General features: G+C 46.2%; 65 protein-coding genes and 2 pseudogenes (2 of these 67 cut by a window edge). 16 read left to right on the forward strand and 51 right to left on the reverse strand.

The window, feature by feature from the left end; genetic code table 11:
• From ACUN27_RS20940 to ACUN27_RS20955, 4 genes are all read right to left on the reverse strand, one after another.
• Window positions 1-432: the 5' end (the start) of an ABC transporter substrate-binding protein gene (locus ACUN27_RS20940; protein ID WP_326060656.1), read on the reverse strand. It extends 894 nt beyond the left edge of the window; the window shows 432 of its 1,326 coding nt (coding positions 1-432); it begins with the start codon at window positions 430-432; its stop codon lies off the left edge, out of view.
• Between the two features lie 337 nt (window positions 433-769).
• On the reverse strand, window positions 770-940 hold the full coding sequence (locus ACUN27_RS20945) for a hypothetical protein (protein WP_164819675.1): 171 nt from the start codon (window positions 938-940) through the stop codon (window positions 770-772).
• A 132-nt stretch (window positions 941-1,072) separates the two neighbouring features.
• Window positions 1,073-1,975 (reverse strand): S-layer homology domain-containing protein, encoded by a 903-nt coding sequence (locus ACUN27_RS20950; RefSeq protein WP_326060657.1) that lies wholly within the window; start codon window positions 1,973-1,975, stop codon window positions 1,073-1,075.
• A gap of 112 nt (window positions 1,976-2,087) precedes the next feature.
• Complete coding sequence (locus tag ACUN27_RS20955) at window positions 2,088-2,609, reverse strand: hypothetical protein (protein WP_326060658.1); 522 nt, start codon at window positions 2,607-2,609, stop codon at window positions 2,088-2,090.
• A 107-nt stretch (window positions 2,610-2,716) separates the two neighbouring features.
• Between ACUN27_RS20955 and ACUN27_RS20960 the strand changes: the two genes are divergently transcribed.
• Complete coding sequence (locus tag ACUN27_RS20960) at window positions 2,717-3,346, forward strand: TerC family protein (protein WP_326060659.1); 630 nt, start codon at window positions 2,717-2,719, stop codon at window positions 3,344-3,346.
• A gap of 38 nt (window positions 3,347-3,384) precedes the next feature.
• Here the strand turns inward: ACUN27_RS20960 and ACUN27_RS20965 are convergent, their stop codons facing one another.
• The 5 genes from ACUN27_RS20965 to ACUN27_RS20985 all read right to left on the reverse strand — a co-directional run bounded on the left by ACUN27_RS20965 (window position 3,385) and on the right by ACUN27_RS20985 (window position 8,113).
• Window positions 3,385-4,929 (reverse strand): SAM-dependent methyltransferase, encoded by a 1,545-nt coding sequence (locus tag ACUN27_RS20965; protein WP_445560652.1) that lies wholly within the window; start codon window positions 4,927-4,929, stop codon window positions 3,385-3,387.
• 37 nt (window positions 4,930-4,966) lie between these two features.
• Entirely contained in the window at window positions 4,967-6,343 is a 1,377-nt protein-coding gene (locus tag ACUN27_RS20970; RefSeq protein WP_326060661.1) for a PDZ domain-containing protein, read from the reverse strand.
• Between the two features lie 76 nt (window positions 6,344-6,419).
• On the reverse strand, window positions 6,420-7,178 hold the full coding sequence (gene hisA / locus ACUN27_RS20975; RefSeq protein ID WP_315949762.1) for a phosphoribosylformimino-5-aminoimidazole carboxamide ribotide isomerase: 759 nt from the start codon (window positions 7,176-7,178) through the stop codon (window positions 6,420-6,422).
• A gap of 148 nt (window positions 7,179-7,326) precedes the next feature.
• Window positions 7,327-7,797 (reverse strand): hypothetical protein, encoded by a 471-nt coding sequence (locus ACUN27_RS20980; RefSeq protein ID WP_315949761.1) that lies wholly within the window; start codon window positions 7,795-7,797, stop codon window positions 7,327-7,329.
• A gap of 7 nt (window positions 7,798-7,804) precedes the next feature.
• Window positions 7,805-8,113 carry a hypothetical protein gene (locus ACUN27_RS20985; protein ID WP_326060662.1) on the reverse strand — a complete coding sequence of 103 codons (309 nt, stop codon included), beginning with the start codon at window positions 8,111-8,113 and terminating at the stop codon, window positions 7,805-7,807.
• A gap of 107 nt (window positions 8,114-8,220) precedes the next feature.
• Here ACUN27_RS20985 and ACUN27_RS20990 point away from each other — a divergent pair, with 107 nt between their 5' ends.
• Window positions 8,221-8,520, forward strand: a complete 300-nt coding sequence (locus ACUN27_RS20990; protein WP_445559555.1) for a hypothetical protein — start codon at window positions 8,221-8,223, stop codon at window positions 8,518-8,520.
• Between the two features lie 23 nt (window positions 8,521-8,543).
• Here the strand turns inward: ACUN27_RS20990 and ACUN27_RS20995 are convergent, their stop codons facing one another.
• The 4 genes from ACUN27_RS20995 to ACUN27_RS21010 form a co-directional block, all read right to left on the reverse strand.
• Window positions 8,544-8,756, reverse strand: coding sequence for a hypothetical protein (locus tag ACUN27_RS20995; protein WP_315949757.1), 213 nt, complete (start codon window positions 8,754-8,756; stop codon window positions 8,544-8,546).
• A 92-nt stretch (window positions 8,757-8,848) separates the two neighbouring features.
• Window positions 8,849-9,904: a YheC/YheD family endospore coat-associated protein gene (locus tag ACUN27_RS21000; protein ID WP_326060663.1), complete on the reverse strand. Its 1,056-nt coding sequence runs from the start codon at window positions 9,902-9,904 to the stop codon at window positions 8,849-8,851.
• A 515-nt stretch (window positions 9,905-10,419) separates the two neighbouring features.
• Entirely contained in the window at window positions 10,420-10,854 is a 435-nt protein-coding gene (locus ACUN27_RS21005; protein ID WP_315949753.1) for an NUDIX hydrolase, read from the reverse strand.
• A 38-nt stretch (window positions 10,855-10,892) separates the two neighbouring features.
• The gene (locus ACUN27_RS21010) at window positions 10,893-12,815 is read right to left on the reverse strand and encodes a DUF2334 domain-containing protein (protein WP_315949751.1); all 1,923 of its coding nucleotides are present in this window, start codon (window positions 12,813-12,815) and stop codon (window positions 10,893-10,895) included.
• 763 nt (window positions 12,816-13,578) lie between these two features.
• Between ACUN27_RS21010 and ACUN27_RS21015 the strand changes: the two genes are divergently transcribed.
• Window positions 13,579-14,475, forward strand: coding sequence for a YitT family protein (locus ACUN27_RS21015; RefSeq protein ID WP_315949750.1), 897 nt, complete (start codon window positions 13,579-13,581; stop codon window positions 14,473-14,475).
• Window positions 14,476-14,522: 47 nt separating this feature from the next.
• Here ACUN27_RS21015 and ACUN27_RS21020 read toward each other — a convergent pair whose 3' ends face one another.
• The 3 genes from ACUN27_RS21020 to ACUN27_RS21030 all read right to left on the reverse strand — a co-directional run bounded on the left by ACUN27_RS21020 (window position 14,523) and on the right by ACUN27_RS21030 (window position 16,733).
• Complete coding sequence (locus tag ACUN27_RS21020; protein WP_315949749.1) at window positions 14,523-15,557, reverse strand: Gfo/Idh/MocA family protein; 1,035 nt, start codon at window positions 15,555-15,557, stop codon at window positions 14,523-14,525.
• Between the two features lie 215 nt (window positions 15,558-15,772).
• A complete protein-coding gene (locus ACUN27_RS21025; RefSeq protein WP_315949747.1) occupies window positions 15,773-16,036 on the reverse strand; it encodes an HPr family phosphocarrier protein in 264 nt (87 codons plus the stop codon).
• A 49-nt stretch (window positions 16,037-16,085) separates the two neighbouring features.
• The gene (locus tag ACUN27_RS21030) at window positions 16,086-16,733 is read right to left on the reverse strand and encodes a serine/threonine protein kinase (RefSeq protein ID WP_315949745.1); all 648 of its coding nucleotides are present in this window, start codon (window positions 16,731-16,733) and stop codon (window positions 16,086-16,088) included.
• 244 nt (window positions 16,734-16,977) lie between these two features.
• Between ACUN27_RS21030 and ACUN27_RS21035 the strand changes: the two genes are divergently transcribed.
• Window positions 16,978-17,868 (forward strand): cation diffusion facilitator family transporter, encoded by an 891-nt coding sequence (locus tag ACUN27_RS21035; protein WP_315949744.1) that lies wholly within the window; start codon window positions 16,978-16,980, stop codon window positions 17,866-17,868.
• A 73-nt stretch (window positions 17,869-17,941) separates the two neighbouring features.
• Here ACUN27_RS21035 and msrB read toward each other — a convergent pair whose 3' ends face one another.
• The 6 genes from msrB to ACUN27_RS21065 form a co-directional block, all read right to left on the reverse strand.
• A complete protein-coding gene (gene msrB / locus ACUN27_RS21040) occupies window positions 17,942-18,922 on the reverse strand; it encodes a peptide-methionine (R)-S-oxide reductase MsrB (RefSeq protein WP_445559556.1) in 981 nt (326 codons plus the stop codon).
• Between the two features lie 113 nt (window positions 18,923-19,035).
• Complete coding sequence (locus tag ACUN27_RS21045) at window positions 19,036-19,968, reverse strand: manganese-dependent inorganic pyrophosphatase (protein ID WP_326060667.1); 933 nt, start codon at window positions 19,966-19,968, stop codon at window positions 19,036-19,038.
• 125 nt (window positions 19,969-20,093) lie between these two features.
• On the reverse strand, window positions 20,094-20,468 hold the full coding sequence (locus ACUN27_RS21050) for a GIY-YIG nuclease family protein (protein ID WP_315949741.1): 375 nt from the start codon (window positions 20,466-20,468) through the stop codon (window positions 20,094-20,096).
• 8 nt (window positions 20,469-20,476) lie between these two features.
• Window positions 20,477-21,232: a DUF2087 domain-containing protein gene (locus tag ACUN27_RS21055; RefSeq protein WP_315949739.1), complete on the reverse strand. Its 756-nt coding sequence runs from the start codon at window positions 21,230-21,232 to the stop codon at window positions 20,477-20,479.
• Between the two features lie 182 nt (window positions 21,233-21,414).
• Window positions 21,415-21,864, reverse strand: coding sequence for a DUF6157 family protein (locus ACUN27_RS21060; RefSeq protein WP_315949738.1), 450 nt, complete (start codon window positions 21,862-21,864; stop codon window positions 21,415-21,417).
• A gap of 33 nt (window positions 21,865-21,897) precedes the next feature.
• Window positions 21,898-22,743 carry an HAD family hydrolase gene (locus tag ACUN27_RS21065; RefSeq protein WP_315949737.1) on the reverse strand — a complete coding sequence of 282 codons (846 nt, stop codon included), beginning with the start codon at window positions 22,741-22,743 and terminating at the stop codon, window positions 21,898-21,900.
• A gap of 87 nt (window positions 22,744-22,830) precedes the next feature.
• On the opposite strand from ACUN27_RS21065, the gene ACUN27_RS21070 reads away from it, so the two are divergent.
• The gene (locus ACUN27_RS21070) at window positions 22,831-23,589 is read left to right on the forward strand and encodes an alpha/beta hydrolase (RefSeq protein ID WP_315949736.1); all 759 of its coding nucleotides are present in this window, start codon (window positions 22,831-22,833) and stop codon (window positions 23,587-23,589) included.
• Window positions 23,590-23,661: 72 nt separating this feature from the next.
• Here ACUN27_RS21070 and ACUN27_RS21075 read toward each other — a convergent pair.
• Both ACUN27_RS21075 and ACUN27_RS21080 read right to left on the reverse strand, forming a co-directional pair.
• Window positions 23,662-23,823 (reverse strand): annotated as a pseudogene (locus ACUN27_RS21075) (metal-sensing transcriptional repressor); the annotation flags it as partial.
• 15 nt (window positions 23,824-23,838) lie between these two features.
• Window positions 23,839-24,814 (reverse strand): annotated as a pseudogene (locus tag ACUN27_RS21080) (FAD-dependent oxidoreductase); the annotation flags it as partial.
• Window positions 24,815-24,946: 132 nt separating this feature from the next.
• Between ACUN27_RS21080 and ACUN27_RS21085 the strand changes: the two are divergent.
• The 3 genes from ACUN27_RS21085 to ACUN27_RS21095 all read left to right on the forward strand — a co-directional run bounded on the left by ACUN27_RS21085 (window position 24,947) and on the right by ACUN27_RS21095 (window position 27,006).
• Complete coding sequence (locus ACUN27_RS21085; RefSeq protein WP_315949735.1) at window positions 24,947-25,726, forward strand: threonine/serine exporter family protein; 780 nt, start codon at window positions 24,947-24,949, stop codon at window positions 25,724-25,726.
• A 2-nt stretch (window positions 25,727-25,728) separates the two neighbouring features.
• Complete coding sequence (locus ACUN27_RS21090) at window positions 25,729-26,154, forward strand: threonine/serine exporter family protein (RefSeq protein ID WP_157326703.1); 426 nt, start codon at window positions 25,729-25,731, stop codon at window positions 26,152-26,154.
• Between the two features lie 153 nt (window positions 26,155-26,307).
• Window positions 26,308-27,006, forward strand: coding sequence for a class I SAM-dependent methyltransferase (locus tag ACUN27_RS21095; RefSeq protein ID WP_315949734.1), 699 nt, complete (start codon window positions 26,308-26,310; stop codon window positions 27,004-27,006).
• Between the two features lie 2 nt (window positions 27,007-27,008).
• Here ACUN27_RS21095 and ACUN27_RS21100 read toward each other — a convergent pair whose 3' ends face one another.
• The 11 genes from ACUN27_RS21100 to hrpB form a co-directional block, all read right to left on the reverse strand.
• On the reverse strand, window positions 27,009-27,476 hold the full coding sequence (locus tag ACUN27_RS21100; RefSeq protein WP_326060672.1) for a DUF2269 family protein: 468 nt from the start codon (window positions 27,474-27,476) through the stop codon (window positions 27,009-27,011).
• Window positions 27,477-27,520: 44 nt separating this feature from the next.
• Window positions 27,521-27,853 carry an ASCH domain-containing protein gene (locus ACUN27_RS21105; RefSeq protein ID WP_315949732.1) on the reverse strand — a complete coding sequence of 111 codons (333 nt, stop codon included), beginning with the start codon at window positions 27,851-27,853 and terminating at the stop codon, window positions 27,521-27,523.
• 71 nt (window positions 27,854-27,924) lie between these two features.
• Window positions 27,925-28,080, reverse strand: a complete 156-nt coding sequence (locus ACUN27_RS21110) for a hypothetical protein (RefSeq protein ID WP_181646487.1) — start codon at window positions 28,078-28,080, stop codon at window positions 27,925-27,927.
• Window positions 28,081-28,178: 98 nt separating this feature from the next.
• Window positions 28,179-29,180, reverse strand: coding sequence for an aldose 1-epimerase (locus ACUN27_RS21115; RefSeq protein ID WP_326060673.1), 1,002 nt, complete (start codon window positions 29,178-29,180; stop codon window positions 28,179-28,181).
• A gap of 205 nt (window positions 29,181-29,385) precedes the next feature.
• A complete protein-coding gene (gene araA / locus ACUN27_RS21120; protein WP_326060674.1) occupies window positions 29,386-30,873 on the reverse strand; it encodes an L-arabinose isomerase in 1,488 nt (495 codons plus the stop codon).
• Window positions 30,874-30,915: 42 nt separating this feature from the next.
• Window positions 30,916-32,595: a ribulokinase gene (locus ACUN27_RS21125; RefSeq protein WP_315949728.1), complete on the reverse strand. Its 1,680-nt coding sequence runs from the start codon at window positions 32,593-32,595 to the stop codon at window positions 30,916-30,918.
• Window positions 32,596-32,674: 79 nt separating this feature from the next.
• The gene (locus ACUN27_RS21130; RefSeq protein ID WP_315949727.1) at window positions 32,675-33,772 is read right to left on the reverse strand and encodes a GntR family transcriptional regulator; all 1,098 of its coding nucleotides are present in this window, start codon (window positions 33,770-33,772) and stop codon (window positions 32,675-32,677) included.
• A 398-nt stretch (window positions 33,773-34,170) separates the two neighbouring features.
• Window positions 34,171-34,815, reverse strand: a complete 645-nt coding sequence (locus ACUN27_RS21135; protein ID WP_315949726.1) for a class I SAM-dependent methyltransferase — start codon at window positions 34,813-34,815, stop codon at window positions 34,171-34,173.
• Window positions 34,816-34,852: 37 nt separating this feature from the next.
• Window positions 34,853-35,116 carry a hypothetical protein gene (locus ACUN27_RS21140; RefSeq protein WP_315949725.1) on the reverse strand — a complete coding sequence of 88 codons (264 nt, stop codon included), beginning with the start codon at window positions 35,114-35,116 and terminating at the stop codon, window positions 34,853-34,855.
• Window positions 35,109-35,846, reverse strand: a complete 738-nt coding sequence (locus ACUN27_RS21145) for a hypothetical protein (protein WP_445559557.1) — start codon at window positions 35,844-35,846, stop codon at window positions 35,109-35,111. The genes ACUN27_RS21140 and ACUN27_RS21145 overlap by 8 nt, the downstream gene beginning before the upstream one ends.
• Window positions 35,847-35,889: 43 nt before the next feature.
• On the reverse strand, window positions 35,890-38,382 hold the full coding sequence (gene hrpB, locus ACUN27_RS21150) for an ATP-dependent helicase HrpB (RefSeq protein WP_445559558.1): 2,493 nt from the start codon (window positions 38,380-38,382) through the stop codon (window positions 35,890-35,892).
• A gap of 194 nt (window positions 38,383-38,576) precedes the next feature.
• Here hrpB and ACUN27_RS21155 point away from each other — a divergent pair, with 194 nt between their 5' ends.
• On the forward strand, window positions 38,577-38,831 hold the full coding sequence (locus tag ACUN27_RS21155) for a YpbS family protein (RefSeq protein WP_315949722.1): 255 nt from the start codon (window positions 38,577-38,579) through the stop codon (window positions 38,829-38,831).
• Window positions 38,832-38,845: 14 nt separating this feature from the next.
• Window positions 38,846-39,010 (forward strand): hypothetical protein, encoded by a 165-nt coding sequence (locus tag ACUN27_RS21160; RefSeq protein WP_315949721.1) that lies wholly within the window; start codon window positions 38,846-38,848, stop codon window positions 39,008-39,010.
• Window positions 39,011-39,442: 432 nt separating this feature from the next.
• Here ACUN27_RS21160 and ACUN27_RS21165 read toward each other — a convergent pair whose 3' ends face one another.
• Genes ACUN27_RS21165 through ACUN27_RS21175 form a run of 3 tightly spaced genes read right to left on the reverse strand, consistent with a single transcriptional unit; the run spans window position 39,443 to window position 40,692 of the window.
• The gene (locus tag ACUN27_RS21165) at window positions 39,443-40,081 is read right to left on the reverse strand and encodes an NUDIX hydrolase (protein WP_315949720.1); all 639 of its coding nucleotides are present in this window, start codon (window positions 40,079-40,081) and stop codon (window positions 39,443-39,445) included.
• 36 nt (window positions 40,082-40,117) lie between these two features.
• Window positions 40,118-40,372 carry a DUF2164 domain-containing protein gene (locus ACUN27_RS21170; RefSeq protein ID WP_315949719.1) on the reverse strand — a complete coding sequence of 85 codons (255 nt, stop codon included), beginning with the start codon at window positions 40,370-40,372 and terminating at the stop codon, window positions 40,118-40,120.
• A gap of 11 nt (window positions 40,373-40,383) precedes the next feature.
• Window positions 40,384-40,692, reverse strand: a complete 309-nt coding sequence (locus ACUN27_RS21175) for a Dabb family protein (RefSeq protein ID WP_315949718.1) — start codon at window positions 40,690-40,692, stop codon at window positions 40,384-40,386.
• A 200-nt stretch (window positions 40,693-40,892) separates the two neighbouring features.
• Here ACUN27_RS21175 and ACUN27_RS21180 point away from each other — a divergent pair, with 200 nt between their 5' ends.
• The 3 genes from ACUN27_RS21180 to ACUN27_RS21190 all read left to right on the forward strand — a co-directional run bounded on the left by ACUN27_RS21180 (window position 40,893) and on the right by ACUN27_RS21190 (window position 42,628).
• On the forward strand, window positions 40,893-41,069 hold the full coding sequence (locus tag ACUN27_RS21180; RefSeq protein WP_164819703.1) for a hypothetical protein: 177 nt from the start codon (window positions 40,893-40,895) through the stop codon (window positions 41,067-41,069).
• Between the two features lie 145 nt (window positions 41,070-41,214).
• A complete protein-coding gene (locus ACUN27_RS21185) occupies window positions 41,215-42,204 on the forward strand; it encodes a YpdA family putative bacillithiol disulfide reductase (protein ID WP_315949717.1) in 990 nt (329 codons plus the stop codon).
• Between the two features lie 121 nt (window positions 42,205-42,325).
• The gene (locus ACUN27_RS21190) at window positions 42,326-42,628 is read left to right on the forward strand and encodes a hypothetical protein (protein ID WP_315949716.1); all 303 of its coding nucleotides are present in this window, start codon (window positions 42,326-42,328) and stop codon (window positions 42,626-42,628) included.
• A gap of 63 nt (window positions 42,629-42,691) precedes the next feature.
• Here the strand turns inward: ACUN27_RS21190 and ACUN27_RS21195 are convergent, their stop codons facing one another.
• The 11 genes from ACUN27_RS21195 to ACUN27_RS21245 form a co-directional block, all read right to left on the reverse strand.
• On the reverse strand, window positions 42,692-43,255 hold the full coding sequence (locus ACUN27_RS21195; protein WP_315949715.1) for a DNA-3-methyladenine glycosylase I: 564 nt from the start codon (window positions 43,253-43,255) through the stop codon (window positions 42,692-42,694).
• A gap of 81 nt (window positions 43,256-43,336) precedes the next feature.
• Window positions 43,337-44,143, reverse strand: a complete 807-nt coding sequence (locus tag ACUN27_RS21200) for a TatD family hydrolase (protein ID WP_326060679.1) — start codon at window positions 44,141-44,143, stop codon at window positions 43,337-43,339.
• On the reverse strand, window positions 44,140-44,904 hold the full coding sequence (locus tag ACUN27_RS21205; RefSeq protein WP_315949713.1) for an ABC transporter ATP-binding protein: 765 nt from the start codon (window positions 44,902-44,904) through the stop codon (window positions 44,140-44,142). Before ACUN27_RS21205 ends, ACUN27_RS21200 begins: the two co-directional genes overlap by 4 nt.
• An 18-nt stretch (window positions 44,905-44,922) precedes the next feature.
• A complete protein-coding gene (locus ACUN27_RS21210) occupies window positions 44,923-45,690 on the reverse strand; it encodes an ABC transporter permease (protein ID WP_315949712.1) in 768 nt (255 codons plus the stop codon).
• Window positions 45,690-45,980, reverse strand: a complete 291-nt coding sequence (locus tag ACUN27_RS21215) for a thiamine-binding protein (protein ID WP_167054316.1) — start codon at window positions 45,978-45,980, stop codon at window positions 45,690-45,692. The genes ACUN27_RS21210 and ACUN27_RS21215 overlap by 1 nt, the downstream gene beginning before the upstream one ends.
• Window positions 45,981-46,007: 27 nt before the next feature.
• Window positions 46,008-47,051, reverse strand: a complete 1,044-nt coding sequence (locus tag ACUN27_RS21220; RefSeq protein ID WP_326060680.1) for an ABC transporter substrate-binding protein — start codon at window positions 47,049-47,051, stop codon at window positions 46,008-46,010.
• A gap of 337 nt (window positions 47,052-47,388) precedes the next feature.
• A complete protein-coding gene (locus ACUN27_RS21225) occupies window positions 47,389-48,240 on the reverse strand; it encodes a patatin-like phospholipase family protein (RefSeq protein WP_315949710.1) in 852 nt (283 codons plus the stop codon).
• 237 nt (window positions 48,241-48,477) lie between these two features.
• Entirely contained in the window at window positions 48,478-48,633 is a 156-nt protein-coding gene (locus ACUN27_RS21230) for a hypothetical protein (protein WP_315949709.1), read from the reverse strand.
• Window positions 48,634-48,694: 61 nt separating this feature from the next.
• Window positions 48,695-50,260: a DUF3369 domain-containing protein gene (locus tag ACUN27_RS21235; protein ID WP_315949708.1), complete on the reverse strand. Its 1,566-nt coding sequence runs from the start codon at window positions 50,258-50,260 to the stop codon at window positions 48,695-48,697.
• Window positions 50,257-51,792 (reverse strand): sensor histidine kinase, encoded by a 1,536-nt coding sequence (locus ACUN27_RS21240; protein WP_315949707.1) that lies wholly within the window; start codon window positions 51,790-51,792, stop codon window positions 50,257-50,259. Before ACUN27_RS21240 ends, ACUN27_RS21235 begins: the two co-directional genes overlap by 4 nt.
• A 13-nt stretch (window positions 51,793-51,805) precedes the next feature.
• Window positions 51,806-52,186 carry a hypothetical protein gene (locus tag ACUN27_RS21245; RefSeq protein ID WP_315949706.1) on the reverse strand — a complete coding sequence of 127 codons (381 nt, stop codon included), beginning with the start codon at window positions 52,184-52,186 and terminating at the stop codon, window positions 51,806-51,808.
• A gap of 308 nt (window positions 52,187-52,494) precedes the next feature.
• Between ACUN27_RS21245 and ACUN27_RS21250 the strand changes: the two genes are divergently transcribed.
• Both ACUN27_RS21250 and udk read left to right on the forward strand, forming a co-directional pair.
• Window positions 52,495-52,812, forward strand: coding sequence for a hypothetical protein (locus ACUN27_RS21250; protein WP_315949705.1), 318 nt, complete (start codon window positions 52,495-52,497; stop codon window positions 52,810-52,812).
• Between the two features lie 114 nt (window positions 52,813-52,926).
• Window positions 52,927-53,562 carry a uridine kinase gene (gene udk, locus ACUN27_RS21255; RefSeq protein ID WP_127456463.1) on the forward strand — a complete coding sequence of 212 codons (636 nt, stop codon included), beginning with the start codon at window positions 52,927-52,929 and terminating at the stop codon, window positions 53,560-53,562.
• 47 nt (window positions 53,563-53,609) lie between these two features.
• Here udk and ACUN27_RS21260 read toward each other — a convergent pair whose 3' ends face one another.
• Window positions 53,610-54,845, reverse strand: coding sequence for an MFS transporter (locus ACUN27_RS21260; RefSeq protein WP_315949704.1), 1,236 nt, complete (start codon window positions 54,843-54,845; stop codon window positions 53,610-53,612).
• Window positions 54,760-55,302: a hypothetical protein gene (locus tag ACUN27_RS21265; protein WP_315949703.1), complete on the reverse strand. Its 543-nt coding sequence runs from the start codon at window positions 55,300-55,302 to the stop codon at window positions 54,760-54,762. The genes ACUN27_RS21260 and ACUN27_RS21265 overlap by 86 nt, the downstream gene beginning before the upstream one ends.
• A gap of 170 nt (window positions 55,303-55,472) precedes the next feature.
• Between ACUN27_RS21265 and ACUN27_RS21270 the strand changes: the two genes are divergently transcribed.
• On the forward strand, window positions 55,473-55,545 hold the start of the coding sequence (locus tag ACUN27_RS21270) for an aminopeptidase (RefSeq protein ID WP_326060683.1). The gene runs 1,043 nt beyond the window's last position; the window shows 73 of its 1,116 coding nt (coding positions 1-73); the start codon lies at window positions 55,473-55,475; its stop codon lies beyond the right edge, outside the window.

Below are 55,545 nucleotides of genomic sequence, written 5' to 3' on the forward strand. Positions count from 1 at the left end.
AGCGGATTTAGCCACTTCATCTAACGGCTGCAGCAAATCTTTGGCAATATACGTAGGCGTTTGATCAAGATGCATAATGGCCACATCAGGAACCCCTTTTTTCGTCGCAATCGCCGTATCTAGCAGCTTGTAGTAGTCGCCGTTAGGTTGAATCGTCATTTTCACGTTGTATTTGTCTTGTGATTTATTATAATTATCCACAATTTTCTTCATAAATGGACCGTCATTACCAGAGAAAGGATTCCAGAAGTTTATCGTTATTTTCTCACCGCTTTTTGCCGGTTCTGGCGCTTTAGTCGCTGCTGCTGTTGAAGCCGCCGGTGCCGTTGTCGCCGCAGCTGGTTCAGCTGTTTTCGTGGTCGAGCATCCCGACAAAACCATGGCAAAAGATATACAAGTTAAACCGATTACTTTCAAGTTGTTCATTTTCATCCTGTTTTAAGCTCCCTTCAATTTAAACACAGATTATAGTAGTTGCATCTCAGGACCCTCTTGTGTCAAAATTATAGTGATGATTGAATTTCGCCAAAAATTCAGTCTCACTACCGACGTGCGATAATAAGGCGTGCCCACACCAATGGACCCTTTTATCGCTTTTTCTTTGTCGATCCCCCTTCTTCCATTTCGTACCCGCAACTTAACTATAATCATTTCAAGAAAACGTTACCATGACGATATTCAAGAACCTTTGGACATATTTTCAGATAAAAAAAGCCCCGAGCTATCGCTCGAAGCTTTCTTGCCCACATCCATCCCTACTAGAAATGAATTAGGATTTCTGATGGTTTGTATAAATACCAACGACAGATAGCAACGCAGCAACACCATTGGCAATCGCGTTCATATCCGCATCTTTAATAAGGTCCATACCGTACGCGTCCAAAATCAATTTGGCTGCACCGATCAAGCCCAAAGTTAACGTATAGTAGTTTACTTTCATCTCTCTCACCTCCTATGAAAATAGGATGCTATATTCTATGAGAGAGAATTGGCATCGGACATGTCCAAATGACAGTGATACAGACGCACAAAAAATGCCGCCACCTCAATCAAGGCGGCAGCATGACACTACTCATGGCGAGACGGCTGGTTTAGCGATCGCCTTATATTTGAAAGATACAAACGTTTCCGCCTTCGCTTCGGTAATCACTTGCGGATACATCATACCCGGCTTTGGCTGCTGAATCGTATAGCGAATGACAGCCTGCCCATCTGCTTGGAACTCAATTGCCTGTATAGCAATGCCATATCCGGGACTCGGCATTTCTTTGGACAATATCACTTTGTTGACTTCGTCATTCACTTTCTCAACCTTTACCGAGACCTCTTCAACCGGAGCCTGGTTCTGCGCATGAGATTCTACAAATTGAATCGCCTGATAAACCCAGCTGGCTGCTTCGCCACGGGTAAGTTCCGCTTTCGGGTTGAACTTGCCGTCGCTATCCAACTGTGTGATTTTGTACAACAGCAATCTTTGCAGAGTGCCTTGATAATTGATGTTAATTTGATCCTCATCCTTGATCACAATAAACATTTTAACAAGCGGGAAATTGCCTTTCGTTTCAAGAGCGCGGACTAATAAATCCCCGAATTGCTCACGTGAAATGGTTGCGTTCGGATTAACATCCTTAGGAATGTCCAGTCCGTTATAATGAGCAATGATGAAGGCGTCTGCATACCAAGCATCATTTGGAACATTCGTGTACGTGTCCGACGCCAATGGCTGCTTGATGAAACGTATCGTATCCATGTTCAAATTCAAGCCTTTTACAATCATTTGCACGCTTTGCGCATAGCTGATTTTGCCTTTTGGCACATAGTGCTCGCTGTCAATTCCGCTTACAATCCCACGGTCTTTTAGCGCCATAATAGCATCGGATTGACCCTCTTCCAGATCAGAAAAGGCAAATGCCGAACTAAAAGCCAATGAGCTGATTAACAAGGACGTTAATGTTATAGCGGCTAATTTTTTCATCCTCATTCTCTCCTTTACCCTTTTTGAGATGACTCGATGTGTCGTTACCCTCTTAACGTTATCCCTTCGAAAAATGTTGCAAAATTTCCCATGGAAACTCTTATTTCATCTTTCAGCCAAGCAGCTGATGCAAGTCCGCTTGGATCGACTCATCCATCATCTCGTTTCTTGCAAGCTCTAAGATGATTTCTTCGTTCCTATCAATATTTTTCAAATAATTGTACAGTAGCTCTGCCTTGGGCTCCCGCCCCATCATTTTATAAGCCACATACCAAGTTTCGGGCGCGCTCAATGGGATACCCTGCCAAGTACTCCCTTCCCTTTTCCCAAGAGGGAGTTTCACGATTCCTTTTGTGCTCCGCAGTGCGAAATAACCAATAAAATCAATGGATAATGTTGCAACTTGGATCCGATATTCGCTCGCAAAAAGACCCTCTCCACTTGTCTGTTCCTGCCAGGAATACCCGTGAATGGCCTCAGTAAGCTTTTCTTTCGGACACTCCACAAGAAGATCCCAATCATTCATCTGCTCCACAAGTTCCAAAGCGTGCAATAAACCGCTTCCACCTAGCGCATATGGAATGCTAAACTCAGTAAGTTTATCAGTTATCCGTACAAGATCTTTTATTTCCATTCATATTCTCTTTTCTATCTGTAGTATTTTGGTTTATTTTGGAATTCCAATCATATAATGATCTTAGTTTCTGAGGACAGGCCGATGTCCTGGAAAGGAAGTCCAAGATGCAAAATTGGTTTATTATTTTCATATACAATTTATTTACCAATGTCGATAACGCCATTATGATTCAAAATTCCCTTAACCGATATAGCCTGAGAAGTAAATTCAAATTGTACCTTCTTGGTCTCTTATGCTTGCTGCGCATCATCTACATCGCTTGTGTCCAGTCCTCGTATCGAATTCCTTATATCAACTTGTTTACAGCCGCTATCATGTTATTTTTTGCGATTCGAATGGTACTGCCCAAGAATCAAATGAGAAAACATTTCTCATTATTATGGATTTTCAGCAGCATAGCTTCTTTGGATCTAGTCATGAGCATCGACAGTATTCTACTATCGGCCAGACTTTCGGATAATGTCGTTTTTATCGCAACAGGCGTGCTCCCGGCTTTATTTCTTCTTTTCTTTTTCTCCTCCAAAATGGAAATGTTTTTTTTCAAGATGCCTTGGCTCGAAATCGTCATAGCCGGCTTACTAGCGCAACTTGCTGTTCTGCAAATAAAAAAAGAACCAGGTATCCTGCTGTTACTTCAAGAGGAATGGTTCGATTTGATGGGCATCATCACGATGTGCGTGGTTTGCGCGGTGGGTTGGTTTAATTACTTGAGAAACCGATCCTACCCGATGTGATCGCCATCTCTGTACTTGCACGACTGATTTACAGCTAGTTAATCTATAAGCACCAATAGTGCTAAAGCACCTTCATGCTCCGGGGCAAAATTCCGTGTAAGCTCTGCGTAACGCCTAGCTGCATCGACATCCCCGACCTCATAATAGCAGATCGCCCTATCATAGAGTACATCCGGATTCTGATGGTAAGCTTCTTCCGTTTTCTCGAAAAAGACACTGGCATCCTGATACATCTCCATCTGATACAAAAGCGCTGCGCACTCCAAAGCCATTTCATGCTGCTCCTTCATCGGGTAGTACCCTTCCCACATCTGGTAAATGCCTAGACGTAAATCGGAGTAAACGCCCTCCTCACACATCGGCAGCAGCTCCGTTAGCTGACTTGCAAATTGCAGGAAAAACTGTGCATCATACCCGCACAATCGCCAAAAGGCAAGAAATTGAGGCACTTCCAGCTGCTCCAAATAACCATCGAGCCATTCTTTCATCGTGATAAAATCATCCGGGCCATAACGCTCGATAAATCGCCGATAGGCTAAACGAGTGTTTCCGTACCCGGCTGGATGGGTGAGCATCAACATACAGCCAATGTTCAGGTGATGATAAGGATGCTGTGTAAACAGACACAGAGCTCCTTTTTGCTCCCAAACTTCGCTCAGGGCATGATAGTTCGCCGTTAACGAAAAACTGCCGTGATGGATCAGTTGCGGCGGCTCACAGTACTCCCAGCTTTCCAGTCGGTGGTCTCCTTTGTCAGCAGTCAGCAGAACGAATCCTTCCCTCGAAAGGTGATTCAACCGTTCAAGACACTGCAAACCAATCACCGGAAATAGGATATGTGAATCTTCTAATTTCTGGGTGTATTGCGCAATAACGTTGCTGTACGCGTATGATTTTTGCTCGTATTCCTCAGAAAGCCGATATTCATACTCAACTGTTGCACTTTCCAGCATTTCAGCGGCGCTGCCATTAGCGACCTCATCGGTGAAACGCAGCGATACCATGCAATCATAAACTCGCTTATTATCCACATAGAGCAGCTCTTGCGGGATGCTATCGAAAAAATAATTCGCAATCACCAGCAGCGGTTGCTGCAAGTCTCCGTTTCGGACACTGATGCCGCTTTCCGTCAAGTTCAGCTCCGTATCTTGCACGGCATCGAACGGAGCGAAATCCAGGATCCCCTGCTCCACAAATGGCCGCAAGCTAGGGTGTTGCTGCCAGTACGCCAAATTTTTGAGCGCCAAATCCGTCATGACATAACGAAAAGCGGGTAGAGTCATTCCTGCATAATCTCTCATGGTGCACAATTCCTTCAGTACATGAAAGGCGAGCCGACCGGAGCCCGCACCAAGCTCAACGATCGTAACAGGCTCAGACAGAGACCCTAACTGTGCCCGATCTTGAAGAAAACCAAATATAATCTCCGCATAGGAGGTGGCAATCACCGGATTACTTGTGATGTACTCAGGGACTTCGTTATTTTGCCATGCGCTTATGCCCTGCTCTTCATAATAGGCTCGCTGCAGCTCCCAGATGGGAGATTCACTGAACCGATACATGTTTTGATCGTTCATTGCCATATAAGTGAACCTACTTTTCATAAATGTTGGTAAAAAATTAAGGACAAGAAAGCTGGCCCGCCGTTTGTTTCGGGTGATCTTTTAACCACTTCAGAATATCATCTAACGTGCGTACGGGTACGATCTGCAGGCTCGGCGCCCCTTTCTTCGCTTCCGACTCATTCGCGGCCGGGACAAAGAAAACATCGGCATTCGTTCTGCTAATGGTGTATGCCTTCTGTTCCAATCCCCCTACAGGGCCGATGGAACCGTCCGGTTCCATGGTTCCGGTACCCGCGACATGATTGCCATAGGTTACACCGCAAGGAGTGAGTTGATCAATCAAGGTTAGCGCCAGCATCGCTCCATGGGAAGGACCGCCCTCATGCAATAAATAATCATGATAACTCACAAGGATTGGAAGATCATATTGCACTTCGTTCTCGACTTGGATGCCGAAGGCAGCACGACTCGGATCATCCGGATTCGTGCGTGTCTTGGCCTGCACGCTGACTTGTTTGCCGCCGCGCATTACCATGAGGGCCACTTGATCATTGGGCTTGACCGATTTCATACGCTCAGTGAGTTCTTGGACTGTGGTAACAGCCTGCCCATTCACTTGTTGGATCACATCCCCTAATTGAATCTGACCGCTCGCTGGACTGTCCTTGAGAATGGCTGTGATGCGAACACCGTCGGACGAGATTCCCTTCCCTTTTCCGACCTTCTGAAAAGCAACGGCACTTCCCGCGGCATTCGCATCGGCCTTCATGAGCCTTACTTCCTGATTGTATTCACCTAACGTCATCCCTAAATTTTCGACTTCAAATGAATACTTCGCGAAGAGCTTCGCATATACCCAATCAATCGGAAATGCGGGACGTTCAAACACCAGTACCCCTGAGATGTCTCCATGAACATTACTTTCACTGGTATGTGCATAGCGGTTCATATTTAGCGTCAAGCCAGGATACGTCACTAAGTACTTAGTCGGCCAGAACATCACCAACATCAAACCTATCGTTGCAGCAAAAAGACTTATACTTTTTATAGGCAGCTTGCGCCCTTGCAGCTCATTGACGAATAAATCCACCAAAACCAACAGCCAGGTCAAAATAAATGCTCCTGCCGAATACTCTAACTTCTTCGGTACCGTCAATAAGATGATGACACAGGCCAGTCCTGCCACGATGATGGATGCAGCTCTCACCCACATCCCTAGCTGCTGTCTGTGCGACCTTAGGTGGATCAGTGAACCAGCCATCCAAAGTAAGGGAATGAGGATGAGGACATAGATAAGTTCGTCGATCATATCAATCCAGTAGATTGTAGCGCTGAGCCGCAGCGGGTCCGGGAGCCAAATCAACTCCCCCAAAACAACTAAGACCAGCGTCAGAACCATAGCCGAATAGTACAACTTTTTCCAAAGAGCCATCCTATGCATCCTTTCCTATGTAAAAAAGTAGCTGACGCTCTCGTATGGAGAGTTCGCTACTTTTTTCAACTCAACTTCACTGCTCTTTCATGTAGGCGACAACTTGATCATACGGAAGATTTCCACCGAAAATATCCAATGCACTGCCAATCGTAATATCCAGCTTTCCGGCCGATAATTGTTTAAACAGCTCGATGTCCTCGAAGGATCTCGCTCCGCCGGCATACGTTGTAGGAATCGTAACCCATTCTGCGAGTGTGCGGACCAGACTTTGTTGAATACCGCTTTGCTTGCCTTCTACATCGACGGCATGGATAAGAAACTCATCGCAGTATTGCTCCAGAAACCGAATATTCTCTTCATTCAGCTCAAAATCGCTTAATTGTTTCCATTGGTTGGTCGCAACGAACCACTTGCCGTCCTTCTCTTTGCAGCTTAAATCAATGACTAAGCGTTTCTTTCCAACTTTATCTACTATTCTATCCAGATTTTCCTGATTAAGCTGTCCGTCCCGGAAAATGTAGGACGTCACAATGACGTGGGATGCACCGCGATCCAAATAATACATGGCATTCTCAGCGTGAATGCCGCCACCGATTTGTAAACCACCTGGATATTCCTGAAGCGCACTTACGGCTTCATCTTGATTCCCATCTCCGAGCATAATGACGTGCCCGCCAACTAATTGATCCTTTTTGAACATTGCCGCATAATACTTGGAGTCATATGAAGATACAAAGTTTTCAATGATGGCTTTTCCTTCTGTGCCTAACGTTTCACCAACAATTTGTTTCACTTTCCCGCTATGTAGATCGATGCATGGCCGAAATTCCAATGACTTTACCCCCACTATCCGCAATTGTTGTTAGCTCGATTTTCCAATTATTATAGCACATTCTATCAACGAAGACCCTAGATCACATCTCAAAAAGAAAAGACCTTCCCTTAACGTTCGGGACGGCCTGGTCGAATATGTCATTCTCTTATTGCTTGATGAATCCTTCTTCCGCCATGTATTCCTCAACTTCTTCGTAGGTTTCAAAAGCGCAGTCCAGATTGCTGCCGGCATAGACATACCACAGATCTTCTTCAAAAGTAACAGTCAAAGCATGGCCTTCTTCATCCGTCCACAGCTCTTCCTGCGATGAGTCCGACACCGGTTGTGTTTGAACCGCGGTGCTCGTTAAAGACTGTATGGACTTCCGAATAATATCCCGAAGCTCTTCCGCGCTAAAATCACGAATATTGATTAACCCTTTGCTATCGGTTGCATACCCCTTCACATATTCCGCATAAACAAATCCGTTGCCGTTCGGGTGCAAGTGGTAGACAACAATTTTCTTATCATAACTGCTTTCTTCATAATGAAAATTAATGCGTCCCAGAGAAACATCCTTACGATGTAACTCGGGAAATGATTCCACAATCGCTAACTTTTCTTCTAAACTGAGCATGCGTCAATTACTCCATCACTTGAATTTTAAATACATTCTCCAATTTGCCTTCGGATCTTTTTTTCAGAGGAATTTTGATATCACGACCAAGCTCTTTGAAAAAAGTGTCAACATCGCATTGTACATTGCTAAGAATAACCTTAAATGAACCATCTTGGACAATGTTTTGATTGGCCTCTTCCGGAACGTTAACATCTACGGCATATTTCTTCGTCAATGTATTCATATATCGACTAAAAATTTCGATTAATTCCTCGTTGTTAAAATTCTCGATGACCAGCTTACCTTTGTTCGTAAAATTCAAATGAACATTCAATTTTTGTGCCCCTTTTCCATGAACCATTGATGTATTGTATAATTATAACACACTTTTATATATTCTAAGCCTTAACATTGAAAATTAACAGTAGGATGGAGTTCAACATGGCATTTGGCATAAAAAGAGATGAGCTTTATCGATGGAAAGACGCCGTCAGCCGCGGTGAAATCGCCTTTTTAACCCACTATTGGCTGGATGATCGTTTTGCCGGCGTAACTACCGTAACCAAGGTCGGCTGCTCGGATTTGGAACGATTAACCAACTGGTGTTTGTCCCACGGTCTCGATCCGCAATATATCCACCACAGTCCCTCTTACCCGCATTACGACCTCTTTGGGCCTATTCAAAAGAAAATTTTAGAGCTTGAACAGCAATGGGAACAAATTGAAAGATTTCACTTATAAAAAGAAAACCTCCAATACCCACTTCACGGTTTGGAGGTTTTTTCATCTGATTGTTGGCGTACCTGTCGTAATCTTGTTTCTACTCGATTAATAGCTACAATGGAATACTCACCGAACATTAAAATTTTCGTTTTCACCGGTACAGGAAATGCCGGATGGTTAATTTCCAATTCATCATTGAGCTCATTGTACCAGGGTAATAAATTCATTTTAATGACTAACACCCTATTTTTCACTATCAAACTCCACCTTTACAGCGCTATAATAGCAGTTTATTCGCTTCTCACTGCTAGTGTACTAGATGAATTCTTCATTTCTAGATGGGTGATTACCCCCGTTTATTTAGTAGGTACTTGGCATACACAAGTGGGGTTTCATAAGTCTGATAGAACGAATCCTCCATTTTTAACTGCTTGAATTCGTACCTTTGGTCCCTTCCATTTGCCTCGATAAACCAGATGTGCCCTGTCTTGTCGACACCCATATCCAATCCTATATCCGCCATATTCGGTAATCGTTTGCCCAATACTTCAGCTAATCTTAGGGACACCTGCTCAACAGTATCTTTCATACGTTCAGGCTGAAACCCGCTCCGATGAAATAGGAGTTCGCATCGCCAAGCTTCTCCGCCTTTGCCCAAATTGGTAACCTGTCTGCCATGGGCGGCAACTTTTCCTGCAATCCCGTTTACCTGCCACTTGCCCTTTGCTCCGCGCTGAACAGAAACTCGTAAATCGTAGGGTCTGCCTTGATGCGTCGCTAAAGAAATAGCTTGTTGAATGAGATAGGATTGCTTTCCAACCTTGGTTTTGATAAAAGCCAGCGCTTGGTCACGGGTCAACTTCTTGGGCTGGTTATTGCTCCAAAACAAGTCCCATGCCCCATTCTCCTGCTTCGAAAGCTTAATAATCCCTTTGCCTAAGGAGCTGTTTGTCGGTTTGACGAAAAAATCGGAAAATTGCTCCATTGCCTCCAGTAGATGCTTGCGAGAATACGACAAAGTCGCCGGGAGGTGCGCCCGCAGCGACTCCTTCGTATGTAACAACTTGTGAATACGCAGCTTATCATACCGATTTTGACGATTGAAGACATGGCTTGATGCAGCAAGATGGTGCAATTTATTAAGCATATATGGGGAAAGTGAAATAGCTCGATTGTGAATGACTTTGGGGATTGGAAGACGAAGTAGGCGGTAACTTTTGTTCTCAAAACATAAACCAAGGGCTGTCTTCCCGCTCGTTTCCTGCAAGCAAATATAAAAAAGCGTTATACCAAGTTTTTCAGCCGCTTGATTATACAATTCAATTTGTTCATATCCGGTCTGTTTACTCTGTATACCTAAGTACGTTTTTCGATCCAAAAGAATGCCCACTACATTGCGCATATGAACACCTCCACCAAAAAAAGCCATCCATAACACTGTATGCAATTGCTTCCCTTCTGGTCCAAAAGAACGTCATTCATGAGCTTTTTTTCACATGCCAAGCCGGATGTCCGCTTCTGCCAGTCCTTGGCTTCGGGGGCCGAGAGGGCGAGGAATGTGCTGCAACAGTGTTCTAAGTTGTATTTTATGCAATGATATAGCTGTGATTGTGCCTCAGATCACCTCTATATTGTATTTTATACAATCATTAAACCATTAAATGCTCGGATCTCACCTTTTCAAGAGAAATGGTTGTATTTTGTGCAACGAAACACCGTATTCACAGTCAATTCATGCTACTATGCTGTATAAAATGCAACGTAGGCATTCAACATCACCGTTCGCAAATCACCAATCACTCAACTTATAACTGAAAATAATGCCGTTAATTTGTTCATTTTCTACGGCTTCCAGGCCTTTAAATGGAAATTATCCTAATAAAACAAACAAAAAAAGCTGGCAGCCGCCAGCTCCTTTTATTTCCAACCAATGCTTTCAAACCAAAGTCCTTCTTGTTTATGCTCGATTGCAACCCGAATATAGCTGACCATTTGGCTCGGAAGCTCGCTCAAGGGAAACCATGTCAATTGCTCGCATTTTTCCGGCTCCATATTCGTGATCTCGCCTTTCCAGTCGTGCGCTTTCAAGAAGAAATCAACCCATTCGGAAGTCGTGTTTTTGCGATGCATCATTCCGATAATTTCAAGCTGATCAGGCTCGATATCGACGCCTGCTTCTTCCTTTGCTTCCCGGATCGCCGCAGCGACGACCTCCTCGTTGCCATCCATTCTGCCGGCCACTACGCTCCAATTGCCGTCTTGAAACCCGGTGTTTTGCCGTTTTAATAATAAGACCTCGTCATTTCGATAAAATAAAATGTGTACCGATCCGTATAAAATAGGTGTTCGCATGGTGATCCTCCAAGTTTTTCTTTCCGAATGAACCTATTTTATTTTACATGATCGGTCTGAAACGATAAAGCTACATCCAAGAACCCGTCTTCATTTCCATACATCGCAATATCATCTTTCCCGTTTCCATCGAAATCAGCGACAGACAGACGTCCGTTTGTTTTGCCCCAGGGTCCAAAAATGGAAAGCAGCTTATAGGTATGATCCTCCGTTTGCTGATACACACGATTGGTTAAATTTCTGGGATCCCAGCGAAGAATATCTTCTTTCCCATCCCCATTGAAATCACCGAAACGAATGCTGCCGAGTTCATCCGGAATGTCGAGCTCAACTTTGTCCAGTTTCCACTGCATACTAGACTGATCCAGCTCAAATTCCACACCTTGTGATGTATTTTCTTTAAATAACATCAGTTTTTGTTGATCCTGGCCAGCTAAATTCCGCACGATTAAATCTCGAGCCGCGCTCGATCTGAACGTATACGGTTTAATGCTTTTAATTTCGTTACCGTGTAAATATAAGCCGAGAAGTTTGCTTCGATCCTGCGATTGCCCAGCAAGGATACAATCTCCATTCGGTTGTTTCAGTTCAAATAAATCGTACCAGCGATTTGCGGGAATGGACCACGTTTGGCTTCGTTTAAATGAATCTCCCGTTGATGCGTAGGCTTCAAGTTTACCGTTCGGACGCACGATCCAAAGTCCTTGCTTCTTACTATCGATCCTGCTGTTCAAGGTAAATGCCGCGCCATCCGCATACGGTATCGACGCCCATGTGTGAGGTGCCGGCTGACGATCATTGCGCAGCTCCTTGTATTGCCCTTGGATAACGGACATGGCTGCCGATTTCTTATCCCACGTCACGATGTCCATCTGACCGCTGCCGCTGACATTCCCAATCTCAGTCAAAGCTGTTTTCGCATTGCCAACCTTCAGACGCTCTCCCGGTGTAAAAGGAACATAATCATGTATCGAATAGAATGGATATCCCTTTTGCTGAATTTGTGCGATCAACTTTTGAAGTACGCTTTTATTTTCACCGGTATATTGATAAGCTGGAATGCCATCGCGGACAACAGGCAAGCCTAACTCATCCAGCTCAGGTTCCAAATAATTGAATTCCAAAAAGGGATGATAAAAGAAAGAATAAATGCGTTCTGCTACCCCTAATTGGTTCAGTATAAACTTCTCGTCTTTACCGATTGGAATATAGGAAAGCGTCGTCGGTACATATACACTGCCAAGCGATGCATTTCCAAATCCTTTATTAACCATATTTTCATATCTCGCGACTGGCGGATTAGGATCAATATTAACATCCGGTTGATACAGGAGTCCAAAATAAGAACGGAACACCTTATCCTGCTCGGGAGCTGTATGATAATGCGGCGCTTCCCAGAAATGAGGCGTCATACCGGCTTTGCGGAAGCGCCCCCACCCTTCTTTAACCCGACTCTCCGCAAACGCCGTTGTCGTCGTCTCCGGCAAATCGCTGACATTAAACTCGTTGCCAACGCCGGAAGCGTGCTGGCCATCGCCGCGTCGCACTTCCCCTGCCTGATGCGTATAACCGTGCATGCCGAGGGTACCTCGATGCTCTGAAGCCTCTTTGATAACCTTATTAAAGGCTTGGATATACGTATCGTCCAGCTGATCGATCGATTTATCGTAGCGTGTTCCTTCATCTGTTATATTTATCCAACGCGGAACGACGGCCATGCCGAACTGCACGTGTTTCTCGTCCAAATAGTGAAGGACCGCCCTTAACTTGCCGAGTCCCTCAAGAGAGCTATAGTAACCGCCGGGTCCAATGTCTTCCAATCGGAGCATCATGAATCGCGGATTGTTATCGGCCCCTTCGACAGTCATCATGTGATATAAGCCGAGAAATAAGCCGCAGGACACTAAGCCGGCAATCCCATACCGCAACCAAGTATTCTTATGTAGTAACCTTTTTATCAAACAAATTCCCCCCATGGAAGCTGAAACTCTGATGCAAATTGGCTGCGGATATGATCTTCTTTGGATATGAATTGGTTATGCTCATCTTTAATTCCTCCAAAAAAAATGATGAATGAAGGCGATTCATACGCTAATTCATAATAAAATTTCTACCCCAATAATATGTATGCGCTTACAAATTATGTAAATCAAACTTCTAGCTGCATAACGTTGTCGCTTTTTGTCCTCACCCTATTTTATCACTCCCTCTATGAATTGAAAATCATAAATCAACACTCTGGCGGTTTGACTCAGATAAAATGAAATGCTACAATTCAAACAAATTTAGTTGTATATTGCACAAGGAGGGGATGACTCTTGCATCGATTTACACGACAACATCAGTGGAAAATATTGGTCTGGATCATTCTCGGTTTATTTATTTTCCCTTTAACTCCACCGATTTCTCATCATTTTTCGTCAGATACAGAAATACTTGTTCTCGCCAATACCTCACAAGTTCTTTCGATTCAGGATCATACTCCTGCCAAAAAAACAATTTATACGCGCTTTGATAAACTCCAATGGCCGTATGATGTTTATACACAATATGAAATTACCGTATTTGTTATTTTCATTATTTATCTTGTCAAGAAAATTTGGCTTAGATTAAAAACAATTCTTCTGTCATTCCTTAAATTCACCTCGGGTTACACGGGCCTCATACTTCCTATTTCATACAGAGCGCTATTTTGGAAATGAATGAGGAAAAGAGGAACCTATTATGTCTAACCTGCCAAATGGAGCCGTACAATTAAGCTCCCAACATCAAAAGTTAACCCGCCTCAAATTTTTACGCAGAGTCATGTTTATGATCATCGGATCCGCCTTAGTATCTGTCGCATTAGAAGTCTTTCTAGTGCCGAATAATATTATCGACGGCGGAATTGTGGGTATTTCTATCATTTTGTCGCATTTATCCCACTTCCCGTTAGGAATTTTTCTGGTGTTGTTAAATCTGCCATTTTTATTAATCGGATATAAGCAGATTGGTAAAACCTTTGCCTTATCTACGCTATTTTCCGTTATCTTAATGTCCATCGGAACGACCTTGCTTCATCCGGTTCAAGCGTTCACGATTGATCCTCTGTTAGCCGCAGTTTTCGGCGGCATCATACTGGGAATCGGTGTCGGACTCGTTATCCGCTCCGGCGGTTCTCTAGATGGGACTGAAATCGTCGCGATCTTATTTAGCAAAAAATCGCCGTTTTCCGTCGGCGAAATCGTGATGTTTTTCAACTTCTTCATTCTCGGCAGCGCAGGTTTTGTCTTCGGATGGGATCATGCCATGTACTCGCTGATTGCGTATTACATTGCCTTCAAAATGATTGACATCACCATTGAAGGGTTGGATCAATCAAAATCGGTTTGGATTATCAGCGATGAGTTCAGTAAAATCGGGGATTCCATCACCTCCCGTTTAGGTCGCGGCGTTACCTATCTCAAGGGCGAAGGCGCGTTCACGGGAGATGACAAGAAAGTCATCTTCAGTGTCATCACCAGGCTGGAAGAGGCCAAATTAAAATCCATCGTCGATGAGCTGGATCCCAAGGCTTTTCTCGCCATTGGTAACATTCACGATGTCAAAGGCGGCCGCTTCAAAAAGAAAGACATTCACTAAACACAAGAAAAGGGTTGAACAGAAGCTCATCTGTTCAACCCTTTTTGTCATCTCCAGTAGCTGCTCAGATCGACCTTACGGCCGCTCTTCGCGCTGTCGATGGCGCCAAGCACCATGGCCATGCTCTTGATGTTGTCGCGGCAGTCCGTCTCCGCACGGCGTCCCTGCTCCAGCGCTGCAAACATCTCATCCAGGCAGCCAGCGTGCCCGCTGCGGCCCTGCCAGCTCACTTCCGCGTCAATACGCGTATGCTCGCGGAGGAACTTGCCGGCTTGCTCGCCGCCGGCGACAACTTCGGCGTACGGTGCGCCAGCCCCGTCCCAGATGGCACTGCCGGTCTCGCCCGTCACGCGCCATGACGCCTCCCATGAGGTCGGCGCTCCTTCCGCGCACCACGAGCCGCGGTAACAAAACACCGTGCCATCTGACATCTCGTAGATGCAGATGGCCGAAGCATTCCCGGCGTACCAGGAGCCGGGAGGGTTAAACTCCTGGCAGTACACCGACACCGGGTCTGCCCCTGTAATAAAGCGAGCCTGATCGAATGTATGGATCGCCATGTCCAGGATCAGCGGGCTTTCCATCGCATCGCGAAAGCCCCCGAAATGCGGGCCGAGGAAGAAATCGGCCCCCACATAACCCACGCGGCCTATCGTGCCCGCGTGTATAAGCTCGCGCAGGGCGCGGATGTTCGCGTCATAGCGCCGGTTTTGCATGACGGAGAGCGATGCTCCCGACTGTTCCACCCGCTGCACGAGCTCGCGTGCTTCCGCCATGGTGGCGGCCATCGGCTTCTCGCCGAAGACATTGCAGCCATGGCGAAGCGCCGTCGTCGCAACCTGGAAATGGCTGGCCGGGATGGTGATGTCCAGCACCAGATTGGCGCCGGACTCCTCAATCGCTTGCTCCAGATCCGTATAAATCCCGCAGGTCAGATGATGACGATCCGCCATGGCCTGAGCGAATTCCTTTTTGATATCTACAAGCGCTACAATCGAGCAATCTTCTCGTTTTAACACATAGTCAACCCAGACATTTGCCATGCCTCCGCAACCAACGATGACAATTTGATGCTTACTCATTTAAGCAGTCACACTCCTTTATTCCGTCCATATAGTCCTATTTTATCCCTTTTGTAAGGTACATGCCCTATCCAATCTTGACGGAATATCGCCTCATCTTGTCCTAATTAACCGCTTACATCCATCTCTGAAAAAAGACGCCACTTCTACACCATCGAATACGGAAGCATTCGAGAGCGTCAAAATGGACGTCTTTATCAGGATCTATGCTTATTTTACCGAAAGGATTCAAACAGATCGAACATGTAGTGCATCGCTTCTTCCTCGTCTTTGCCCTTGGTCAGCAAGCGCAGCGTAGTCCCCGCTCTGATCGGTATCAACAGCATACCCAGTAAACTTTTCACATCGACACAATGCATGGAATGATCATACTCAAAATCAATCGTAATGTCCGACATAAAATGTGAAGATTTGGCCGAAATCGCCGTTAGATCACTTCGCTGCAAGTCAGCGCCAAGCTCGAATTCATGTACTCTCATAGACGCGCCTTCCTTATGTTTAAAATTTAGGAAATCTCATCTTTTCTACTTAGATTGTACCACGAGTCCGGCGAAATTTCTTCCATTTCCTATAGCTTCTCCGCACAACATTTAAAGCAAAATTAGGGATAGGCATTTTGCGAACCCACGGATAATAAAATCGGTCGTAAGCGTTTTTCAAATCGTCCCACATCGGACAATATTCCTGTTTCATGAAATCCGATACGTCCACGACTAATCCTCGGCCATCTTTCATCATCACATTTTTCCCATGAACATCATGTGGATTCAAGCCTCTATTAACCGCATAAGATAGTGCTTCATCTATATCCTCAATGACCTGTCTTGGAATCGGAAGTCCACGCTGCAAACATTTATAAAGCGTAACGCCAGTTAACCGGCGCAGTACTAAGTAATTGTCTCCTGCATGCAAACATTCGGAATAAGCGGGATGCTTGCCTAGTCGTCGATAGACTTCGGTTTCTTCTTCGATTCCCGGCCTGCCTGGCGCGTATACCTTTACAACAAGATCAGAATAATTGGGATGCATAAGAACCGCCGCATAGTTACCTGAACCAAGCAATTTCCACGGCTTCGGAATATAATGGACTACAATCGGATCGTAGGGTTGTTTGCTGTATATCTCTAACTGTGGCAGTAATTGATGTTCGATCTCAAGCAACCAAGGCTTTAACATTGTTTCTTTAGACTTCCTTCCCCCACAAATAAGTGTCTCTCCAAGAACCTCTGATTCGTGGTTTGTTAATTCCTGCTATGTGTGGTATTATACAAAGATATTTGTGTAAAGTGAAGTGTTGATTATGCGCCTATTGATATTTACTAGATTACTATATAAATCAAAAAATCCCTTGACCTGAGCAGTACCTAGGTCAAGGGATTTTTTTTCCTTCGGGAAACACTTCTGTAGGAGGTCATCATTAATGACTGTAGACAACAATTCATCCGTACTGGCGATATGGCTTTCGCTGATCAGTAACATTTTTCTTACGCTCATGAAAATTATTATCGGGTTATGGTTCCAAAGTGAAGTTTTGCTTGCCGATGGACTCCATAATGCCGGCGATATTATCGCGACAATCGCGGCCCTTAGCGCGATGCGCATATCCAAACTTCCAGCCGATGAGGACCACCCTTACGGGCATGGCAAAGCTGAGGTGCTCGGCTCTGGATTTGTCGCTTTTATCCTGCTGATCGCAGCACTTTATATTGGCTATCATTCTACTATTGCTTTATTTCATGAACCTCAATCCCCAAGTTGGGTCGCATTTACGGCTGCTGTTATTTCAACCGTTTGGAAGTATGTCCTCTATAAATACACCATGCGAATTGGCGTTAACACGAGCAGCAAGGGACTGATAGCGACTGCGAAGGATCACTTAGCCGATGTCTACGCGTCGCTTGCCGCAGTAGTTGGGATTGGTTTGGCTTTTGTCGGAGGAGCCTATCACATTGGGTGGTTATCCTTTGGCGATGCCGCAGCGGGAATTATCGTATCCCTGCTCGTTCTAAGACTAGCCGTGGAAATGGGCAAAGAATCCTTTGATATTTTGATGGAAAAAACGGTTGATCAAGAGAAACTTCACCAATACATCTTACTTATTGAGGCTGTGCCTGAAGTGAAACGAATAGACCGTATTCGTGCTCGCGAACATGGCCACTATATTCTGGTAGATGCTAGAGTTTCCATCCCTGGCGAACTAACCGTTCAGGAAGGGCATGATATTACCCGTGTGATCAAAAAATCGATCATGGACCAGCATGCTGATGTTGATGAAGTTCTGATCCATTTAAATCCCTGGTATGAAGATTAAAGATCAGAGCATATAAACGGAAAAACGCTAATCAGGCATGAACCTGACTAGCGTCTTTTTGCTTAATAAGGAATTAAACTTCAAAGAAACGAAGGTAAGCCCCGTATCCTTCTTTCTCCATATCAGCAAGCGGAACGAACCGAAGCGCGGCCGAATTGATACAATATCTGAGTCTAGTTGGTCCAGGACCATCATTAAATACGTGGCCCAAATGCGAATCCGCTTCCTGGCTGCGTACTTCCGTCCTGACCATGAAATGACTGGTGTCGGTTTTCTCTTTCACGTTGCCTTCGAATACCGGTTTCGTGAAGCTGGGCCAACCACAGCCTGAATCGAATTTATCGATGGATGTGAACAGCGGTTCGCCTGAAACGATGTCTACATACAATCCTTTTTCATTGGAATCCCAGAATTCATTGTCAAAAGGACGTTCTGTCGCGCTGTTTTGCGTCACTTCATATTGCAGCGGAGTAAGCTTTTTCTTGCGCTCTTCTTTATCTTTCGCCGTGTTCCAATGCTTGGAAATAAACGCGTCGCGTCCGGAGCCTTTGCGATATGCTTTGTAGCGCAGCGGATTTTTATGATGATAATCCTGGTGGTACTCTTCTCCCGGGTAGAACGCATCCGCATCGATACGCACGATTTCCGTTACGATCGGTGCGTTGAAACGCCCGCTATCCTGCAAAGCTTGCTTGGAGGCTTCCGCTTCCAATTTCTGCTGATCCGTATGTGCGAAAATCGCTGTACGATAGGAGGAGCCGCGGTCATGGAACTGTCCTCCGGCATCTGTAGGGTCGATTTGGCGCCAATAGGTTTCCAATAATTTATGGTACGAAAAAAGTTCGGGATCAAATGTAATTTGGACGGCTTCGGCGTGACCTGTTGTTTCCGAGCATACCTCTTCATATGTCGGATTACTTGTATGACCACCTATATAACCAGATACGACGGACACAATCCCCGGCAGCTGATCAAACGGTGTAACCATACACCAGAAGCAACCCCCGGCAAATGTAGCCTTGTCATATTTACTTTGTTGAACATTAGTTTCCATCTCTTCTCCACCTCTTTCATTAAAATCACTTCTATCATACCAAAAGTTTGCTCGATAACCAAAAAGACACCGTCCACTTGCGCGAACGATGCCTGCGGTATGCCGTTTCAGGCTTACAAGTTGTTGAAAATATCCGTAAGGACAGGAACGATTTGAGATTTACGGGAAACTACGCCTTTTAGAAGCGCTTTGTTGTCGGTAAGCGTTACACTGTATGCTTTTTCAACAGCTTCAGCTTTGCGGCCAAGGGCAAGACCCACGGAATCGTTGTTAAGAATATCTGTCACGACGAACAGGAACAGATCCAGGTTTTTATCAGCAATAATTGTGTTCAGTGCAGCTTCGATCTCGGCTTGCTTCGCCAGCACATCATTCACATCCACCGCGTTAACTTGCGCGATTTCCACTTTGTAGCTGCCCATTTGGAACTCTTTTGCATCCAAGGAAATCAATTGAGCAACGGTTTTGTCGGACAGATCAGCGCCGGCTTTCAGCATTTGCAGACCATATTCTTCAGCGTCTACGCCAGCAATAGCTGCAAGCTCACGAGCTGCAGCAACGTCTTGTTCTGTGCAAGTCGGGGATTTAAACAACAAGGAATCTGAAATGATAGCAGAAAGCATCAGACCTGCGATGTCCTTATCGATGGCAACGCCGTTTTCTTTGTACAATTTATTCAAAATCGTTGCTGTGCAACCAACTGGCTCTGCACGGTAGTACAGCGGGTGGCTCGTTTCGAAATTTGCAATTCGATGATGGTCGATAACTTCCACTACACGCACTTGATCAATGTCCGAAGCGCTTTGCTGACGTTCAACGTGGTCAACCAAAATCACATTCGCCGCTTCATTCGCAACCGTATCAACTTGACGAGGCGCCGCAACTTTAAACGTATCGAGTGCAAATTGTGTTTCGCCATTCACGCTGCCTAGACGAACAGCTTCAACCTCTTGGCCAAGCTTCGTTTTCAGTGCTGCATAAGCAATTGCTGATGTGATTGAATCAGTGTCCGGATTTTTATGTCCGAAAATAAGTGTTTTTGACATGATAATACTCCTTATTAGTAAAAGTGTAGTAAGAGTTTTCAATCTCTACCTACGATTATACTAAAAAATCTCAGTAAATCCATTACTAAACCAAAACCTTATACTGCGTGCAGAAATGATCCGAGTTATTCAGGCTTCCGCTTGTGATAACCGCGATCATCATAAGGCTGCAGTTGTTCCAGCCATTTGTCCTCCAGTTTCCTCAAGGCGTCATCCTCATCGAAGTACCCTGTTTCCTTTACCTTAAGCACTTCCAGTACCTCAATTTCAAAAGCGCTGCTTCCAAATTCGTTCAATTCGAGTTGCAGGGCATGATTCATGTGTTTACCCATATCAAGTTCCATTCGTTTGCCGTTTAAGGAGCGCAAATTTTTCGTACTCGAGATCCATCGCTTATCATTCACGGTATTGCGGATTTGAAATACTCCGGATTCTTTTTTCGTTTCTTTATAGATTTGCTGCAGTTCTTGTCTCCGTTGATTTGATTCCTTTTTAGTCATGTCTCATTTCATCCTTTCAACCAATATTGGCTACCATCAGGCTCGCGATCCAGGAAGCCATATTCAATTAAATACCTGCGGATTTTCACATAGTCGTGAAACACCGGTTTTAGCAACGCATTGACTTCCTTTTCTCCATACAAGCGATCCTGTTCGAATCGTTTGGCAATCTCGCGAAGGACAACAAACTTGTGTTTTTCTTGCTGCGAGAAGGAGATAAGCTTTCCAGACGTGCCTTCCGGGAAATATTTTTTAACAATCTGCTCATACTCATCTTGTGTCACATTGTATCGTTCATCCACCATCGTAGCCGTTTTATGAATATCTACAAAAGTTGGCGCATGCTGATCTTTCTCTTTCAATAGCTCCATCATCGTTAGAAAAACTTTGGCCTGCCGCTCTTTCTCTTTAAGCCCAAAGCGATGATTGCGAATGGTCGAGGCGCTGCCAATCCCCATTGCCTGCTGAACTTCACTATCGTTCTTGCCTTCGTAGAACAGCTTCAACAAACTATTCTGATGATCAGTCAGCCCTGTAAGCTTCTTGTCCAGACCGATTAAATAGTGAAAAACTGAAACATGCGCGTGTTGGATATGCCATTTCATATATCGTTCTGCTTCATATAAAACTCCGCTTTCCGGATAAATAATACCCACTTCCGTCCGCTTGCCGCATAGCAGACAGCAATAGTATTCATTGTCCTTCACGTAGCCGCGCTTCCAGTCGTCGATTGAAGCCTGCCAAAACTGATCAGACACTTCCACAACAAACACTTCCTCAAATTGTTTAGTAATTCATAGACATTATATTATTTTGTTTATGAATATGTCAATAATACTCAAGGTGATACACATTCAGCACTTTGCGCATAGTTCCATCTATTTCCGTTAAACCTAAAATAAAAAGGAGTAACCCTCAAGGCGGTTACCCCCAATAATTCTTCCACTCATCCGCGGGAACTGCGCATTGCAAATAAAAGCTTAGGCCCGTCCGGCTGGTGCGTCCCCGCTTCAACAAATTGCCGGTACGCTTCCGATTCCATCGGGTAGATCGCTATTTTGCCTTCTTCATTGTAGTGAACGCCCCAGCCATGTTTCTTCGGGAGCATGGACGCTCGAAGACAGGGGTGATTTTTGGCAAACAACACCTCACGAATTTCAGCGCCGCGCTGCTCACTTTCCTCATCTGTAATCTGTTTATGCTGCAAATGCACTTCATAAATGAGTTCACCTTGCGTGAATTTGTAAGGATTCTGCGACAACAGCTCATATTGAATTCGGTGAGCCGTTTTGCCCTCCTTTTTCAACGGCGGCTCGACTGCCATCTCAACGGGACAGTCCGTCGCGACTTGAATGAACGTATTCGAATAACTCATGTGTTCATCGTTATAAGGCATTGGTTAATTCACTCCTTTCCCCTATTTTTTCCATTATACACCCATTTTCAAACGAGCTTCCACATAAGCAGCAACGCCATCCTGATCATTGCTTGACACGACTTCATCCGCCATATGCAGAATCTCAGCATGCGCATTCTCCACAGCAATTTTGCGGCCAGCAGCGCGAAACATCCCGACATCATTGAGATTATCGCCAAAAACAGTGATTTTATCTGCCGCACAGCCAACATGTTTTGCCCATAAAAGGAGTCCTTCCTGCTTGTTCGCTTGGGGATGGCTGAACTCCAGAAAATAATGATTTTCAATATAGTTGTCTTTCATCATATGAATATGAATTTCAGCGCCAAACGCTGAAGTAACTGCCACTTTGAGGGGCTCCAACTCCTCTAGCAAACCAATATACGTGATAAGCAGCGTACGTAAATGTGGCGGACAGCTTAGCTCCTTCACTTCGTTGAATCGAGGATCATTCGGTCGACTAGCAGCAAACTGCAGATCCCCCGTTCTAACAAGCTTTTCATGCAGGACCTTTTCCTGATCTTCATGGTCTAGAGCGAATAAGAGTGGAACAAAACCTCTTGATTTGCCGATGGCTAAAATTGCTTCCGTACGCTCCCGGTCAAGAAAGTAACCGTCTAACACACGTTTATGCACGGGGTCAAACAGCAAGGCTCCATTGTAGAGGACAAGCGGGTAACGCCAAGGAATTTGGGAAACAACAGCGGTTGAGCTTTGATAACTCCTTACTGTTGCGTAGCTGATCACCGTTCCTGCTTCCAGTGCTTCTGTGATTACACGGACCGTATAATCGGATAAAGAGGCATTTGAGCGAAGTAAAGTACCGTCTAAATCAGTCAAATAATAACCTTTGATCATTAAAAAACCTCCTCATATGGATTCACTGGATTCACTTGACACTCCCCCCTATGAATTGATAACCTACTCGGCGAGAGGTGATGAATCGTGAAAGCTTTCAAACGCCACTGGTGGAAAGTGGGGTTAGCCTTTATTATCCTTTTGATGGGATTAATCTACTTGTATTTGAGACCCTACCAGCCAAGTCTAGATGCGCTGTCAGCCATGCAGTCTACTGATGAGATTACGGTCAGTGATGAGGAACAGGTCATCCGTTTTGAACCCAAAACACCAGTACAACCCAGCATCATTTATTATCCTGGTGGTCTCGTGAAGCCGGAGAGCTATGCAACTTATGCTAAAGCGTTTGCGCAAGCAGGTCACCGCGTTTATATTGTGAAAATGCCTCTGAATCTGGCCATATTCGGCGGAGACCGTGCTCAGCCGATCATTGCGGCGAAAGCGGCGGATGAAACCTTTCTGCTTGGCGGCCATTCGCTTGGCGGCGTGATGGCAGCTCGTTATGCTGCAGCACATGCCAGCGAATTGGAAGGCGTGTTTTTCTTTGCTTCTTATCCTGATCCTAAAGGAAGCTTAGTTTCGTCTAACTTGCCCGTGTTTTCCATCGTTGGTTCCAACGATGGAGCCATCAATATGGCGGCGCTGACAAAAGCAAAAAGTGATTTACCGAATACGGCTGAATATCATACGATCCGCGGCGGAAATCATTCGCAATTTGGCAGCTACGGCTTTCAGAAAGGGGATCATCCTGCAGAAATTTCGGCGGAGCAACAATTGGATGAAACCGTCAAGCTGCTGCTGGATTGGGAAAGATCCGTTGTGCATCCTACCAAGCGATCACAATAATAAGTTGAATTTACCGTATAAAAAAGGGGTTGTCCATCAAGTTTTCATAACCTGATGTGACACCCCCTTTTTTTATCTGCTTTTTACGAGAAGCTCCACAGCTTCTTGAATCACTTTGTCCGGCGAATTTCCTTTGGCAAGTTCCTCTTCGATGTAATGCTGAAGATTGGACCCGATCACGACACCGATTGTCCGGTCTACCGCAGTTCGAACCGCTGATAGCTGAGTCACAACCTCCCGGCAATCTTCTCACGCTTCCATCCCCTGCTTCAGAATACGAGCTGCCAAATATCCACGTAAACCGACCTGACAGGAAACAGCGACTTCTGAGCCAACCGGAATATCGTGCAAATGTTCACGAATATCATTCAGAGGTATACAAACGGAACCAGGAATATAACCGAGCTCCCGTTCAATCTCATCTCGCACATCGATGAGGAGTCCACCTTGCTCCACGAAACGATCCACATCGTGCCATTGCATCGTTTCAACCAAACCATCCAGCATGTTCGCTGCTACATATCCAGCCATGTTGACGGGATCTTTGGCAGATGAGTAAGGGGGTGCGTACGACAGTTCAATATCAGCCAGTTCATCCGCTCTCAAACCACCTCTCATAGCTGTTGCAATCACATCGATACGTTTATCCACGCCGCTCGCTCCAACGGCTTGAGCGCCAAGTATGCGCCCGCTATCTTTGTCAAACAGAAGCTTCATTGACATCGAAGCCGCGCCTGGATAATAACCGGCGTGCGAATTCGGATGAATATGAATGACTTCGTAAGGTACACCTAAGCGGCGAAGCGTCTTCTCCCCGGTTACGGCGGCCGTCAGATCAAACACCTTTACGATTGCAGTACCGAAGGCACCTTGATAAGAAGCTTGAAGGCCGTTAATGTGATCCGCAACGAGACGGCCTTGTCGGTTAGCACCCCAAGCCAGTGGAACGACCGTCTCAAAGCCTTGAACTCTGTCTTACATCTCTGCCGCATCCCCATCGCATAAATAGACGGATCATTCGTCTGCATATGTGCGTTGACTTGAATTGAGCCTTTGACACCTAACGTGAGACCTGCCTCCGCAGCCAACAAATGACTTTCGGGTCTCACCCCGACAGATAGATAATCATATCCGTGGTTAAAACTTTACCTGACTGAAGTTTCAACGTTCTTCCGTTATCCATCAATTCCTGTACATTATCATTGAAAATCAGCGTAACTCCTTTTAATAATACCCCATTGGGGTATATAAATAATCGGATCTATTTACTGCCTGCTCGCCATGCGTTAGGCTTGTCTTAGGAATTACTGCCAAAATGTATTATACTTTGGTCAAATATGAAAACAGGAGACAAGTAATGAAGGAACCTCTCCCACCAACCAATTATGAAATTGCTCAAGTTTGTTTATTAGCCGGTAAAATTATGCTCGAAAACGGCGGCGAAACCTACCGCGTCGAAGATACGATGACTCACGTTGCAGAAGGTTTCGGTGTCCCTAATTCGCATAGCTTCGTCACCCCCACCGGCATTATTTTCTCTATCGATGGGCCTGAGCAGACGACAAGACTGATTCGGATTTCGGCCCGATCTACCGACCTGCATAAAGTGACCGTCGTGAACGCTATCTCCAGACGCATCAGCAAAGGAGATTTATCGCCTCAGGAAGCCTACCGCCTGCTTTCAGAGATCGATGCGGCCAATACCAGCTTCCCCACATGGGTTAAAATACTAGCAGCCGCGGTTGCGAGCGGTTGTTTCTTAATCATGTTCAAAGGGATGTGGCATGATTTCCTACCGGCATTTCTTACAGGAGGAGCAGGTTTAACCTTCCTCGGTTATTTTAATCGCTTGGTCCGGATTAAATTTTTTGCTGAATTTCTGGCCTCATTATTCATAGGAGCGTTAGCATTTTTATTCGTGCACATTGGTTTTGGCCATGATTTGGATACGATCATTATCGGATCTGTCATGCCGCTAGTTCCAGGGCTTCTCATTACGAACGCGGTGCGGGATTTAATGGCCGGACATTTTGTGTCAGGTGTTTCCAAAGGGGCTGAAGCTTTTCTTACGGCTTTTGCCATCGGGGCAGGCATCGCCTTTGTATTATCCTTTTACAATGGGGAGGGAATGGTGTGAATATGCTTGGACAGCTCGTCACCAGCTTCGTCTCCACAGCAGCGTTTGCCATCTTATTCAATGTGCCGCGGAGCACGATCATACAATGTGGATTCATTGGAATGGTTGGTTGGATGATGTACGTTTCGACACAATTGATTCCATTAGATCCAATTCTGTCAACGCTGATGGCCTCTTTTCTCGTGACCGTCATCAGCCAATTTTTCGCAAGAATTTACAAAACCCCGGTTATTGTCTTCAGTGTTGCAGGAATTATCCCCTTAGTGCCAGGGGGGTTAGCCTATGACGCGATGAAAAATGCCGTGCTCAATCATTACGATCTTGCTGTGCAGCTGGCTGCCAAAGCCTTCATGCTTTCTGGCGCAATCGCAATCGGACTTGTCTTCTCCGAAGTGTTGAATCAGCTTTTTCGCCGCCGGGCAAAATAGCCCTTTTCTGACCTATCCTAATAGGTCGCGGAATTTTCATAGGATTTACCTATAAACATAATCGGTTTTATATCTTAGATTTTTCCTTCTTCTCCCTATAAAATAGTCCCAAGAAGCAAGTCTCGCCAAACAACGATATGGAGATGATTTCCTATGATGAACAGAAACAATGACCAGCTGATAACGAAATTCGATGAAATCGCCGAGAAGTACGACGGTCAACGCAGGAAGCTCATTCCCTGTTTTGATGACTTTTACAGGACAGCCACTTCGCTGGTTCAGCCGCGTGCAAGTGCGCCTCGCATTCTTGATCTTGGTGCTGGAACGGGACTTCTCTCCTCTTATATCCTGGCCCAGTATCCGGCTGCGAAGCTGACGTTAATTGATCTTTCCCAAGGGATGCTTGACATCGCGAAGCTGCGATTTGGTGAAATGAACGAAAATTTGACGATTCAGGCGGGAGATTATACGACTTTCGAGTCGGATGAACCGTTTGATTGTGTGGTATCGGCTTTGTCCATTCATCATCTGGAGGATCAAGCCAAACAGAACTTATATGCGCGGATTTTTAAGCTGTTAAAACCAGGGGGCATTTTCGTAAATGCAGATCAAATTCTAGGAAGCACGCCTTTTCTTGATCACTTGTACCGCGCGGATTGGGAGGCGAAAATAGAAGCCACTGACTTAACCCGAGAAGCGCTTCAAGCTGCCTATGAAAGAACCAAACTGGATAAAATGGCGCCTCTCGACCAGCAGCTTGCATGGCTGAAAGCCATCGGTTTCGCCGATGTTGATTGTGTCTACAAATATTATAATTTTGTCGTCATGTTTGCTCAGAAACCGGAAGCTTAAGGTTACCAAAACGAAGGTTTCGCCACCATAAACCACATCATCGACAACGTAATGATCACATACCAGATTAACGCGCTGCGCAGTTGGTTCACCAATACGTTCCGGTCATCGTGCGGCGCACGGAGCTTTCTTAGCAACGGTGAAAATGCACGCGCAATAAAATATAAGGATGCTACCATAATAAGCACCGTGAAAACGATCCAAGATGTTTTCCACGTCCATTCAGTCAGCCAAGTAAGCAAAATTCCGGTCGCTACCAACACATGTCCAGCATGTTTCGTCAGTCGTACCGTAATCCGGAAAGGCTCCAAATATTCAGGCAAAAGCTCAAACGGCGCGGTTCTTATTTTAGCCAATAACGGGAATAACACAAAATAAGGGCCAATGCTGAGTACAACACTGAAAATATGAATATATAAAAGCAAGATGTACCAGGACAACTTCATCATCCATTCTGTAGAAAAATTCAATAAAACAGTGTAGATCCTACGATCCACACTGTTTTTTTCATCACTTATTCGGCTTTTTGAAATTCGTGTACCCATACTTTCATTTGCGGCAGCCAAGGCATGCCGGGATGTATGGATAAGATACTGTCGCGGTATTCGTCAATCGTTGCGTGTCCTTCAGCAATAGCATCTTCTACTGTCAGATCTCCAAGCGCTTGCTGGTAGACTTTGGTTACAGTAAAAGAGTTGCCCTGCAGCTCCATCGTTTCACCGATGTCTGCATAACGCCCATTGCGTCTGCAAGCTGTCTTTTGACCGGCTAATACTTTGCCAACTTCAGCTTCTTTGGTCACAAGGCGGTCGATGGTGCAAGTTTTTGGCGGTAATGTTTCGTTCATTGATGTTTCCCTCCTTTTTCCAGTACTCATTATAACGAATGAGATCCGATTTGTCGAACGACCCGGATTCCCTACTCTCTAAGCGCTTCCTTCAGTTTCGTAGACATGCTGTCCATCGAACCTGCTGTGGGCCGCTTAACGCCGCGAAGCTTGGCGATTTCCTGCTTCAGCTTCTCATTCTCCAGCTTCAAACGTTCATTTTCTGCGAGTAATTGTTCTTTGTCCATGCGGTTCACCTGAGCTTTCGATAAAAATGCCCCCTCCCCGCCTGCAGAGCATCACGGTGGATTCTCTCCATGCGTCAAAAGGGGGCTGACTTATTGCCTTATTTCTTGATTGCAATCGTATAAAGACGAGCAGACTCGCTCCACACTTCACCTGGCTCCAAACTCACCAGACCGATTTGATCAGCCGGCATATCAACATTAGGAGCGTTAACCAAATTCATTTGCGGCTCTGGACAGAAAAAGCCTTCCGTAGCGCCATTGTTCCAGATCATCCACTGTTTATAGGATGTGCCCACATCATACACCAGTTTGACGCCTTCACGGGAGTCTGTCAATTCCATGTAATTTCGTCCATTTTGCGGAGCCGTCGTGTAATGATTATCCATCGACTCGAAGAAAGGGGACAAGCCTCCGACTTTCATCTTCGCTTCCTCACTTGAAAGCGGTTGATACTCGCCAGTCGGCAGCATTCTTTCGCTCATTTCCCAACGATTGCCGATGGTCATTTTGAAGGTGTAATCCGCTGCTTGCGAATTCGGCGCAAAAGGCGCATTGATCGTTGTATGGTAGGCAATTAGGCAAGGCATCTCTTCTTGACCTTCATTATGGACCGAAATATGCTGCTGCAAACCGAATTGATTCAGCACATATGTCAGGCGGATCGTGAACTCAAACGGTAAATAGGTATATACGGAATGCCCTTCTCTTACTTTAAGCGCCAAAGTAACGCTGCTTTCGCTTTCATTTGTGCCAAATCTTTCTACTTCCCAAGGGATGTCATGGACAAAACCGTGCAGATGATTGCCTGTTTTCGGCTCATTGACCGGAAATTGAAAAACTTTGCCTTTCCACGGGAACTTCCCGTCTTCGTAACGGTTTGGCGGAAATAAAACAGGAATACCGTGAATAATCGGACGTGCTTTAAACGCTTCCATTTCATCCAGGGATGGCTCACGCAGAAAGCGGTATTCCTTTTCATTGTCTCTAAAAGCAATCAGGTTCGCGCCGATTTCCGGCAATACCGCTGCTTCATAACGGCCTGCTTGCAACCAAACCGCTTTCTCTCCATGGAATGTACCTTCGTAGGCTTTCGTTGTCATCTGTGTTATCCTCCTAATGCGATGCCCATAATTTGGACAGGCTCATATGAATTTACTTTAAAGCATGAGAAACAAGGAAGTCAATGGATGAAAATTGCGCCAATATCGACAAAAGTGACTTCTTTACTCGGGTGGAAAAAGAAAACCGTCTTCCCACAAGGGAAGAACGGTCCTCGGTTGTACGTACAGTTGACGGCTTGCGATCCTAGCGCTTCCAAGCCGCCTCGCCCCAACGTAGTTCGTTACGGAACTGCAGCGTAGATGTATTTTTATTAATAATCACGACTTCAATGCCAGCCAATTCCGCCCAATCTACCAATTGCTCCGTACTTACTTCGTAGGAGAAAACCGTGTGATGAGCTCCGCCTGCATAGATCCATGCTTCTGCTGAGTCACGCAGGGACGGCTGCGGTTTCCAAAGTACGCGCGCTACCGGCAGCTTAGGCATCGCTTTCACCGGTTGCACGGCATCCACTTCGTTAATTAACAACCGGAAACGGTTGCCCATATCGATGAGTGAGGCATTCAGCGCCGGACCGGAGGCTCCGTCGAAAACAAGGCGCGCCGGATCGGCTTTCCCGCCAATACCAAGCGGATGAACTTCGATGGTTGGACGTGTCGCTGCGATCGTCGGACAAATCTCCAACATATGTGCGCCAAGTACAAGCTCCGCTCCTGGCTCCATATGATACGTGTAATCCTCCATGAAGGAAGTCCCTTTATTACCTGCGATAATCTTCATGACACGCGTGAGCGCTGCCGTCTTCCAGTCGCCTTCGCCGCCGAAGCCGTAACCTTGCCCCATCAACCGCTGAACAGCGAGGCCAGGCAGCTGCTTCAGACCATGAAGATCCTCAAACGACGTCGTAAACGCCCCGAAACCGCCTTCTTGCAAAAAGCTTTTCATCCCAAGTTCAATACGCGCTTGCTCACGAATCGCCTCACGCACCGGTCCTGCTGAGCGCCCCTCAGGCGTTATATCATAAACTTCATTGTATTCATCCATTAATTGATCCACTTCCGACTCGGAAATGTCTCTTACGCGCTGAACAAGGTCGCCTACGCCATAACCATTAATCGACCAGCCGAATTTAATCTGCGCTTCAACTTTATCCCCTTCAGTTACAGCCACTTCGCGCATGTTATCGCCAAAACGAGCCACTTTCAAGCTGCGTCCTTCAACAAAGGCTGTCGCCGTGCGCATCCATCCCGCAATACGGGAGAGGACGGCAGGATCTTCCCAGTAACCAACAACCACTTTACGGGAAATGCCCATGCGTGCTCCAATAAAACCATACTCGCGATCTCCATGCGCAGCTTGATTGAGGTTCATGAAATCCATATCAATCGTTTCCCACGGGATATCACGATTAAATTGGGTATGTAAGTGAAGCAATGGCTTCCGGTATTCAGCAAGGCCAGCAATCCACATTTTCGCCGGTGAAAAGGTATGCATCCAAGTAATGATACCTGCACAATTGTCATCCGCATTGGCATCCAAACATAATCTGCGAATCGCATCCGGCGTCGTCAAAACTTGCTTAAACACAAGTTTACTCGGAATCGAAGGATCACGGTCAATTCCTTCAGTAATCTGTTTCGAATGATCTTCTACTTGTAGCAATGTCTCAGGTCCGTATAGGTGTTGACTTCCGGTTACAAACCAAAATACTTTCTCTGCTGAAGCTTTCATGGCAATTTGCCTCCTTGGATAATGGGAATGGATGGATGTGAATTAGTGCCGCGCTTCCTCACGGATTGCACGAAGACGTTTCATGACATCGTTCTCTCCGCGGCCGAAATAATCGTGCAGCTTGCTGTACTCTTGGTAAAGCTTCTCGTAAACGACGACATTTTCCGGAATTGGTTTAAACGTATCTTTACGTACGCGCGCCATTTTTTGAGCGGCATCTACGATACTATCGTAACCGCCGTTAGCTGCGCCTGCGGCTACGGCCCCGAACATGGCGGCTCCTAGCGCCGGCGTTTGTTTGGAATCCGCGACTTTAATCTCACGATTCGTTACATCCGCATAAATCTGCATCAACAAGCGATTTTTTTGCGGAAGTCCGCCGCATGCGTACAATTCCTGTACCTCAACGCCATTATTGTGAAAAGCATCGACGATTTTACGAGTTCCAAAAGCGGTTGCTTCCAGCAGCGATCGATAAACCTCTTCCGGCTTCGTCAAAAGCGAGTAGCCCAGAATAAGGCCATTAAGCTCCGTATCTACCAGCACAGATCGATTTCCATTCCACCAATCCAACGCAAGCAAACCTGTTTCACCTGGTTTGTAAGCGGATGCATGACGCTCCAGCCATTCGTGCACATTCGTTCCTTCTTGCTCTGCCGCAGCTTGCACATAAGCAGGTACTCCCTGTTCCACGTACCAAGCAAAAATATCCCCTACAGCGGATTGCCCAGCTTCGTATCCCAAATATCCTGGAATGATGCCGTCTTCAACAACACCGCACATACCCTCAACTTCCCGCTCCTCGGTCCCAAGAAGCATATGGCAAATCGAAGTTCCCATCGCCATCACCAATTTGCCCGGTGTTACAACACCGACACCCGGTACAGCCGCGTGGGCATCGACATTCCCTACAGCAATGGCGATACCTGGCTGTAAGCCCATCAATTTAGCCATTGATTCCGTTAATTCGCCGGCTTTGGTGCCAAGCGCCACAACCTCGCCACGAAGCTTCGTTTGAGTGACATTCTCCAGCCGCGGGTCCAACGCTTTGAAGAATTCATTGCTCGGAAAACCCTTCTTCTTATGCCAGATTGCTTTATAACCGGCCGTACAGCTGTTACGCACAATATCAGAAGCGCCTGTCATTTGTGAGACAACCCAATCCGTCGCCTCCAGGAAGCGATCCGTTTGCTCATAAATGTCAGGAGCTTCATTCAATATTTGCCATACCTTCGCGATCATCCATTCCGATGAAATTTTACCGCCGTACCGAGGCAGGAAATCTTCGCCCCTACGTTCAGCAATTTCATTAATCAGGTTCGCTTCGTCTTGAGCGGCATGATGTTTCCACAGTTTCACCCAGCTGTGCGGCTGATTCGCCAGCTCCGGATTAAAGCAAAGCGGTTGACCTTGCGCATCCACCGGAAGCATCGTGCAAGCTGTAAAATCGATACCAAGACCGATGATGTCCGCTGGGTCAACGCCGGAAGCTTGCACAACAGCGGGTACTGAACGCGTAAGTACATCCAGATAATCTTGCGGATGCTGAAGCGCCCAGTCATATTCAAGTTTAACGCCGGAATTCGGCAGTTTCTCGTCAATCACATTGTGCGGATAAGGGGTTACATGATCTGCAACCTCTGTGCCGTCACTCAAATCAACCAGAACGGCGCGTCCGGATTCCGTTCCATAGTCGACGCCAATTGCATACTTCTTAGACATAGAGAACCTCCTTCGATTTTCCAATCCCTATGTCCAGTATAGCACTTGTACGTACAAGTTGGCTAGATGAAATTTTTCCTCAGTAAAGACGGATCGTAGACTCCCTAACCAGGAGTTCAGGCTTATAGATTTTGCCTGTCTCTCTTCCCGTTACTCGCTTATTCTCAATCATATCAATTAAAAGCTCAGCAGCATCTGTGCCTAGCTCGGTTTTGGGATGCGAAAGTGTCGTTAATTTCACTTCCGTCGCCATCGCCAAAGAAGAGTCGTCAAAACCGACTAACGAGACATCTTGAGGCACCTGAAGCCCTAAGGTACGTACAGCTTCAAGCAAGTGGACAGCGAGCTCATCGTTATAGCAGACGAAAGCCGTTGGACGCTCGTCCTCATGGCCTAGCAGCGAGAGTGCATGCTCATAAGGCTTCTGCCTTTTTTCCTCCGTTGTGTAGTGGATGACAAGCTCCGGTACTAAGGGAACCTGGTAATGGTGATGAGCGCGAATAAATCCTTTCAGGCGATTGACCCCTTGCAAATCATCCGTCTTAAAAAATCCGGCAATCTTGCGGTGCCCCAGCTCAATCAGATGCTGCGCCGCCTTAAAACCGCCCTCTTCATCGTCGACAACTAGAGACGGGCAGTTCATCTCCGGATAACGTTCATTGATCATCAAATAAGGGATATGCTGATAGTCGAGCGAAAGATAATAGTTAAGATTCGGGTTGCCTTCCGCACTTTTCGTAGGTTCTATAATCAGCCCGCTTAGGGGCTGACTTAACATCATCGTCAAACTTTCCTTTTCCTTGTCCTTATCGTTGTCTGTCGACGACAAGACAAGTCTGTAGCCTCTTGCACGTAAAGCTGATTCCGCTCCTCTCACAATGTGAGGAAAAATATAATCGGATATATACGTAGTCAAGATGCCGATCGTCTGTACATCACGGCTTTTTTGCGTTTGGGGCGTAGAGACGAAAGTACCTTTTCCCTGCATCCGGTACAGCCAGCCCTCTTGCTCCAGTTCGCCAAATGTCTGGCGCACCGTTTGACGACTCATTTGAAACTGTTCGGCAATTTCGTTCTCCGACGGCATCTGATCGTTCGGTTTCAATCTCCCCGTATGAAGCCAAGTTAATATTTCCTGTTTCAACTGCAAGTATTTCGGCATTTGCTTTTCTTTCATGTTTCACTTTCACCTCAGGCGTTTGATTCTGAACGTATTATAACACTCGCTTAACTTGTATGTACATATTGTGGAGTTCACCGTAAACCTGCAAAGCTATGTCATATCCCGAATAGTACTTCGACTTGATTAGAAGGAAAATCTACAGCTATTCTGAGCTGTTTCGGCTGTAAACTAGGAATTAACTGGATAAACTCCATCAAAATCTTTGATAGCAGGCTGAAAACTACATTCTTTGTTGAACTTAACAAGAGAAAATCAGGTTACTTGCGATAAAGTGGAAAAAACTGTACAAATTGCAGGAGTAATCGGCGTTAATCGCGACTGCACTGTTGTCTCTCATCCAACCAGTCTCACACCACTAAGCTTCCGAAAAATCAACACAAAAACCCGTGAGGTCACGGGTTTAATTGTCTGCGCTTCGCGATGATCGACTGGTAATTGGGCTGCATTTCCGGCATCTGCAGCACATGAAAACGCTCAAGAGCGAACACCTCGCGCACCTTCTTCTGAATGTGCTCATCCTCATAAAAAGCAAAAAATCTTTGCGGTCTGTACGAATCGTTCTCCCAAATCCCTTCGCTTTCGTACCCGCCATAGAGGCCTAAGTAGAAGAAACCATCAGGCTTCAGCACGCGCTCAACGTTCCTGAGCACTTGCAGTAGGTTATCTTTCGGTACATGCAGCAGCGTGTTCATTGACCAAACGGCATCAAACGAAGCTGGCTGCAAGTCCAAGGCAAAGAAATCCATGACATAAGCTTCGAGTCCTTTTTCACGGCAAATGGCGACCATCTCTTCAGACAAATCGATGCACACCACCTCGCAGCCGTGTTCCCGCAAATAGTCAGCTTGATGACCCGGCCCGCTCCCTAGATCCAGCACACGCTTGCTGCTGCCGCCAGCCTTATCCAATCTGGCTAGAAAATCATTCAGCTCATCTATCTTCCACTGCTGCATCGTCTCGCCGTCGCGCTGTCTAGCTTGTTGGTCATAACTCGCCTTAAGCACCTGTTTGACCCCAGAATCATTCGACGAATCCAAGTTTCATCATCCCCCTTTATGTCTGAGCATGATCTAACTATTTTTCTAAAACCTGAAGTCCCGCATTCACAAGCAGATCGAACCACTCGTCTTCTTCCAGAAGCTCTTCAACCGCTTCAATATCCTCTTCTTTACCGGATTCACTCAAAAAGTTCAGCGCATAACTCCAATCATCTTTGCCACGCAAGCTTTGCAGCGTAATTTCATAGGGATGCTCGTGACCTTCTACGCTAAACTGTACGTGACCAAGGTAACCCTCCGCTTTGCTGTAATCCATATTTGCTTTTAAAATGTTAAACATCTTCATCTTCCTTTTCTTTAAAATGTTCCTGCTGTTGTTGGGACAACCACGACCAGATGGACGCAATCGTCGTTTGCAGATTCGTTGCATCCTGCCATATGTAGGGATTGTGATCTCTAAAATAATCCGCATGCCCGCCAATCATTGGCAAAGTTTCCCTGTGAATGGGCGCATGCTTCAATCGATGCCAGCGAAATACGCCAAAACGAGACTTGATCCAGCCTCCCCAAGTGCCCAGCCGCGGAATCGGATCTACTTTTTGATCCATAGGATTGACCCCATGGATACATAGTACTCGATCCTTCAATTCAGGAGAAATTGCACATTTCGGCGATCCGATTTGGATCACCCCAAGAACGGGAAAACCGGCTTTTATTAAAGCCTCTGCCGCTTGAACAGAAGCAACAGCACCCGCACTGTGCCCGATAAAAAGCAACGATTGACGAGGGTTCCACTGGTCTGTGACTAACTTAGCTAGGCTTTTGCCACCATATCGCGAAGGCTTCCGGTGGGCATTATTCCACATATCGCTTGTTATTTCGCGAAGCTGCTTTTGCCGCTGCCGACTCCAATCTCCATACGGAAAATGTATCACAACGCGGGCACGTTTACCCGCCTCTTCAAAGCGAGTGGCCAGCGCTGCGCCAAAGCGGTCCAAAAAATCTGGCGCCGTAGCAAAGCCGGCCGTTATATAGATGACGATTTCCTCCGATTCGGAGTGAATGGTCATGGATCACTCAGTTCCCTTCACGGCACCCTAAGTGCCAAATAAGTCAAACACGCGGTTTCGCTCGATTCGTCGGCATTGCGGCCATCGGATCGTCCGGCCAATAATGCTTGGGATAACGGCCTTTGAGATCTTTTTTGACCTCGAAATAAGCCTCGCGCCAAAAGCTCGCCAAATCCTTCGTCACCTGAACGGGACGCTGTGCCGGCGATAATAAATGCAGGGTCAGCGGCACCCGGCCTTTGGCAATTCGCGGAGTGTCCGACAACCCGAACATTTCTTGCAGACGCACAGATAAAGTCGGCGATTCTGTCACGCTATAATCTACGGGAATACGCGAACCGCTTGGTACTTGAATGTGTGTTGGCGCCCACTCATCCAACCATCGCCGCTGCTCCCATGTTAGCATTTCCTCTAATATATTTGTCAAGTTAAGCCGCCCAAGGGCACCTTTACTTGTCATCCCGAAGAGATGCGGCGCTAACCAATCTTCCAGTGCTTCGAGCAGCGCGCCTTCGCGCATATCGGGCCATTCGCCTGCATGATGATGATGCAGAAAAACAACTCGCTCCTGCAGCTGGCGCGCACTGCGGCTCCAAGGCAGCAGCTCCAGCGACTCAGCCCGAATGCCGGCAATCAAGGCTTGCACGAGCAGCTCTGGATCAGGCTCCTGCAAGGGCTTCTCTTTCAGTATAATCGCGCCTAATCTTAGGCGCTGTCGGGCTCTGACTGCGCCGGCCGCTGCATCCCAAAGCACTTCCTGTTCCTGCAGGAGTTGATCTCCGAAAGCTTGTAGCAGATCTTCCTCCTGTACAGGGGCAGCAAGAAAAATTCGGCTTTCCGCACCGTTGTCATCCAACTCGGCCGCCACGAGATAACGTGCGTTCGAGAGTTCCTGCAGCTCAGGCAGCACGGCTCCACGCCCGCTGCTGAGCAAGAACCGCCCTGCCGATCGCCGCTGCGCGACGCGATCGGGGTAGGCGAAGGCGAGCAGCAAGCCGCTCGCCGATGCCCGCTGCTCGCTCGGCCGCAAGCCGAGCGACTGCATCAACCCTTTGGCCTCCGCCGTAATCCGGCGGCATAGGCCAAAGTCAACGTCCGCGCGCTGCTCACCCTGTGCAGCGCGCCAAAGCACTTCGATGCGGGTGCACACATCCGCATCACGGCCTCGAGCGCCCGCCAGGATGTCGCGCTCGCTCAGCATAACGGCGAGCTCGCACGCCAGCGCACCAAGCTTAAGCGGTATGGCTTGCAGCACCATGTGCGCAAGCCGTGGATGCAAGCCTAACGCCGCCACACGCTTCCCGTGCGGTGTTAGTCCGCCGTCCTCGTGCAGCGCGCCGAGCTGCACGAGCAGTTCCCGCGCCTGCTGATAAGCAGCAGCAGGCGGCATGTCCAGCCAGACCAGCTCCGCTGGGTCTGTCACGCCCCAGGCGGCCAGCTCGAGCGCAAGCGGCGCCAGATCCGCTTCGCGGATCTCTGGCGTGGAGCTTGGCGCTAGCTGCCGCTGCTCGGTCTCGGTCCACAGGCGGTAACACACGCCTGGACCGAGACGGCCGGCCCGGCCTCTGCGCTGATCGGCAGAGGCGGCGGACACGGGCACCGTCGTGAGGCGAGTCATGCCGGTGCGCGGTGAAAAGCGCGGCACCCGCATGAGGCCGCTGTCGATCACAACCGTGACGCCTTCGACGGTTAAAGAGGTCTCGGCGATCGAAGTCGCGAGCACGACCTTGCGGTGCCCTGGCAGCAAGCAGGGCGCCAAGGCGCGATCCTGCGCTTCCTGTGCCATATTCCCATAGAGAGGTGCGATTTCCACCTCTTTTCCCAACTGCAGCGCCGCTAGGCTGCCCGCCACGCGATGGATTTCCGCTGCGCCCGGAAGAAAAACGAGCAAGCTGCCTTCATTTGTTTGTAAGGCTTGGTGAATGCTTTTGACTACTGTAGTTTCTAGTTTTTCCTCTTGTTTCGCATTCAAATAATGCGTGGCCACGGGATAAGCTCGCCCTTCACTTTGAATAATCGGAGCTTGATCCAGCATGTCAGCTACAGGCTCAGCTTCAATTGTCGCAGACATGATGAGAATTCGCAGGTCTTCCCTTAGAAGGGTTTGCGATTGACGGCTCAGCGCCAAGCCCAAATCTGCATGAAGACTTCGCTCATGGAACTCATCAAAAATAACAATCCCCACCCCCTCCAGGGCAGGGTCCGTTTGAAGCATACGGGTAAGGACTCCCTCCGTGATCACTTCAATCCGTGTTTTCGGTCCGACACAGGTATCATTTTTAACGCGGTATCCAACGGTCTGTCCAACAACTTCACCCAGAAGTCGCGACATATAACGGGCCGCAGCGCGCGCTGCCAATCTCCTAGGTTCCAGCATTAAGATCTTCTGGTTATGCAGCCATGTTTCTTGCAGAAGAGCAAGCGGTACTTGCGTTGTTTTCCCCGCACCCGGCTGAGCGACCAGCACTGCGCACGCCTGGGTTCGCAGTGCCTCCTTCAATTGCGGGAGAACCGACTCAATCGGTAATGTGTTCATTTCTTTCACTCCGAGCTGTCAATAAGTCTTATAATCGATTGATTCGTACGCATTGATCTGTTTTTAGGTCTTCACTCTGAAATGTCTGGATATTTGTCGATTATTATTCGGAATTCGGCTTGTAAAAACTGTTCCTGACCCACTCAATCGTGTATACTGAAGGAATATCTGGTCACGAAAAGGAGAACTTGAAGATGAATGTACACGAAGCGATAACCAAACATTCGAATGCTCAGCATCTGCACCTCGTGCGTTTTGCAGAACTGGACGCGCAGCGCGAGAGTGCGATTGATGCAGCAGTAGCACTGTGCAAAAGCGGACAGCCATTTACCGTTGATGCAATCAATGCGGTTACGGCTCAGATCATCGCCCACGCCAAAGAAGGTATTTCTCCTCTACGTTCTTATGTAACCGAGGACATGGTACGTGATTACGTAAACAAAGGGTAGGGAGATAAAGATCGATGGGAATACTCACATTTGTAGCAATGCTAATTATAGGATCGGCTTTTAGCGCCGGATTCTTGCTTTTGTTTAAACGTAAAATCGCGCTTGGAATCGTTTGTTTCGGACTCTCCATCGCAGGTTATATCGTTTACTCCTACATAGCGAATAAATACTTCGTTTAAATTGTTTTGGAGAACCGGTCGGCTTAACCGACCGGTTCTTTTATCTATTTGGGGTTCAGGCGTAAGCGAAGCTTAGCACTCCACCCCATGAATTTGCTGCTATTGCTTGAGCGGTTCCTCCCTGGCAGAACAAGGGGAACTACAGGGCGCTATTTCATTGAAACAGGCTCTTTTTTGCGCTTAGGGGAACTGTGGTCCTCTATTTATCCGTTTACATAAACAAAACAGGATTTGGCGGTTAAATAACGCCCTGTAGTTCCACTTAAACGCGGAAACGGGCTGAACTCGCCAGAATAGCAGACTGTAGTTCCTCAAGGATGTATCGCTCGCTAGTATGAGGTTACCCCCTCCGCCAAGCGTCGCAGTAACGCTGAGTTTTTAGCGGCAAGGGGAGTTCTCCACCGGCGCTATTTCATCGAAATAAGTTCTTTTTCATGCAAACAAGTCATGTTTCCTTAACGTTTGAAAAACAAGATCATAATAAGCCGCTGGATGTGGGACCAAATCATTCACAGACACAAGCAAACTCGTTTCCTCCAGTTGTCCGTTTCGTCCTGTTCGATAGCCCGCTGCTTCTAATTGTCCGATTTCTCCATGCACCAAACGCTCTAACTCCGCTGCACTCACTTTAAATAAACCGGTTACCTCATCTGCCTGTAAAACATATTTGTCCAGAGATTGATCGCAGCGGTAAATAAAAACATGGCAAAACTCACGATCGATAAGATGTTCGGACATCAGATCCTCTTCAGCAAAAAGTCCGCACGGTATCAGTGCATTGAAGTCCACGGTCAACCCCAGCTCTTCCTTCATCTCGCGAGCGCCATCTTGAACGGTTTCCCCCGCTGCTAGATGTCCTGCACAGGAGATGTCGAGCAGATTCGGAAATAAATCCTTATCTGGATGTCTTAACTGAAGCAACAGCGCAGGCTCTTCACTTTCCAGACTTACAATCCAACATTGAAAAGTAGCATGCCATAAACCTTTTGCATGAACCTCGGAGCGTGGCGCTTGTCCAAGCCAATTCATTTTCTCATCATAGATATCAAACATTTCTTCGGACTTATTCAACGTGCTCTATTCCTCCTCAGACCAACCTGACACAAGCTATCTGCGCGTTTTTTTGGAGATTTTCATCGCGTACAGATCGTCTTCCAAGACACTCATTCTATCCATTAACGTCTTGCTGGCATCTTCAATCGCCTGATTATAAATAGGTGCCGCCACTTGTTGGATCATATAGTCTAACAGTTGCTCCGCCGCTAAATTGCCCATCGTAACACCATGATCATTTTCCATATGTTCCTGCAAGTCGCTGATCAGTATATCTTTCTCTTCCTTGGGTAATTTGAATGGTTTCATCTTGAAGCTCCTTATTCGTATACAGTTAAATCAATTTCTTGAAAACGGCTGACTTCATTTACCCAACGCTCTGCAACATATTTCGTATGTACGGGATGAACATTATACGCGTCATAGGCCGCTTGATCCGCAAAAACCATTGAAAATCCGAAATCATAATCCGTCTTGGCACTCACTTGACGAAATACTTCAAATTGCTCGACCCCAGGTATGGCCGCAAGTTCTTGTGCGCTTTCTTTGAGAAACTGCTCCGCTTCGGGAGTGTCCTTGCCAACTTGCAAATTAAAAACAACCATATGTTTAATACGCTTTGAATTCATCGTCTCATGTCTCCTTTTTTATCCAACTTCACTTATTATAGCGGATTTTGTTGGTGTGAACTACACAACCTCAAGATCAGCTTTCATGCATGTCTCTAAAGAGATTTTTCGCGCTCCTTCCTTATTATGGAGAATAAAATTGTCCCCAAGTGTACACGTTAAGGCTGAACGTTAATCTGACGCAGAAAGGATGGCAAACGATGGAAAACAAAAAACATACCGGCAACTACAAAGGAACAACGAATATGAATGCAAAAAATCAGGACATGGAGTTCGTGAATGACACGTTAGAGAATGCACCTAGTATCACCCCCGTCAATTTAGCTAAAGACGATATTAGCGAAAGTGATGAGGGCCATCAATTGAATCAGAAGTAATTCAGGCAGCGTAAATGAAGGGCAGATTGCTTTCCGAAATTTATCGGTCGGCTCTCTGCTCTATTTTTGCTTGCCCGAACTTGGCATCCCCTTCAGCTTGCGCTACTATAGGATGAGGGAAATGCTAAGAGGAGGTTGTCATACTTTGGAACAAGTTATCGTCGTAGGGGCAGGGCCTTGCGGATTGTCCGCCGCCGTAGCTTTGCAGCGTGAAGGGCTTTCCCCCTTAGTGATAGAAAAAAGCTGCATCGTGAACGCAATCTATTTGTATCCTACGTATTTACAGTTTTTCAGCACACCGGAGCTGCTCGAAATTGGCGGCTACCCTTTCTCCACCCCTCATGAAAAGCCATATCGCCAAGAAGCACTGGTTTACTATAGAGAGGTCGCCAGAAGAGAGCAGCTTCGTATTAATTCCTATGAGGAAGTTGTTTCTATTGAACCAATAGAGACAGGATTTAGCGTCCATACCGCTGATCAATTTGGCAAAAAGAAAGTCTATACAGCTAAGAAAGTTATTGTAGCTACCGGTTACTTTGATCATCCTAATATGCTTGGAATCCCTGGAGAGGATCTGCCGAAAACGACGCACTATTACAAAGAAGCGCATCCTTATTCGGGTACTAAGGTGGCCATAATCGGCGGAAACAACTCCGCTGTAGATGCCGCCATGGATTTACTTCGAGTAGGCGCTGAAGTCACGGTTATTTATCGGGGAAAAGATTTCTCGGCTAACATTAAACCATGGGTCCGCCCTATTTTTGAAAGCATGGTGAACAAAGGAAGAATCCAGATGTGGTTTGATTCCCAGGTTGAACACATTGATGAACACTCCATCCTGGTGCGAAAAGAAAGCGAGCGAGTCACCTTGGATAATGACTTCGTGTTGGCCCTAACCGGCTTTCGACCTGATCGCGAGCTGCTGACTTCGCTCGGCGTCGGTTTTCACGAAGAAACGAATGCTCCGATTGTTAATCCCGAAACGATGGAATCGAGTATCCCGGGGTTGTATGTCGCGGGTGTCGTGGCTTCCTCCAAATATGATGCGAACGAAATTTTCATTGAATCAGGCCGAATGCATGGTTTAGCGATTACCAAACATATCATGTCCACAATTACCCTTCAATCTAGCTGATTGAAGGGTTTTTTCTATGAAAATATTTCCTGTTTTTCATAGACCCCTCTTCCAATGCGAACATTTGTTTGATATAATAAAAACAAGAACAAATGTTCCATTTAGATGAGGAGGTAGTTACATGATGAACGCCAGTCACAATTTCCGGTTTATTGAGAGAGATTATTGGTACCACAAGGCATTGTGTGACACTGACCATCTGCTCCCTGGACAGATTGACGCCATGCTGGATGAAGCACATACTCACTATGCCGATTATACGTTCAAGTTCTATGACGACGGCTCCGTGATTATCATAGACAACGACACGAATAACCGAATTAAGCCAAGAGAATTAACTGGCGCCGTTTATGATTTTTACGTGCGCAAGCGGATCTATTTAATTAAATATAATTTGATGGAGAAACAACTCCAATATGCCTGAGTGAATGCACACAAAAGGCCATCTGCTAGGGACTTTCATCCTTAACCGATGGCCTTCTCCTTTTTAATTCACACCGTGATAACGAAAGCACTTTTGATTATGATCGTTCACCATGCCAACGGCTTGCATATACGCGTAGCAAATCGTTGAACCTACGAACTTGAAACCACGTTTTTTCAAATCCTTGCTCATGGCATCTGAAATCTCCGATGTCGCCGGCACATGACTCATGTCCGTCCAGTGATTCATGATCGGTTGACCGCCTACAAATCCCCATATATATTGGTCGAAAGACCCGAATTCTTGCTGCACTTTCAGATAAGCTTTCGCATTCTGGACTACGGCTGCGATTTTCAATCGATTGCGCACGATCCCGGGATGCAGCAGCAGCTCTGCCAGTTTCTTGTCATCATACTGTGTGATGATTTCCGGATCAAATCCATCAAATGCTTCGCGATAACCTTCCCGTTTTTTCAATATGGTATACCAGCTTAATCCAGCTTGTGCCCCTTCCAGATTCAGCATCTCAAACAATTTGCGATCATCATGGACCGGAACTCCCCATTCATGATCATGGTAATTGACATATAACGGATCCTCATTGACCCAAGAGCATCTGACCGTCATTTTATACACTCACCTCATCTAGATATCGAACACTTGTTCTCTTTCATTATAGAACCAATGCGAACAGATGTCCAGTTTCAATTAACCAAGGGTAAGCAGGTTGTAAAATTGTTTCGTATTTTGCAGGACCGTTTCCGCCACGATGTCTGACTCCACGGCATGCAGAAGCGAAATCTGCTCAATGACTTTGTGAATCATTTGCGGATGTGTCATCTGACCTGCGAAGATTCCTTCGAACGGCCACGGTCCGTCTGTTTCGACCATAAGTAGCTCAAGCGGATAATTTCGAACGAGCTCACGAATTTCTTCTTCATAGAGTACATCCGGCGTGATGGAAATGTAATATCCAGCTTGAATCATACGTTGAACGGTTTGGGGGGAGCCTTTAAACCAATGAAAATGCGCCTTTGAAACACCATGCTTCTCAAGAAGATCGCACACAACATCGGCATCTTCATACACCGCATGCAGGACAACAGGCTTATCTAACTTTGCTGCCAGCTCCAAGAATCGTTCCAGCAATTGAACATAAGGGGTGTAATCAAGTTGTTCCCCCCTATCTTCAGCTTCGAGCCTCCTATAATACGGCAAGCCAATCTCACCCACTGCGACCATTGTATTCGCGCGCTCGCTTATCCATTTTAACAGCTCCTGGAGGTCGGCCTCATGTGGGATCTCTTGCTCAGGATGAAAGCCATACGCCGGGTAAACCTGATTTGGCGCTTGTAGGCTCAGCCTTTCCGTTGCCAAACAGGATGTCAAGTGTCTGGATACCGCAATCAGCGCCTCGACTCGCGATTGATCCAGCTCCGACACGATCTTCTGAGCTTCTGTTTCTGAATACATATCAAGATGTATATGTGCATCAATGGCATTGTTATTATTCATGTTAGGATCTCCTGACGCAATAGGCTCTGAATATGTTGGCGGAGCTCGTGAAATTTCGGGTCCATCATCACTTTTTCATGTCGTGGCCGTTCAAATGGCACAACAAATTGTTCGAGTACTTGTGCAGGCTTGCTCGAGAGAACATAAATGCGATCCGAGAGGAATATCGCCTCTTCAATGCTGTGTGTTACAAACAGAATGGACCGTTTGTTTTGTTCCCATATATTTAGCAGCCAAGACTGCATTGCTTGCCGTGTTAGTGCATCCAAGGAGCCGAACGGCTCATCGAGGCACATGACCTCTTGGGGGCTCAAAAGTGCCCGCAGGAATGAAACCCGCTGCTGCATACCACCTGACAACACATGCGGCAGCTCGTGCTCATAGCCACCTAATCCAACCTTAGGCAGCCATTCTCTTGCTTTGTCCAAGGCATTAGCACGCGATACCCCTGCTACCTCCTGCGCGAGCGCTACATTCGCTTCAATAGAGCGCCAAGGGAATAACGCCGACTGCTGCGGCATATAGCTGATAAGCCCTTTGGCTCCAGTCACGTTGGAGCCATCCAGCCAAACCTCGCCTTCGGAAGGAGCGATGAGACCTCCGATGATGTGAAACAGCGTGCTTTTCCCGCTTCCGGATGGCCCGATGATGGAAACGAATTCACCCTCTTTGACATGCAGCGAGATATCAGAAAGCACGGGGACCCGCTGTTTTTTGCCAGTGAACGTGTGATGGATCCCTTTCAGTTCTAATTTGCTCAAGTTCCATTCTCCCCTTCCTTAAGACGACCGTTTCGCGTTCCACCGAACAACGAGCTTTTCAAGTCCGGCAATCAGCCAGAAGAACAACAAACTAAGCACAACAATGATTAATATGGCGACAAATTCGCGATCTGCACGAAAACCTGATTTCTGCAAAATCATATAATATCCCAGGCCGACACCGCCGCCCAGCCACTCTGCAATAACAGCTCCCATGACGCTGTATGTAGCGGAAATTTTGAGCCCGGTAAACAGAAACGGAAGGGCATGCGGCAGCTCTAATTTATAAAAAATCTGCCGCCTGCTGGCGCCAATCATTTGCATATAGTTGTACATGTTTCGGTCCGTCTGCATAAATCCGTCAAGCGTTGACATGGTGACAGGAAAGAAACAAACTAATGCGATCAAAATAATTTTAGGTAAAATGCCGAAACCAAATAAAATAATTAGCAGCGGTCCCAGCGCGATAACCGGGACGTTTTGCGAAAGAATGAGGAGCGGATAAAATCCCGCTTTCAGAAAAGGCACTCGATGCAAGCAGCTTGCTACGATGACACCTCCTGTTACACCAACAATAAACCCTATTAACATTAAACGAACTGTAGCAAATGTGTGCATCCATACCCGAGGCATGTCCGTTGTACCGTCCTGCCAGATCTTGAGCGGACTTGGAAGCAGCCAGCTAGCCGTTCCTCCCCAAGTCACCGCAAGCTGCCAAATAAGCAAGAGAAGGATGACCACAACAATCGGTGGCCACCCTGCTTTCAATCCGTTCTTCATTTTCATTATCTGTATTTCTCCGTCAGTTTGTCCATCGATGCGCCGGACGGGTTAAAATAGATTTTCACTTGCGAGATAACGTTGGGGCTGCCCATCTCAATCATCGCTGCGTTCATATCTTGGATGATCAGCATAAGCTGATCCAGTTCCCCTTCCATCGTCGTCTCAAGTGGAGAAACGAAATATTTCACACCTGACTTGGCGATGACTTCAATCGCCCGATCCACATACGGGATCACATCTTCATTGTTTTTGGTTTTGGGAATAATTTGAATACTTACAAGTGCGTTAGCCATCGTAAATGCCCCTTCCGAGTCATAAAATTATTTCGTGACAGCAGGTAAGAAATTGTTCGTAAACGCTGCATCAACATCGAGATTTTTCTCCAAAAGCTTATGCTCCAACATCCAGTTCGCATAATTTTCCCATACTTGACGCTTTTGTTCGCCCCAACGCGGCGCATCATCCTGATAGCGAGGGCTAAGCCATTTTTGACTGGCCATCACGAGTTTGGCATCCAAATCAGGTACGGCTTTGATCAAGATATTAGCGGCATCCTCAGGCTTGCTGATCGCGAATTGATAACCCTTGGCTGCTGCGGCAGTGAACGCTTTAACAAGCTCAGGCTTTTCTTTAATCATTTTTTCATTTGTAGCTAATACAGGAGTATAGTAGTCCAGTTTATCCGAATATTTGTTCAAATAAATCATATTCATCGGCTCTCCGCGAAGCTCTGCATCCACACCTGTCCAAGCATAATAAATCCATGCGAAGTCGATATCTCTTTTGACCGCTGTGAAATAATCGGCATCACCGATATTCACGATTTTCACTTTGCTTGGATCGGCTTTCTCGGATTGCATCAGCGAGTCGATCATTGCGCTTTCAGACGGAGCTCCCCAACCACCGTATGTTTTTCCTTCGAAATCCTTAGGCGTTTTAATGTTTTTCGCTACAGGTGAAGCAAATCCTGATGTATTATGCTGAATAACAGCTGCAATGGAAACGAGGGGTACACCTTGGATGCGACCTTGCGTGATGCTTTCTTGATAGGAGACCCCGAATTCAGCCGCTCCCGAAGCAATCATCGCATCCGCTCCGGCGTCGCCAGGCGCAATGATTTGAACATTCAGTCCTTCTTGTTCAAAAAATCCTTGGTCTTTCGCCACATACAGACCCGTATGATTGGTGTTCGGCGTCCAATCCAGAACAACCTTTACATACGTAAGCGGTTTTGCCGAAGCGGCTGGGCTGGTTGAATTAGCCGGGCTAGCCGGATTAGCTGGTTTAGCCTCTTGATTCCCGCAACCTGCTGCAAGGACAGTCAAGCTAACGAGCATGAGTGGTGCAATTTTTTTCCAGTTCATTTCTTGTTTCCCTCTCCCTTATATCTATATAACCACAAGAAAAAGCTCCCGTTATCCGGGAGCGCCATTGGTAGAAAAATGATAAACCCATACAAAATTAATAAATAGACAAACATTTTGTGTGAATTCTCTACGCTGGCATTACCCAGATCAGATTAACGGTTAGTGACATTTCGGTCACAATCTCAGCCTGACGACTCAAGCTCCCGTGGGTTCTTATTGGTTTGATATTACCATACCGCATGTTCGCTATGAATGCAAACAAAAACCACCATTCCTTTTCATAGTAATCGCAGTTCATATGAACATTCGGTTACTTTTTCTTCTTATCCATCGATTAATTAACAAGCCAGTCTTTCAATTGAGAGCCTAGCCGCTTCGCATCCTGATAACCCAACTCATGTAAAACTTCGAGTTTCTTAGGATTTTTCTCCATTCGACCTACCAGCACTTTGGACGATGGGCGAATGACGATCGCGCTGCCATCCGCTTCCATTTGCCTAACGAGCTCTAGCGTGCCGTTATAAATTTCACTGCGATTAACTAACACATCTACCAAGCCATCATATTTCGGGTAGAAGCTTTTAGCTAACCAGCGCTGTTTAAAAGGGGTCTTGCGGTAACCCATCTCTTTGGTTAATACGATGATATGTTTTTTGTTCCCGTCTGCGACCGACTTCCTCACAGGGATAGGGTCTACCAAGCCCCCATCAAATAAGGTGCGTCCCTCATAATGGATGGGCTGCGCAACAAACGGCAGCGAACTTGATGCTTGAACGATCGGCATCGTTTGTTGGTCGAGCTGATGCTTCGTATAATAGACCGGTTCTCCTGTGTGCGCATCGGTAGTTCCAATAGCGAATTGCTGGGGGGAACGATAGAATGCATCGTAATCAAACGGCACTAAATGATTAGGCAGTTCATTAAAGATGAAATCCATTCCAAAGATGCTTTTATGACGCAATAAATTGCGATAACTTAAATAGCGATGATCTCCAATATAGTCAATGGTCACTTTCTTATTGCGACCAGGTTGTTTCGAAATATAGGATACCGCGTTGCAGGCCCCCGCTGATACACCAACCACATACGGAAAATACCAATCTTGCTCCATAAAGTATTCCAAGACTCCCGCGGTATATACGCCTCTCATACCTCCGCCTTCCAGTACGAGTCCAATTCCTTCCATGGTGACACCTTCTTTCTCTCTGTCTCTAGCCCTTTATTAGCATACAGGAAATGTCAATTAAAATAAATGCTCCTCCGTCTCCGTAAGAGTGACAAAGAAGCAGGTTCAAGCCCTTTTTTTATATGGATTCGGGAATCACACCACATAATCCGCGTTTTTGACCAAATTTTCATATGCCTATAAGAAAAGGCTGCTCGCAGGTCTTTCGTGACCTTTTGAACAGCCTTACCGCTTTAACTATGAATTCGTTTTGTTAATGTTGTTTAAGCTAGGTGGAAATTCAGCAGCATTCTGCTTCTTTAACGTCTGAGCTTCTTCCATCAAAGAAGCATCATTCTGTTGATTATTTTTCTTATCAGGACGATTCACTTTGGTCATTGCCTTCACCTCCATCATCTCCCACCTAGTATGAGAAGGCTGACGGCTTATTATGCTTTTTCGATCCTTAATGCCGTTAACGTTGTTCTCTGTAGAGCTCCTTGATCACCAGAAATTCATCCAAGTGCTCCAGAAAAAGATCCACAACCACGGGATCAAAATGACGGCCGCGTTCGGATTTCAATAAATCCAGCACCTTCTCCAGCTCCCATGCTTTCTTATAAACACGATCACTGCATAGTGCGTCAAACACATCGGCTAACGCCGTAATACGCCCATAGACGTGAATATCCTCGCCGCGAAGTCCATGCGGATACCCTGAACCATCGAATCGCTCATGATGCTGCTGCGCAATGATAGCCGCTGCGTTCAACACTTGCTTGTTCGAATGCTTCAGCATTTCATAACCCAAGTTCGAGTGGGTTTTCATAATTTCGAATTCTTCCTGTGTCAATGGGCCTGGCTTATTCAGTATCGCATCCGGAATCCCGACTTTCCCCACATCATGCATCGGTGAGGCTAGACGAATAACCTCTGCTTCCTGTTCTGACAATCCGTATTTTATCGCCAGCAAACGCGAATATTCCGCTACTCGCTTCACATGATGTCCTGTTTCCCGGGATCTTGTTTCCGTGATTTCACCCATCGTATAGATGATTTCTTGCTGTGTACTTTCCAATTCTTCATTCAAATAGATATTCTCGAAAGCAACGGAAACGTTCGTGCAGTAGATATCGATCAAATACCGCTCCCACTCGCTCAGCTCTTTGAAGCCATTCATATAAATGACATTCTCCATACCCATCTTGCTTTGAAAATAAATCACAAAACGGTCGGAAGCGAATGAGCTTTTTTTCGTTAGAAAAGCGAGCTCAATCTCACCAAGAACGTGCTCGGGAACGACATCACGCGCTCTTTCATCCTGATTGGACGCATAGTCGCCGCTCGCAGCCAAGATATAAATATCCTCGACGCCTTTTGTTACGGCAAAGCTGCAATGTATAGCATTTTTATGCAAGTTAACGATTGAGGTCATTTGCATCAATACGCCCGAGGCAAACTTCTTCATAGATTGCAGCTCAAATAGCGTTGCCGAAGATTTAATGATTTCCTCCAGGCCTGATCTGCTTTTCTCAATTGTCTTCAAATCCCGATATGAGCGCAGCGCGGTAACGACGGTCGTGAACAGCTTTTGGGTCGTTAGCTCGGTTTTCTCTTTGTAATCATTAATGTCATAATCCATAATGACGGTACGCTCAGGAGCTTGACCGGGTTGGCCTGTACGCAAAATAATTCGTATCGCTGTATTTTTTAATTCCTCGCGTATATATCTTACAGTTCGAAGCCCTGCATCTTCCTGTTCCATAACTACATCGAGCAAAACCAATGCTGCATTAGGCTGCTGCTCTAGGACTTGTTTGGCTTCTGCTGCGGAAAAAGCGCTATGAAACTCCAACTTCCTGCCATCAAACTCAAAATCCTGCAAAACCATCTTCGTCACTTGATGAATCTGTTTTTCATCATCGACAATTAAGACAATCCATGGTTCCTGTTCCATCACCAAATCATTAGTGGGAACGTTCTCTTCCTCATCAGCAAAAAGAAGTTCATCCAGGTCCATTAACCCATCCTGTCTCGTCATAGCTCTGACTCCTCCTCTAACGGAATCGTGATCATAAACAAACTGCCTTGTCCCAGCGTACTCAAGCACTGGATGTTGCCATTCAGCGATTGCGTGACAAGGTTATAAACGATATTCATGCCTAAGCCGGTACCTCCTTTCCCGCGGCTGGTCGTAAAGAAGGGGTCAAAAATATGATCCAGTACCTCCTGCGTCATTCCCTTCCCGTCATCGGAATAAGCGATCCGAATATGATCTTGGTGTTCAGTAACACGAATGCTCAGGCTGCCTTCATCCTCTGGCCCATAGGCATGATTCAATGAATTCATAACTAAATTCGTAACAATTTGCGATAAAGCTCCGGGATAAGTATAAAGATTAAGGCGGTCATCACAATAGATGTCTACACGAAGTCTCGTTTTCTTCAGTGATGGCTTTAAGCTGGCAACGATTCCTTCTAGATACTCCCTCAAAAGAAATGTACGCTTCACTTCCACGCTCTGATCAACGGAAATTTGTTTAAAGCTGCGAACCAACGAAGAGGCACGTTCCAAATTCGTCTGGACCATGGCGTTCGTTTCACCAATTATGGAAAGAAACTGCTCCAAATCAGACTTTTTCATTTTACCTGTTTCGTACAAGCTCCGGAAATCCTTCGTCTTCTGATCCAAATAGGTAATCGCGGTAACTCCGATGCCAATGGGTGTATTAATCTCATGAGAGACACCCGCAACAAGGTTGCCTAAGGCTCCCATTTTCTCGGATTGAACCAACTGATCCTGCGTAATTTGCAGCGTGTTCAGCGCCTGTTGGAGCTCCTTATAGCGTTCATCCAGATTTTTCACCATATCATTAAAAGCCTCGGATACTTCCGTAATTTCGGGAGAAGTCTGAAATTGCAGCAATGGAAGCTCCCCTCCCTGCTTGACAATTACAGCGGCTTCGCGAAGCTTGCTTAAAGGTCGAATAACAATTGTGCGTAAAATGAGCCAGAGCAAAACGGATAAGATAATAGCAATGCTAATTCCTACAGCTAAAATGAGTTTCGTGCGCTTCTTAAGCAGCACAGACTCCTCGGAAGAGTCGAAAATAACTTCCACCGCTCCAACAACCATGCCATCTTCCTGCAGCGGCGCAATGAGCCGAACAACCGGCTTCTCGTTTTTCGCCATCGGCAGCCGGTCTACGATCGTTTTGTCCTGCTTTGGGATAATAATGCTGGACGAATCCATACGCTTGCCGACCTGTTCGCGATCAGAAGCAGCCAATATAGCTCCGTCTTTGCTGTACAGCTTCATTTCGAGAACCCGCGTGTTTTTATATTGAATATAGTCAAAAATTTGCTGCACATCCGAAATCGAGCGGGATTCCTCGTAACGCCCGTTGATGGCGATGGTCATGCCGCTAATTTGGCTCACATAAGCTTCTTTGATGGATTGATTTAAACTCTTCGTATCGAACACCATCATCGTCGAAATCATAATGACCGTCACCGATGTAATTAGAAATACGATTCGTTTCTGTAAACTGAGCTTCTTTCGCAGTATGGGCATATGCAAGAGGCTCCTATTTCACGTCGAACGTTATCGTTTTGCTAACGTCATAAGGCGTATGATCGTTGTTATGTAAGGATACTTTGACCTCATGCGGCCCCTTGCTCAAATGATCCAGCACTTTCTGCTTGTCCGTCACGACAATTTTCTCGCCTTTATCCAGGGAAATATGGATATGACCTTCCCCTTCAACCCGTTGATGATCATAATGCTCCTTGGAAATCTTCAGGTCCGTCGTCATCTGCAGCGTTACGGCATCGCCATTGACAGCCGCGCTGACTTCTAACGTTGGCGTATACGCATTTGTCGGCGCTGTACTCGTTTTGGCTGACCCGCATCCGGAAATCAAGATGGCCATTGCAGCTGCCAAGCAAATACTTTTACAAAATCTCATCTTTTCATCCCCTATTTAATCGTTAATTGTCTATTCATGTCAAAAAAAGCTATCCTCTTTAGCTTATGAATATTCATATGGTTTGTCCACTTATATTTTGGAAACAAAACCCTTTATTTGAACGCTATTCAATGTATTCTTAATTTTCAGACTTTTCTTGTCGAATCATCATGAGAACGCTCACATTTTGCGCTTACCCAGGAAATAATTTCATTTCCCGAATTAAGAATGATTTCCCCAGCTTTGGAGCAATGTAGTAAAGTCACTGTTCATTTTAAAATAACACGATTCTTAGGAGGCTCTCCCCTATGTCCGACACCCGTGAGTTTTCGATGCAGGTCCAACACGCCATTGACGCAGCAGATCAAGCCATACGACTGGCTCAAGATGCTGAGTATAAACTGCAAAGAGCCATCATGCAGGCTCACCCTCAAGATATCCAATCCGCACAAGCTGCTCTAACGCAAGCCAAGCACAAGGTCAGAGATGCTCAGGCTCAGCTTCAAACCTACAATAATGAGCAGTACGGGCAGCAAATCCAGCAAACGCTGGAACAATTGAACCAAGCTTCTCAGGACGTCGATGCCAATCAAGTGAAATTTCACACCCCTAAGCAAATTAGGTAAACATCGGTTCTATGTAAAAGGTGATCGAAATTCGATCACTTTTTCTTTTTATATGAACAATATGTTAAACTACTGGGGAAGGTTTTCAAGTTATTTGGGGAGGCACTACATTTCATGCTCGTTATCGGAATTGCCGGAGGTACCGGTTCAGGAAAAACTACAGTAGCCAGATCGATCATTAATAAGCTGGGATCCACGAACGTGACATTAATTTCACAAGATAATTACTATCTTCATCATAGTGGTCTTACTTTTGAAGAACGGGAGCGCATTAACTACGATCACCCGCGCGCGTTTGAGAACGAGCTGCTGCTTAAGCATCTGAATGAATTGAAGAACGGAAACGCAGTCAATATCCCCGTTTATGATTTCTCGAAGCATGCGCGCTCGCAAGAAACGATCCGCGTTGAAGTTAAGCCTATTGTGTTGCTAGAAGGCATTCATGTATTAACCGATGAAGATCTTCGCAGCGCATTGAATATCAAGGTGTTTGTTGATACAGACCCGGATGTGCGTATCCTTCGCCGACTTTCTCGGGACATTAATGAACGGGGGCGCACGCTGCAATCGGTCTTCGATCAGTATTTGACGACAGTGAAGCCGATGCATGATGCTTTCATCGAGCCTTCCAAGAAATATGCGGACATTATTATTCCTGAAGGCGGAGAAAACCAAATCGGCATCTCCATGCTGACGATTCTGACGGAACGCTATATGACGGATCAGGCAGCTGATTATGAAATAGGTTAAAACATGCAAAAGACACTCTCGCCATTCTCGGGTAAGAGTGTCTTTCTTTATGCCGCAGTTTCACGGCGAAACCTAAGCCCAGAAAGTGCGAATAGGACGTAAATGAGGCTGAGCATATAAAAAATACTGGCCACATTCGAGTAACGAATAGCTATTCCTCCGATTAAAGGGCCCGCAATGCTCCCTACACTGTATTGAATAGACGCCAATACGTTGGCCGTGGGAAGCAGATGTCTGGGTAAAATGTCTGCCGCATAGGCTAGTCCAAGCGAAAAAAACGAGCCTACCATGCCTCCGGCAATGGCAAATAACAAGCCAATCAGCCACAGTTTCGTGCCTGCAAATGGGATACAAAGAAAGGCTAATGCGCCAATAAGTCCAGATGAAATGAGGATTTTCTTCCGCCCGATGCGGTCACTCCATATGCCCAGCGGCAGCTGCATGATAAGGCCCCCTACCCCCATGACAGGCAGTAAAATGCCGATGTTAGCCTCTGACAGACCTATGCGTAAACCATACAACGGAAAGTTGCTATTCATAGAAGCTTCCATATACCCATATAGAAGCGAAGTAATTAGCGGAAACCAAGCAATGGCAGCCACTTTAGAAGCACGTTTATGTACAGCTTCCACGCGCTCGCCTCTTTCAGGACGCTCATTTTTCAGCCTTGTCATGAGCAGCAGAATAATAAGAAAAAAGCTGCTCGTGGTCAGAAACGGCCCCCAAATCCCCACTTTTAAAAGTGTAATCCCAACAGGCCCTAAACTGAATCCGATGCCATATGCCATTCCATACAGCGTGATATTGCGTCCTCTATGCTCTTTGGGGCTGGACGTTACAATCCATAGCTGTGTGGCATAATGAAGAGCGCTATCCCCTATTCCAACCATTAAGCGAAGCACAAACCAGAATCCAATATGCTGCCAGGCAGGAAATAAGCAGTTCGCCGTGATGACCAGTCCCATCCCAACCATAATGACCGGCTTATAGCCAAACCGCCTGACCGGCTTTTCGATGAAGAACATCGTCGAGAAGATGCCGATATACAGGGCAGCGGCATTCAGGCCATTGGCATCGGTAGATACCCCCGATCGATCCAGCAAAATCGTTAGCAGCGGCAGAAGCATGCCTTGACTCATACCTGCTACAATTATCACCATAATTAATATGGTTAATTTTTTGGGGGCCAGCCCCTCTTTAAGAGCCATTTCCAAAACGAACGGTTTCCCATCTTTGAGCGTAATCGTGCAGCTTGCCATGGAGCGGGACATGGAATTGCTCATGAATGTATAGTCTTAGGTTCTTAATCCATTCCTTAAAGGACGGATACGTAACGAACAAATTGGCATAGCGATCACTTAGGCATAAAAAATAAGGACCTGATGATTTCTCCGTTAAAAAATGCAAGGAAGTGTCCATAGGGGTATATTTCTTACGTTTTCCCTCCCATGTGTCCACATCTACTTGAACCGTGGTGCTCACTTGTTTCACAAGGCTTTCCAAATGCTTCACTCGGGCATAATAGGGCATACTGCTCGTAATATCCATTCTACGAAGCGTTTCTTCATGCTGTGGGTAAAAGATGGCTCTGACGAATTTCTTCTCTTCCGCCCATGCCGTAAAAGCCTGCATGTCGGACTCCGTCCAATCTTCGAATGTTTCGAATACAAACACTGTCCCTTTGTGCGTCTGGGCAGGGGGTTCATACCCGAAAGGCACTTTAATCTGCTCTCTTGCCATGCATGTCCTCCTCTTGATGTTTGATTTCCTCAAGCAAGTCTTGTACTTCACAATTCTCTATTGTAGCATACCCTTTAAAGTTCTATGAAATGAGGGCTCAATTGGCTTTAAGGCTCCCATTGCGATATACTTTCTAAGTACTAATTTTCAATTAAAGGGAGACCTATAGCATGAGAGATCCGCGACTTCAAACATTTGCCCGCAACATTATCCGCTATTCCGTTAGTCTTCAACCTGGAGAGA

The organism is Paenibacillus sp. WC2504, from assembly GCF_052682475.1.

Bases quoted from the DNA above. Each gene is read 5' to 3' on its own strand.
- ACUN27_RS20945 (WP_164819675.1), bottom strand. From the start codon at position 940: ATGAAAGTAAACTACTATACGTTAACTTTGGGCTTGATCGGTGCAGCC.
- ACUN27_RS20950 (WP_326060657.1), bottom strand. From the start codon at position 1,975: ATGAAAAAATTAGCCGCTATAACATTAACGTCCTTGTTAATCAGCTCA.
- ACUN27_RS20955 (WP_326060658.1), bottom strand. From the start codon at position 2,609: ATGGAAATAAAAGATCTTGTACGGATAACTGATAAACTTACTGAGTTT.
- ACUN27_RS20960 (WP_326060659.1), top strand. From the start codon at position 2,717: ATGCAAAATTGGTTTATTATTTTCATATACAATTTATTTACCAATGTC.
- ACUN27_RS20965 (WP_445560652.1), bottom strand. From the start codon at position 4,929: ATGGCAATGAACGATCAAAACATGTATCGGTTCAGTGAATCTCCCATC.
- ACUN27_RS20970 (WP_326060661.1), bottom strand. From the start codon at position 6,343: ATGGCTCTTTGGAAAAAGTTGTACTATTCGGCTATGGTTCTGACGCTG.
- ACUN27_RS20980 (WP_315949761.1), bottom strand. From the start codon at position 7,797: ATGCTCAGTTTAGAAGAAAAGTTAGCGATTGTGGAATCATTTCCCGAG.
- ACUN27_RS20990 (WP_445559555.1), top strand. From the start codon at position 8,221: ATGGCATTTGGCATAAAAAGAGATGAGCTTTATCGATGGAAAGACGCC.
- ACUN27_RS21000 (WP_326060663.1), bottom strand. From the start codon at position 9,904: ATGCGCAATGTAGTGGGCATTCTTTTGGATCGAAAAACGTACTTAGGT.
- ACUN27_RS21005 (WP_315949753.1), bottom strand. From the start codon at position 10,854: ATGCGAACACCTATTTTATACGGATCGGTACACATTTTATTTTATCGA.
- ACUN27_RS21015 (WP_315949750.1), top strand. From the start codon at position 13,579: ATGTCTAACCTGCCAAATGGAGCCGTACAATTAAGCTCCCAACATCAA.
- ACUN27_RS21020 (WP_315949749.1), bottom strand. From the start codon at position 15,557: ATGAGTAAGCATCAAATTGTCATCGTTGGTTGCGGAGGCATGGCAAAT.
- ACUN27_RS21025 (WP_315949747.1), bottom strand. From the start codon at position 16,036: ATGAGAGTACATGAATTCGAGCTTGGCGCTGACTTGCAGCGAAGTGAT.
- ACUN27_RS21030 (WP_315949745.1), bottom strand. From the start codon at position 16,733: ATGTTAAAGCCTTGGTTGCTTGAGATCGAACATCAATTACTGCCACAG.
- ACUN27_RS21035 (WP_315949744.1), top strand. From the start codon at position 16,978: ATGACTGTAGACAACAATTCATCCGTACTGGCGATATGGCTTTCGCTG.
- msrB (WP_445559556.1), bottom strand. From the start codon at position 18,922: ATGGAAACTAATGTTCAACAAAGTAAATATGACAAGGCTACATTTGCC.
- ACUN27_RS21045 (WP_326060667.1), bottom strand. From the start codon at position 19,968: ATGTCAAAAACACTTATTTTCGGACATAAAAATCCGGACACTGATTCA.
- ACUN27_RS21050 (WP_315949741.1), bottom strand. From the start codon at position 20,468: ATGACTAAAAAGGAATCAAATCAACGGAGACAAGAACTGCAGCAAATC.
- ACUN27_RS21060 (WP_315949738.1), bottom strand. From the start codon at position 21,864: ATGCCTTATAACGATGAACACATGAGTTATTCGAATACGTTCATTCAA.
- ACUN27_RS21065 (WP_315949737.1), bottom strand. From the start codon at position 22,743: ATGATCAAAGGTTATTATTTGACTGATTTAGACGGTACTTTACTTCGC.
- ACUN27_RS21085 (WP_315949735.1), top strand. From the start codon at position 24,947: ATGAAGGAACCTCTCCCACCAACCAATTATGAAATTGCTCAAGTTTGT.
- ACUN27_RS21090 (WP_157326703.1), top strand. From the start codon at position 25,729: ATGCTTGGACAGCTCGTCACCAGCTTCGTCTCCACAGCAGCGTTTGCC.
- ACUN27_RS21095 (WP_315949734.1), top strand. From the start codon at position 26,308: ATGATGAACAGAAACAATGACCAGCTGATAACGAAATTCGATGAAATC.
- ACUN27_RS21105 (WP_315949732.1), bottom strand. From the start codon at position 27,853: ATGAACGAAACATTACCGCCAAAAACTTGCACCATCGACCGCCTTGTG.
- ACUN27_RS21110 (WP_181646487.1), bottom strand. From the start codon at position 28,080: ATGGACAAAGAACAATTACTCGCAGAAAATGAACGTTTGAAGCTGGAG.
- ACUN27_RS21115 (WP_326060673.1), bottom strand. From the start codon at position 29,180: ATGACAACGAAAGCCTACGAAGGTACATTCCATGGAGAGAAAGCGGTT.
- araA (WP_326060674.1), bottom strand. From the start codon at position 30,873: ATGAAAGCTTCAGCAGAGAAAGTATTTTGGTTTGTAACCGGAAGTCAA.
- ACUN27_RS21125 (WP_315949728.1), bottom strand. From the start codon at position 32,595: ATGTCTAAGAAGTATGCAATTGGCGTCGACTATGGAACGGAATCCGGA.
- ACUN27_RS21130 (WP_315949727.1), bottom strand. From the start codon at position 33,772: ATGAAAGAAAAGCAAATGCCGAAATACTTGCAGTTGAAACAGGAAATA.
- ACUN27_RS21140 (WP_315949725.1), bottom strand. From the start codon at position 35,116: ATGTTTAACATTTTAAAAGCAAATATGGATTACAGCAAAGCGGAGGGT.
- ACUN27_RS21145 (WP_445559557.1), bottom strand. From the start codon at position 35,846: ATGACCATTCACTCCGAATCGGAGGAAATCGTCATCTATATAACGGCC.
- hrpB (WP_445559558.1), bottom strand. From the start codon at position 38,382: ATGAACACATTACCGATTGAGTCGGTTCTCCCGCAATTGAAGGAGGCA.
- ACUN27_RS21155 (WP_315949722.1), top strand. From the start codon at position 38,577: ATGAATGTACACGAAGCGATAACCAAACATTCGAATGCTCAGCATCTG.
- ACUN27_RS21160 (WP_315949721.1), top strand. From the start codon at position 38,846: ATGGGAATACTCACATTTGTAGCAATGCTAATTATAGGATCGGCTTTT.
- ACUN27_RS21170 (WP_315949719.1), bottom strand. From the start codon at position 40,372: ATGAAACCATTCAAATTACCCAAGGAAGAGAAAGATATACTGATCAGC.
- ACUN27_RS21175 (WP_315949718.1), bottom strand. From the start codon at position 40,692: ATGAATTCAAAGCGTATTAAACATATGGTTGTTTTTAATTTGCAAGTT.
- ACUN27_RS21180 (WP_164819703.1), top strand. From the start codon at position 40,893: ATGGAAAACAAAAAACATACCGGCAACTACAAAGGAACAACGAATATG.
- ACUN27_RS21190 (WP_315949716.1), top strand. From the start codon at position 42,326: ATGATGAACGCCAGTCACAATTTCCGGTTTATTGAGAGAGATTATTGG.
- ACUN27_RS21195 (WP_315949715.1), bottom strand. From the start codon at position 43,255: ATGACGGTCAGATGCTCTTGGGTCAATGAGGATCCGTTATATGTCAAT.
- ACUN27_RS21200 (WP_326060679.1), bottom strand. From the start codon at position 44,143: ATGAATAATAACAATGCCATTGATGCACATATACATCTTGATATGTAT.
- ACUN27_RS21210 (WP_315949712.1), bottom strand. From the start codon at position 45,690: ATGAAAATGAAGAACGGATTGAAAGCAGGGTGGCCACCGATTGTTGTG.
- ACUN27_RS21215 (WP_167054316.1), bottom strand. From the start codon at position 45,980: ATGGCTAACGCACTTGTAAGTATTCAAATTATTCCCAAAACCAAAAAC.
- ACUN27_RS21220 (WP_326060680.1), bottom strand. From the start codon at position 47,051: ATGAACTGGAAAAAAATTGCACCACTCATGCTCGTTAGCTTGACTGTC.
- ACUN27_RS21225 (WP_315949710.1), bottom strand. From the start codon at position 48,240: ATGGAAGGAATTGGACTCGTACTGGAAGGCGGAGGTATGAGAGGCGTA.
- ACUN27_RS21230 (WP_315949709.1), bottom strand. From the start codon at position 48,633: ATGGAGGTGAAGGCAATGACCAAAGTGAATCGTCCTGATAAGAAAAAT.
- ACUN27_RS21235 (WP_315949708.1), bottom strand. From the start codon at position 50,260: ATGACGAGACAGGATGGGTTAATGGACCTGGATGAACTTCTTTTTGCT.
- ACUN27_RS21240 (WP_315949707.1), bottom strand. From the start codon at position 51,792: ATGCCCATACTGCGAAAGAAGCTCAGTTTACAGAAACGAATCGTATTT.
- ACUN27_RS21245 (WP_315949706.1), bottom strand. From the start codon at position 52,186: ATGAGATTTTGTAAAAGTATTTGCTTGGCAGCTGCAATGGCCATCTTG.
- ACUN27_RS21250 (WP_315949705.1), top strand. From the start codon at position 52,495: ATGTCCGACACCCGTGAGTTTTCGATGCAGGTCCAACACGCCATTGAC.
- udk (WP_127456463.1), top strand. From the start codon at position 52,927: ATGCTCGTTATCGGAATTGCCGGAGGTACCGGTTCAGGAAAAACTACA.
- ACUN27_RS21260 (WP_315949704.1), bottom strand. From the start codon at position 54,845: ATGAGCAATTCCATGTCCCGCTCCATGGCAAGCTGCACGATTACGCTC.
- ACUN27_RS21265 (WP_315949703.1), bottom strand. From the start codon at position 55,302: ATGGCAAGAGAGCAGATTAAAGTGCCTTTCGGGTATGAACCCCCTGCC.